57 protein-coding genes (1 of these 57 cut by a window edge) are annotated in these 57671 nt (G+C 40.7%); 50 read left to right on the top strand and 7 right to left on the bottom strand.

What is annotated here, in order from left to right:
- Positions 1-1135, bottom strand: the 5' portion of a protein-coding gene (locus ACXYSK_RS05735) for a Na/Pi cotransporter family protein (RefSeq protein WP_458625361.1). 497 nt of this gene lie to the left of the window's left edge; only the first 1135 of its 1632 coding nucleotides appear in the window; its start codon is at positions 1133-1135; its stop codon lies beyond the left edge, outside the window.
- A 298-nt stretch (positions 1136-1433) separates the two neighbouring features.
- Here ACXYSK_RS05735 and ACXYSK_RS05730 point away from each other — a divergent pair, with 298 nt between their 5' ends.
- From ACXYSK_RS05730 to ACXYSK_RS05700, 7 genes are all read left to right on the top strand, one after another.
- Positions 1434-6266 (top strand): endo-beta-N-acetylglucosaminidase, encoded by a 4833-nt coding sequence (locus ACXYSK_RS05730; RefSeq protein ID WP_458625360.1) that lies wholly within the window; start codon positions 1434-1436, stop codon positions 6264-6266.
- A gap of 228 nt (positions 6267-6494) precedes the next feature.
- A complete protein-coding gene (locus ACXYSK_RS05725; protein ID WP_458625359.1) occupies positions 6495-7694 on the top strand; it encodes a phosphoglycerate kinase in 1200 nt (399 codons plus the stop codon).
- Between the two features lie 140 nt (positions 7695-7834).
- Entirely contained in the window at positions 7835-8779 is a 945-nt protein-coding gene (folP, locus tag ACXYSK_RS05720; protein WP_235083744.1) for a dihydropteroate synthase, read from the top strand.
- Between the two features lies 1 nt (position 8780).
- On the top strand, positions 8781-10079 hold the full coding sequence (locus ACXYSK_RS05715; protein ID WP_458625358.1) for a bifunctional folylpolyglutamate synthase/dihydrofolate synthase: 1299 nt from the start codon (positions 8781-8783) through the stop codon (positions 10077-10079).
- A 3-nt stretch (positions 10080-10082) separates the two neighbouring features.
- Positions 10083-10637: a GTP cyclohydrolase I FolE gene (gene folE, locus ACXYSK_RS05710; protein WP_045614600.1), complete on the top strand. Its 555-nt coding sequence runs from the start codon at positions 10083-10085 to the stop codon at positions 10635-10637.
- Between the two features lie 40 nt (positions 10638-10677).
- The gene (folK, locus tag ACXYSK_RS05705; protein WP_458625357.1) at positions 10678-11499 is read left to right on the top strand and encodes a 2-amino-4-hydroxy-6-hydroxymethyldihydropteridine diphosphokinase; all 822 of its coding nucleotides are present in this window, start codon (positions 10678-10680) and stop codon (positions 11497-11499) included.
- Positions 11492-12775: a DUF308 domain-containing protein gene (locus ACXYSK_RS05700; protein ID WP_458625356.1), complete on the top strand. Its 1284-nt coding sequence runs from the start codon at positions 11492-11494 to the stop codon at positions 12773-12775. The genes folK and ACXYSK_RS05700 overlap by 8 nt, the downstream gene beginning before the upstream one ends.
- Before the next feature lie 34 nt (positions 12776-12809).
- On the opposite strand, the gene ACXYSK_RS05695 is transcribed toward ACXYSK_RS05700, so the two are convergent.
- A complete protein-coding gene (locus ACXYSK_RS05695) occupies positions 12810-13127 on the bottom strand; it encodes a DUF960 domain-containing protein (protein WP_006150179.1) in 318 nt (105 codons plus the stop codon).
- A 205-nt stretch (positions 13128-13332) separates the two neighbouring features.
- Between ACXYSK_RS05695 and ccpA the strand changes: the two genes are divergently transcribed.
- Positions 13333-14340, top strand: a complete 1008-nt coding sequence (gene ccpA, locus ACXYSK_RS05690) for a catabolite control protein A (RefSeq protein WP_458625355.1) — start codon at positions 13333-13335, stop codon at positions 14338-14340.
- Positions 14341-14380: 40 nt separating this feature from the next.
- Here ccpA and ACXYSK_RS05685 read toward each other — a convergent pair whose 3' ends face one another.
- Positions 14381-15343: an asparaginase gene (locus ACXYSK_RS05685; RefSeq protein ID WP_254726580.1), complete on the bottom strand. Its 963-nt coding sequence runs from the start codon at positions 15341-15343 to the stop codon at positions 14381-14383.
- Positions 15344-15408: 65 nt separating this feature from the next.
- Here ACXYSK_RS05685 and ACXYSK_RS05680 point away from each other — a divergent pair, with 65 nt between their 5' ends.
- Positions 15409-16800 (top strand): Cof-type HAD-IIB family hydrolase, encoded by a 1392-nt coding sequence (locus ACXYSK_RS05680; RefSeq protein ID WP_458625354.1) that lies wholly within the window; start codon positions 15409-15411, stop codon positions 16798-16800.
- Positions 16801-16833: 33 nt separating this feature from the next.
- On the opposite strand, the gene ACXYSK_RS05675 is transcribed toward ACXYSK_RS05680, so the two are convergent.
- Positions 16834-17286, bottom strand: coding sequence for a universal stress protein (locus tag ACXYSK_RS05675; protein ID WP_458625353.1), 453 nt, complete (start codon positions 17284-17286; stop codon positions 16834-16836).
- 144 nt (positions 17287-17430) lie between these two features.
- On the opposite strand from ACXYSK_RS05675, the gene ACXYSK_RS05670 reads away from it, so the two are divergent.
- The 22 genes from ACXYSK_RS05670 to dnaJ all read left to right on the top strand — a co-directional run bounded on the left by ACXYSK_RS05670 (position 17431) and on the right by dnaJ (position 41664).
- Positions 17431-18270, top strand: coding sequence for a metallophosphoesterase family protein (locus ACXYSK_RS05670; RefSeq protein ID WP_458625352.1), 840 nt, complete (start codon positions 17431-17433; stop codon positions 18268-18270).
- Between the two features lie 70 nt (positions 18271-18340).
- Positions 18341-18778 carry an Rrf2 family transcriptional regulator gene (locus ACXYSK_RS05665; protein ID WP_006144928.1) on the top strand — a complete coding sequence of 146 codons (438 nt, stop codon included), beginning with the start codon at positions 18341-18343 and terminating at the stop codon, positions 18776-18778.
- A 198-nt stretch (positions 18779-18976) separates the two neighbouring features.
- Positions 18977-21196, top strand: a complete 2220-nt coding sequence (gene recJ, locus ACXYSK_RS05660; RefSeq protein ID WP_458625411.1) for a single-stranded-DNA-specific exonuclease RecJ — start codon at positions 18977-18979, stop codon at positions 21194-21196.
- A gap of 212 nt (positions 21197-21408) precedes the next feature.
- Positions 21409-22071, top strand: a complete 663-nt coding sequence (locus ACXYSK_RS05655) for a COG3942 and LysM peptidoglycan-binding domain-containing protein (protein ID WP_458625351.1) — start codon at positions 21409-21411, stop codon at positions 22069-22071.
- A gap of 326 nt (positions 22072-22397) precedes the next feature.
- A complete protein-coding gene (locus ACXYSK_RS05650; RefSeq protein ID WP_458625350.1) occupies positions 22398-24059 on the top strand; it encodes a ribonuclease J in 1662 nt (553 codons plus the stop codon).
- 68 nt (positions 24060-24127) lie between these two features.
- Entirely contained in the window at positions 24128-24907 is a 780-nt protein-coding gene (locus tag ACXYSK_RS05645) for an alpha/beta hydrolase (protein WP_458625349.1), read from the top strand.
- Positions 24908-25013: 106 nt separating this feature from the next.
- Positions 25014-25715, top strand: a complete 702-nt coding sequence (locus ACXYSK_RS05640; protein WP_458625348.1) for a M57 family metalloprotease — start codon at positions 25014-25016, stop codon at positions 25713-25715.
- Positions 25716-25783: 68 nt separating this feature from the next.
- Positions 25784-27610 carry an excinuclease ABC subunit UvrC gene (uvrC, locus tag ACXYSK_RS05635; RefSeq protein ID WP_458625347.1) on the top strand — a complete coding sequence of 609 codons (1827 nt, stop codon included), beginning with the start codon at positions 25784-25786 and terminating at the stop codon, positions 27608-27610.
- 68 nt (positions 27611-27678) lie between these two features.
- Positions 27679-28629: a 16S rRNA (cytosine(1402)-N(4))-methyltransferase RsmH gene (rsmH, locus tag ACXYSK_RS05630; RefSeq protein ID WP_458625346.1), complete on the top strand. Its 951-nt coding sequence runs from the start codon at positions 27679-27681 to the stop codon at positions 28627-28629.
- A gap of 9 nt (positions 28630-28638) precedes the next feature.
- Positions 28639-28956 carry a cell division protein FtsL gene (ftsL, locus tag ACXYSK_RS05625; RefSeq protein ID WP_045614557.1) on the top strand — a complete coding sequence of 106 codons (318 nt, stop codon included), beginning with the start codon at positions 28639-28641 and terminating at the stop codon, positions 28954-28956.
- A 3-nt stretch (positions 28957-28959) separates the two neighbouring features.
- Complete coding sequence (pbp2x, locus tag ACXYSK_RS05620; protein ID WP_458625345.1) at positions 28960-31215, top strand: penicillin-binding protein PBP2X; 2256 nt, start codon at positions 28960-28962, stop codon at positions 31213-31215.
- 1 nt (position 31216) lies between these two features.
- Complete coding sequence (gene mraY / locus ACXYSK_RS05615; protein ID WP_458625344.1) at positions 31217-32197, top strand: phospho-N-acetylmuramoyl-pentapeptide-transferase; 981 nt, start codon at positions 31217-31219, stop codon at positions 32195-32197.
- A 111-nt stretch (positions 32198-32308) separates the two neighbouring features.
- Positions 32309-32830, top strand: coding sequence for an FUSC family protein (locus ACXYSK_RS05610; protein ID WP_458625343.1), 522 nt, complete (start codon positions 32309-32311; stop codon positions 32828-32830).
- An 80-nt stretch (positions 32831-32910) separates the two neighbouring features.
- Positions 32911-33267 carry a transcriptional repressor GlnR gene (gene glnR, locus ACXYSK_RS05605; protein ID WP_000659542.1) on the top strand — a complete coding sequence of 119 codons (357 nt, stop codon included), beginning with the start codon at positions 32911-32913 and terminating at the stop codon, positions 33265-33267.
- 35 nt (positions 33268-33302) lie between these two features.
- Positions 33303-34649 carry a type I glutamate--ammonia ligase gene (glnA, locus tag ACXYSK_RS05600; protein WP_458625342.1) on the top strand — a complete coding sequence of 449 codons (1347 nt, stop codon included), beginning with the start codon at positions 33303-33305 and terminating at the stop codon, positions 34647-34649.
- Positions 34650-34768: 119 nt separating this feature from the next.
- Positions 34769-35089, top strand: coding sequence for a PadR family transcriptional regulator (locus ACXYSK_RS05595; RefSeq protein ID WP_458625341.1), 321 nt, complete (start codon positions 34769-34771; stop codon positions 35087-35089).
- A complete protein-coding gene (locus tag ACXYSK_RS05590) occupies positions 35089-35664 on the top strand; it encodes a DUF2812 domain-containing protein (protein ID WP_458625340.1) in 576 nt (191 codons plus the stop codon). The genes ACXYSK_RS05595 and ACXYSK_RS05590 overlap by 1 nt, the downstream gene beginning before the upstream one ends.
- A 21-nt stretch (positions 35665-35685) precedes the next feature.
- Positions 35686-36192: a DUF2812 domain-containing protein gene (locus ACXYSK_RS05585; RefSeq protein ID WP_458625339.1), complete on the top strand. Its 507-nt coding sequence runs from the start codon at positions 35686-35688 to the stop codon at positions 36190-36192.
- A gap of 167 nt (positions 36193-36359) precedes the next feature.
- On the top strand, positions 36360-37394 hold the full coding sequence (gene hrcA / locus ACXYSK_RS05580) for a heat-inducible transcriptional repressor HrcA (protein WP_458625338.1): 1035 nt from the start codon (positions 36360-36362) through the stop codon (positions 37392-37394).
- A gap of 26 nt (positions 37395-37420) precedes the next feature.
- Positions 37421-37936, top strand: a complete 516-nt coding sequence (gene grpE / locus ACXYSK_RS05575; protein ID WP_000046046.1) for a nucleotide exchange factor GrpE — start codon at positions 37421-37423, stop codon at positions 37934-37936.
- 366 nt (positions 37937-38302) lie between these two features.
- Positions 38303-40126 (top strand): molecular chaperone DnaK, encoded by a 1824-nt coding sequence (gene dnaK / locus ACXYSK_RS05570; protein WP_458625337.1) that lies wholly within the window; start codon positions 38303-38305, stop codon positions 40124-40126.
- Positions 40127-40527: 401 nt separating this feature from the next.
- Positions 40528-41664, top strand: coding sequence for a molecular chaperone DnaJ (gene dnaJ, locus ACXYSK_RS05565; protein ID WP_458625336.1), 1137 nt, complete (start codon positions 40528-40530; stop codon positions 41662-41664).
- A gap of 69 nt (positions 41665-41733) precedes the next feature.
- On the opposite strand, the gene ACXYSK_RS05560 is transcribed toward dnaJ, so the two are convergent.
- The 3 genes from ACXYSK_RS05560 to ACXYSK_RS05550 form a co-directional block, all read right to left on the bottom strand.
- A complete protein-coding gene (locus tag ACXYSK_RS05560) occupies positions 41734-42375 on the bottom strand; it encodes a hypothetical protein (RefSeq protein ID WP_458625335.1) in 642 nt (213 codons plus the stop codon).
- A gap of 85 nt (positions 42376-42460) precedes the next feature.
- A complete protein-coding gene (locus ACXYSK_RS05555) occupies positions 42461-42748 on the bottom strand; it encodes a hypothetical protein (protein ID WP_414307314.1) in 288 nt (95 codons plus the stop codon).
- A 9-nt stretch (positions 42749-42757) separates the two neighbouring features.
- Positions 42758-43168 carry an HIT family protein gene (locus ACXYSK_RS05550; protein WP_458625334.1) on the bottom strand — a complete coding sequence of 137 codons (411 nt, stop codon included), beginning with the start codon at positions 43166-43168 and terminating at the stop codon, positions 42758-42760.
- A 68-nt stretch (positions 43169-43236) separates the two neighbouring features.
- Between ACXYSK_RS05550 and ACXYSK_RS05545 the strand changes: the two genes are divergently transcribed.
- The 19 genes from ACXYSK_RS05545 to ACXYSK_RS05455 all read left to right on the top strand — a co-directional run bounded on the left by ACXYSK_RS05545 (position 43237) and on the right by ACXYSK_RS05455 (position 57609).
- Positions 43237-43968 carry an ABC transporter ATP-binding protein gene (locus ACXYSK_RS05545; RefSeq protein ID WP_254726547.1) on the top strand — a complete coding sequence of 244 codons (732 nt, stop codon included), beginning with the start codon at positions 43237-43239 and terminating at the stop codon, positions 43966-43968.
- On the top strand, positions 43965-45014 hold the full coding sequence (locus tag ACXYSK_RS05540; RefSeq protein ID WP_458625333.1) for an ABC transporter permease: 1050 nt from the start codon (positions 43965-43967) through the stop codon (positions 45012-45014). Before ACXYSK_RS05545 ends, ACXYSK_RS05540 begins: the two co-directional genes overlap by 4 nt.
- A 47-nt stretch (positions 45015-45061) precedes the next feature.
- Positions 45062-45856 carry a cell cycle regulator CcrZ gene (gene ccrZ, locus ACXYSK_RS05535; RefSeq protein WP_458625332.1) on the top strand — a complete coding sequence of 265 codons (795 nt, stop codon included), beginning with the start codon at positions 45062-45064 and terminating at the stop codon, positions 45854-45856.
- Positions 45853-46488: a tRNA (guanosine(46)-N7)-methyltransferase TrmB gene (gene trmB / locus ACXYSK_RS05530; RefSeq protein WP_458625331.1), complete on the top strand. Its 636-nt coding sequence runs from the start codon at positions 45853-45855 to the stop codon at positions 46486-46488. Before ccrZ ends, trmB begins: the two co-directional genes overlap by 4 nt.
- Before the next feature lie 126 nt (positions 46489-46614).
- The gene (rimP, locus tag ACXYSK_RS05525; RefSeq protein WP_254726543.1) at positions 46615-47094 is read left to right on the top strand and encodes a ribosome maturation factor RimP; all 480 of its coding nucleotides are present in this window, start codon (positions 46615-46617) and stop codon (positions 47092-47094) included.
- 42 nt (positions 47095-47136) lie between these two features.
- Positions 47137-48273: a transcription termination factor NusA gene (gene nusA / locus ACXYSK_RS05520; protein WP_006150238.1), complete on the top strand. Its 1137-nt coding sequence runs from the start codon at positions 47137-47139 to the stop codon at positions 48271-48273.
- A gap of 21 nt (positions 48274-48294) precedes the next feature.
- The gene (gene rnpM, locus ACXYSK_RS05515; RefSeq protein WP_458625330.1) at positions 48295-48588 is read left to right on the top strand and encodes an RNase P modulator RnpM; all 294 of its coding nucleotides are present in this window, start codon (positions 48295-48297) and stop codon (positions 48586-48588) included.
- The gene (locus ACXYSK_RS05510) at positions 48581-48880 is read left to right on the top strand and encodes a YlxQ-related RNA-binding protein (protein ID WP_178895425.1); all 300 of its coding nucleotides are present in this window, start codon (positions 48581-48583) and stop codon (positions 48878-48880) included. The genes rnpM and ACXYSK_RS05510 overlap by 8 nt, the downstream gene beginning before the upstream one ends.
- A gap of 16 nt (positions 48881-48896) precedes the next feature.
- Positions 48897-51638, top strand: coding sequence for a translation initiation factor IF-2 (gene infB / locus ACXYSK_RS05505; protein ID WP_458625329.1), 2742 nt, complete (start codon positions 48897-48899; stop codon positions 51636-51638).
- A gap of 166 nt (positions 51639-51804) precedes the next feature.
- The gene (gene rbfA / locus ACXYSK_RS05500) at positions 51805-52155 is read left to right on the top strand and encodes a 30S ribosome-binding factor RbfA (RefSeq protein WP_006150303.1); all 351 of its coding nucleotides are present in this window, start codon (positions 51805-51807) and stop codon (positions 52153-52155) included.
- A gap of 151 nt (positions 52156-52306) precedes the next feature.
- The gene (locus tag ACXYSK_RS05495) at positions 52307-53086 is read left to right on the top strand and encodes a hypothetical protein (RefSeq protein ID WP_458625328.1); all 780 of its coding nucleotides are present in this window, start codon (positions 52307-52309) and stop codon (positions 53084-53086) included.
- 101 nt (positions 53087-53187) lie between these two features.
- Positions 53188-53421, top strand: coding sequence for a DUF1858 domain-containing protein (locus ACXYSK_RS05490; RefSeq protein ID WP_303943515.1), 234 nt, complete (start codon positions 53188-53190; stop codon positions 53419-53421).
- Positions 53421-54755, top strand: coding sequence for a DUF438 domain-containing protein (locus ACXYSK_RS05485; RefSeq protein ID WP_458625327.1), 1335 nt, complete (start codon positions 53421-53423; stop codon positions 54753-54755). Before ACXYSK_RS05490 ends, ACXYSK_RS05485 begins: the two co-directional genes overlap by 1 nt.
- A gap of 9 nt (positions 54756-54764) precedes the next feature.
- On the top strand, positions 54765-55019 hold the full coding sequence (locus ACXYSK_RS05480; protein WP_016466781.1) for a DUF1912 family protein: 255 nt from the start codon (positions 54765-54767) through the stop codon (positions 55017-55019).
- Positions 55020-55094: 75 nt separating this feature from the next.
- Entirely contained in the window at positions 55095-55385 is a 291-nt protein-coding gene (locus ACXYSK_RS05475) for a DUF4651 domain-containing protein (RefSeq protein WP_303943513.1), read from the top strand.
- On the top strand, positions 55382-55699 hold the full coding sequence (locus ACXYSK_RS05470) for a thioredoxin family protein (protein ID WP_303943512.1): 318 nt from the start codon (positions 55382-55384) through the stop codon (positions 55697-55699). The genes ACXYSK_RS05475 and ACXYSK_RS05470 overlap by 4 nt, the downstream gene beginning before the upstream one ends.
- Positions 55700-55708: 9 nt before the next feature.
- The gene (gene ytpR / locus ACXYSK_RS05465) at positions 55709-56335 is read left to right on the top strand and encodes a YtpR family tRNA-binding protein (protein ID WP_458625326.1); all 627 of its coding nucleotides are present in this window, start codon (positions 55709-55711) and stop codon (positions 56333-56335) included.
- A 41-nt stretch (positions 56336-56376) separates the two neighbouring features.
- A complete protein-coding gene (locus tag ACXYSK_RS05460; protein WP_458625325.1) occupies positions 56377-57138 on the top strand; it encodes an SDR family oxidoreductase in 762 nt (253 codons plus the stop codon).
- Positions 57139-57213: 75 nt separating this feature from the next.
- On the top strand, positions 57214-57609 hold the full coding sequence (locus tag ACXYSK_RS05455) for a single-stranded DNA-binding protein (RefSeq protein ID WP_006144984.1): 396 nt from the start codon (positions 57214-57216) through the stop codon (positions 57607-57609).
- Positions 57610-57671 lie beyond the last annotated feature (62 nt).

Raw genomic sequence — 57671 nt, 5'->3', positions numbered from 1 at the left:
TGTGTCCTTTTTCAGCTACTTTTTCGTTAGAATTGATGATGTAGTCGTAAGAAAGGTCAAATGCTTTAACAGCATAGTTTCCAAGGTGGAGAAGTTCTTTCTTGGCATTTCCTAGGGCGATAGAAGGAGCTTGTTGGATTAGTTGTTCATCCAGATAAAGAGGTTCGTATTTAACAACTTCATCTTCACCAGGGATTAGCTTGGTAACAAAGTAGGCTAGGGCACCGATGAATGGGAATTGTACAATGGTATTACTTACGTTGAAGGCACCATGTGAGAAAGCGATAGTCATCTCTGGTGAGAGGTGAAGTAAAGCTTGGAAGTACTCAATCATCGAAGTGAATGGGCCCAACAAGATTAAGCAGAGGATAGTTCCCAAAACGTTAAAGGTAACGTGCGTTGCTGCAACCCGTTTAGCAGAAACGTTTGCTCCGGCTGCTGCGATAATAACCGTTAAGGTTGTACCGATATTATCCCCGAATAGGACAGGTAGTGAACCTTTGAGGTCGAGGAAGCCTCCGGCGTAGAGACCTTGTAGGATCCCGATGGTTGCAGAAGATGCCTGAATCAGTACGGTAATGACAGCACCAGCCACAACTCCCAAGATAGGATTTTGACCCAAGGTAACCATGTATTCCTTGAACTGAGGTAAGTCTTTAAGAGGACTCATACCAGCACTAATGAGGTTGAGGGCATAGAAGATACCACCAACACCAAAAAGAATACGTCCAATATTGTTTACAGTACGATTTTTTGTAAAGAATAAGAACATGGTTCCAAGGAAAATCAAGGGTAGGGCATATTCACCAAGTTTGAAACCGATGATAAATGACGTTACGGTCGTACCAATATTGGCTCCCATGATAATCCCGATAGCCTGTCTAAGAGTTAAGAGACTAGCACTAACAAGTCCAACTGTAATGACTGTTACACCTGTACTCGACTGAATCAGAGCAGTGACGACAATCCCCACTAAAACCCCTAAGAAAGGATTACTTGTGTACTTATCAATGTAATAACGAAGGCGATCTCCAGCAGCTTGTTGCAAACCGTCTCCCATGGTCTTGATACTATACAAAAATAGTCCCAGACCACCTAAAAAGTGAAAAATAATTTCCTGCCAATTAATGGACATTTCCTTTTTCCTCCGAAAAATAATCACGGAATTTCTCCCATTCTATTTTAAAGGATTAATAGCAATCTAACAAGTAGTAAATGAAGTTTTTTAAGAAAAATGCTAGTAAAAGTAAAAAAATGCTTCTGATTGTCTAATTTATATCATTTATTCACTCCTTTATAGATATTTATGGGCAAGTGTTGACTCTTCCTTTAAATAACGTAAAATAAAAATGAACAGTTCTGCTATTTTAAGAGCAGTTACTTTTTTAAAACAAAAATAAAGCGCTTACTTTTTGAAGTAAAAGGAGGAAAAGATGAAGAATCCATTTTTTGAGCAACGTTGTCGCTATAGTATTCGAAAATTATCAGTGGGTGCCTGCTCTTTGATGATTGGCTCGGTTTTGTTTGCTAACCAAGCTCTAGCAGAAGAAGTTGCTCTTCCAGCAAATGAAACAACGACGACTACCGTAGCTACAGAGCAACCGTCAAATAATACGACTGAACAACCAGCAACTGCTACAACAGAACAACCAACTACAACTTCACCTGAGGTATTAAAGCAGTTGGAGGAGACAGAAAACAAGGTTAGTGAACAACCTATTTCAGAAGAAAAACCAACCTTGGACCAATTGACTACAGCTGATAAGGAAGCAACTAGCCCAGTTACTGAAACTCCTAAGGTTGAAGAAGCACCTGCAACTACAGAAAATAAGCCAGAAGAAAAAGCTACTGTTTCTGATGTTCCTAAGAAAGAAGAAAAAAGTCTTCGACCAAAAGAAATTAAGTTTGACACCTGGGAAGATTTGTTAAAATGGGAACCAGGTGCCCGCGAAGACGATGCTATTAACCGCTCTTCAGTAGAACTAGCCAAGCGCTATCGTGGACATGTTGTCAATGAAAAAGCTAATAAGGATGCCAAGGTTGAGGCTCTTGCTAATACCAACTCTAAGGCTAAAGATCATGCTTCTGTAGGTGGTGAAGAGTTTAAAGCCTACGCTTTTGACTACTGGCAATACTTGAATTCCATGGTCTTCTGGGAAGGCCTCGTTCCAACTCCAGATGTGATTGATGCTGGTCACCGTAATGGTGTTCCTGTGTTGGGAACTCTTTTCTTTAACTGGTCTAATAGTATTGCAGACCAAGAAAAATTTGCTGCAGCTCTTCAACAAGATGAGGATGGAACTTTCCCTATCGCTCGTAAGTTAGTTGATTTGGCTAAATATTATGGATTTGATGGCTACTTTATCAACCAAGAAACAACAGGAGATATCGTAACGCCTCTTGGTAAGAAAATGCGTGACTTCATGCTCTATACCAAGGAATATGCAGCTCAAGTCAACCATCCTGTCAAGTATTCTTGGTACGATGCCATGACTTATGAATATGGCCGTTACCATGAGGATGGACTTGGTGAGTACAACTATCAATTCATGGAAAAAGAAGGCGATAAAGTACCTGCAGATCACTTCTTTGCAAACTTTAACTGGACTAAAGAGAAAAATGATTACTCTGTAACAATGGCGCAATGGCTAGGACGCAGTCAGTATGATGTTTTTGCAGGTTTGGAATTGCAACAAGGTGGTTCTTACAAGACAAAAGTAAAATGGGATGCCCTTTTTGATGAAAATGGCAAACTTCGCTTGTCACTTGGACTCTTTGCACCTGATACTATCACGAGTCTTGGTAAGACTGGAGAAGACTATCACAAGAATGAAAATATCTTCTTCACGGGCTACCAAGGAGATCCAACTGGACAAAAACCAGAAGATCAGGACTGGTACGGAATTGCCAACCTTGTAGCTGACCGTACACCAGCAGTAGGCCGTACCTTTACAACATCCTTTAACACAGGACATGGTAAAAAATGGTTTGTAGACGGTAAAGTCTCTAAGGATTCTGAATGGAACTATCGTTCTGTATCAGGTATTTTGCCTACATGGCGCTGGTGGCAAACTTCATCAGGGGCTAAACTTCAAGCTGATTATGACTTTGAAGATGCCTACAATGGAGGGAATTCACTCAAATTTGTGGGTGATTTAGCTGAAAATACCAACCAAGACGTTCGTCTCTACTCTACAAAACTGGAAGTAACAGATAAAACAAAACTTCGTGTTGCCCATAAGGGTGGTAAGGGAAGTAAGGTTTATGTAGAGTTTGCGACTCAGAAAAATTATACCTATGGTGGAGAGAATGCCCGTAAAGAGCTTACTCTAACTGATGATTGGACAAAAGACGAATTTGACTTGAGTGAATTGGCTGGGCAAAAGATTTATGGAATCAAACTCACCTTTGAAAATACTGCAACTGTCAGGGATTACCAATTCAATCTAGGAGAGTTGACTGTTACAGATAATCAAGAGGCTCCTCAAGCACCAACAACTCTAACAGTAGCTAAGCAATCTCTTAAAAACGCACAAGAGGCAGAAGCCATTGTTCAATTTAAGGGCAATAAAGATGCTGACTTCTATGAAGTCTATGAAAAGGATGGCGATACTTGGCGTCTATTGACAGGATCATCAGCTACTACTATCTACCTACCAAAAGTTAGCCGTTCAGCTAGTGCAACTGGAACTAGCCAAGAGTTGAAGGTTGTTGCAGTTGGTAAGAACGGACTTCGCTCTGAAGCAGCAACCACAAACTTTGACTGGGGAATGACTGTTCAAGATACAAGTCTTCCAAGACCTCTAGCAGAAAACATCGTTCCAGGAGCGACTGTTATTGGAAGTACCTTCCCAGACACAGAAGGCGGCGAAGGTATCGAAGGGATGTTGAATGGAACTATCACTAGCTTATCTGACAAATGGTCTTCTGCTCAGTTGAGTGGTAGCGTAGATATCCGTTTGACACAACCACGCCGTGTCGTTAGATGGGTCATGGACCATGCCGGTGCTGGTGGAGAATCTGTCAACGATGGTTTGATGAATACCAAAGACTTCGACCTCTACTATAAGGATGAAGCAGGAGAATGGAAACTAGCTAAAGCAGTTCGTGGCAATAAAGCCCATGTTTCAGATATTACTCTTGATAGTCCAATTACGGCCCAAGACTGGCGTTTGAATGTTATCACATCTGACAATGGAACACCATGGAAAGCTATCCGTATCTACAACTGGAAGATGTATGAAACTCTTGATACGGAGAGTCAAAACATTCCGATGGCTAAAGTCGCAGCGCGTGTCTTAACAGACAATAAGATTCAGCTTGGGTTCTCAGAAGTTCCTGCTGGAGCTACCATCACAGTCTATGACAAGCCAGATTCAAAAACTCCAATCGCTACCTTGAATACAGTAGTTGGAGGGGATTTGGCGACAGATTCATTAAACTTTGAAAAACGTCCTAGCCTTCTATACTATCGTACACAATTACCAGACAAAGAAATCAGTAATATTCTTGCTGTAACAATTCCTCAGGATGATAGAAAGATTAAGTCTGTCAGTCTAGAAACAGCACCTAAAAAGACAACTTACCAAGATGGCGAGGAATTGAATCTCAAAGGTGGTCTGCTACGTGTCAAATACGAAGGTGAAGAAGCGGATGAAGTTATCAATCTTACACATGCAGGTGTAGTTGTTAAGGGCTATGATACTCATCACCATGGTGAACAAGAGTTGAAAGTGACCTATCTTGGTCTTCCAGTTGCAGGAAGCTTCAAGGTTCAAATGACTGGTGAAGAAGCTGGTCCAAAAGAAGTCGCAGCCCTGTATATTAGCAAACAACCGAAAATTGACTACTTTGTAGGTGATGCTCTGGACTTATCAGAAGGACGCTTTAAGGCTTTGTATGACGATGAAACTGAGACAGAACATAGCTTTACAGACCAAGGAGTCGAAATTACAGGCTATGATTCTCAAAAAACAGGCCGTCAAAAACTTCAATTGCATTATCAAGGTCAAACAGTCGACTTTGATGTCCTAGTTTCACCTAAGGCAGCCATTAACGATGAATATCTGAAACAAGAAATCACATCTGCTCAAGGACGTAAAGGAACGACAGCTTATACATTTGCGGATGCTGAAAAACAAGCAGCTCTCGTTGAGAAGATTGAAGCAGCAAAAGCTATCCTAGAAAACCACGACGCTAGTCAAGAAGCAGTCAACCAAGCCTTGAACGACTTGAAACAAGCAGGTTCTGACTTGAATGGTGTACAGTTTTATCAAACAGCTAAGGAAGAGCTTGAAATTCTCCTAGGAAAAGTTCGTGAAAAAAATGCAGACGATCCAATCATCGCCCAAGCAGAAACTCTTATTGGCTCAACAAATCCAAGTCCAGAAGCTTTTGCAGACATGAAAGAAAAGCTAAATAAGAAACTAGCTCCTGCAGAAGAAAGCCATCATGTAGGTAGCTTAGAAGATGAAACTGCTCCAACAGTTGAAGCTTTACCTGAGTTAGTGATTGAGACAGAAACTCAAGCCTTCGAGCGTCAAGAGCGTTCGTCAGGAGACCTCTTATTGGGTGAACGACGCATTGTTCAGACTGGAGTTGAAGGGCAAATCCGTCACTTTATTGAAGTGGATGCCAAAGGTAACCGTACTCTTCTTCAAACAGAAGTTGTCAAGGAAGCTGTAGCAGAAATTACTGAAGTTGGTAAGAAGGTAGAAAGTCGTGTTCAGCCAGTAGAGGGAGTCAAAGATTTGACCATTACCAATCCTGCATTAGTGATTGAGGAAGAAAAAGTTGCGTACGGACATGAAGAACGAATAAATCCTAGCCTTCAGGCAGGTGAGCGACGTTTAGTTCAATCAGGAGTTGAAGGACTTCGTAGAAATCTTGTAGAAGTTGACGCAGAAGGAAACCGCAGTCTTAAGGGGACAGAAGTAGTTAAAGAAACCGTAACTGAGATTGTTGAGATTGGGCCAAAAGTAGCTAAAGTTCCAAGAACCCAACCAGTTGTGTCTACTCCACAGACTCAGGACACTAAACAGGAAACTATAAAAACAGAACCAAAGACTGAAACATCCGTTGCACCTGCTCCAGTAGCACAAATAGCTAAGCAGAAACCAGCAAAAGCAGAAGCACAAGTTGAAAAACCTGAAGGAAAACAACTGCCAAGTACAAGTGAAGGAGTAGATGCAAATCTTATTGCTCTTGGATTGGTAGGAGTTTTGGGTGGTTTTGGGCTTCTCACTCAAAAGAAAAAAGAAGATTAAGCTAGATAGTGTATCTAACATGTACTTCATACAGTAAAAAGATTTGACTTTTAAGGGTCAAATCTTTTTTTGTATAGAGGAAAGCTGTAGAGTATTCAGTTATGGCTTCAAGAGAAATCCTAATTTACTATCAAGAAATGGTTGAGGGCAAAAGTTTAAGGTTTTTCTATCTCTTTTACTGATTTTGTGATATAATTAACACATAAAAAAAATAAGGAGTCTTTTCAAATGGCAAAATTGACTGTTAAAGATGTTGAGTTGAAAGGGAAAAAAGTTCTCGTTCGTGTTGACTTCAACGTACCTGTAAAAGATGGCGTGATTACTAACGACAACCGTATCACTGCAGCTCTTCCAACTATCAAGTACATCCTTGAACAAGGTGGACGTGCAATCCTCTTCTCTCACCTTGGACGTGTAAAAGAAGAAGCAGATAAAGAAGGTAAATCACTTGCTCCTGTAGCTGCTGACTTGGCTGCTAAATTGGGTCAAGAAGTGAAATTTATCCCAGGTGTTACACGTGGTGCTGAATTGGAAGCAGCTGTTAACGCTCTTGAAGATGGACAAGTTCTCTTGGTTGAAAACACTCGTTTCGAAGATGTTGATGGCAAGAAAGAATCTAAAAACGATCCTGAACTTGGTAAATACTGGGCATCACTTGGAGATGGTATCTTCGTAAACGATGCATTTGGTACTGCTCACCGTGCACACGCATCTAACGTTGGTATCTCAGCAAACGTTGAAAAAGCTGTTGCTGGTTTCCTTCTTGAAAACGAAATTGCTTACATCAAAGAAGCAGTTGAAGCTCCAGAACGTCCATTCGTAGCTATCCTTGGTGGATCTAAAGTATCTGACAAGATCGGTGTTATCGAAAACTTGCTTGAAAAAGCTGATAAAGTTCTTATCGGTGGTGGGATGACTTACACATTCTACAAAGCACAAGGTATCGAAATCGGTAACTCACTTGTAGAAGAAGATAAATTGGATGTGGCTAAAGCTCTTCTTGAAAAATCAAATGGCAAATTGATCTTGCCAGTTGACTCAAAAGAAGCGAACGCATTTGCTGACTACACTGAAGTGAAAGACACTGAAGGTGAAGCAGTTGATCCAGGATTCCTTGGTCTTGATATCGGTCCTAAATCAATCGCTAAATTCGACCAAGAATTGACTGGTGCGAAAACAGTTGTATGGAACGGACCTATGGGTGTATTTGAAAACCCTGACTTCCAAGCTGGTACAATCGGTGTGATGGACGCTATCGTGAAACAACCAGGCGTTAAATCAATCATCGGTGGTGGTGACTCAGCTGCTGCTGCGATCAACCTTGGTCGTGCAGACAAGTTCTCATGGATCTCTACTGGTGGTGGAGCTTCAATGGAACTTCTTGAAGGTAAAGTTCTTCCAGGACTTGCAGCTTTAACTGAAAAATAAGAATATAAAAAAGGAGAACTCGGCTTCTCCTTTTTTTGCGCTCTTTTAAAGTTTGAGAGTCCCGAGGGATAATTGGACAGAATCCAAAAAAAACAGTAAAATAGAGGAATACCAATCTAAATGAAATTTGAGTGATAATCGTGGAAAAAAGAGAGAATCTTACTAAAACAGCTATTTGCGGTATTATCAATGTCACCCCAGATTCTTTTTCTGATGGGGGCCAATTTTATGCTATTGAAGAAGCCTTAAAGCAGGCTCGAAAATTGATAGCTGAAGGTGCCACTATTTTAGATATCGGTGGGGAATCTACTCGACCTGGAAGTAGCTATGTTGAGATTGAAGAGGAAATCCAACGTGTGGTTCCAGTCATTCAGGCTATCCGTCAAGAAAGTGATGTTCTGATTTCGATCGACACTTGGAAGAGTCAGGTTGCAGAAGCGGCTCTAAAGGCTGGGGCCCATATAGTCAATGACATTACAGGTCTTATGGGGGATGAGAAGATGGCAGAAGTGGTTGCCAAAGCAGGAGCTCAGGTGGTCATCATGTTTAATCCAGTCATGGTACGTCCTCAGCACCCTAGTTCACTTATCTTCCCTCATTTTGGATTTGGAGAGCCTTTTACAAAAGAAGACTTGGCTGAATTTGAACAACTGCCAGTAGAAGAATTGATGACAGCTTTCTTTGGCCGTGCACTTGCAAGAGCGAAGGAAGCTGGTATTGCAAAAGAAAACATCATGCTGGATCCAGGTATCGGATTTGGCTTGACCAAAAAGGAAAATCTCATCCTTCTACGTGACCTTGATAAATTGCACGAGATGGGTTATCCTATCTTTCTAGGAGTCTCTCGCAAGCGCTTTGTCATCAATATTCTGGAAGAAAATGGCTTTGAAGTCAATCCAGATACAGAAGTAGGTTTCCGAAATCGTGATATTGCTTCGGCTCATGTAACCAGTATTGCTGCCAGACAAGGTGTGGAAGTGGTGCGTGTACATGATGTAGCCAGTCACAAGATGGCAGTCGAAATTGCGTCTGCTGTCCGCCTAGCAGATGATGCGGAAAATTTAGATTTGAAACAATATAAGTAAGATGAATAAAAACGAAACGAATCAGTGGATAGCAAACTATCGGACAGATCAACCGCATTTCGGCTTGGAGAGGATGGTGGAATTGTTAGCCTTACGTGGTAATCCCCATCTTAAGCTCAAGGTTATCCACATCGGTGGAACCAATGGTAAGGGATCTACCATAGCTTTTTTGAAAAATATGTTGGAAAAGATGGGACTAAGAGTTGGTGTCTTTAGCTCTCCCTATCTGATTCATTATACGGATCAGATAGCCATTAATGGGGAGTCAATCCCAGAAGCTAAACTAGAAGTCTTAATGTCGGAATATCGCTCACTACTTGAAGGGGAGTACGCTCCTGCCTTGCAGGGAACGACAGAATTCGAGATTATCACTGCTATAGCCTATGATTACTTTGCCTCAGAGCAGGTCGATGTGGCGATTATGGAAGTTGGTATGGGTGGACTTTTGGATAGTACCAATGTCTGTCAGCCTATTTTAACAGGTATCACAACCATTGGACTGGATCATGTAGCTTTACTTGGTGATACTTTGGAAGCCATCGCAGAGCAGAAAGCAGGCATTATCAAGCCAGGAGTTATTCTTGTAACGGGGAACATTGTCCCAGAAGCTTTGGCGGTTATTGACCAAATTGCGGAAGCAAAACAGGCTCCTGGCCTGTTCTATGGGGATGCCTATCAGGTTAGCCATCATGAAAGTATTGTCACTGGAGAGGTATTTGACTATACAAGTTCTGTTAGACAAGGTCGCTTTCAAACAGGTCTGCTTGGTTTGCACCAGATAGATAATGCCGGAATGGCACTAACTTTGTTGGATGCCTATTGTCAAGAGACTGGGCGAGAATTGCCAGAAAATGATTTAGTGGCTCAAGCTTTAGAGGAAACAAGCTGGCCTGGACGTTTAGAAGTTGTTTCTAGAAAACCCTTGATGATTTTAGATGGGGCCCACAACCCCCATGCCATCAAGGCTTTATTGGAAACTTTGGATGAACGATTTGCTGACTATCACAAGGAAATCCTCTTTACTTGTATTAAAACCAAGGCTTTAGAGGATATGTTAGATTTATTAGAGAACTTACCGGATACTAATCTTACACTAACACATTTTGATGATGGTCGAGCAACGGATGAAGAAGTGCTAAAGAAAGTAGCTTATTCTAGAAATCTTAGCTACCAGAGTTGGCAGGCATTTCTAGACCAAAATATGATAGATGACGAAGAGAAAAAAACAGTTAGGATAGTCACGGGCTCCTTGTATTTCTTGAGCCAGGTGAGAGCCTATCTAATGGAGAGGAAAAACTAGAGAATGGATACACAAAAGATTGAGACAGCTGTAAAAATGATTATCGAAGCGGTCGGCGAAGATGTCAACCGCGAAGGCTTACAGGAAACTCCTGCTCGGGTAGCTCGCATGTATCAAGAGATTTTTTCAGGACTTGGTCAAACTGCAGAGGAACACTTGTCAAAATCTTTTGAGATTATTGATGATAATATGGTAGTGGAAAAGGATATCTTTTTCCATACCATGTGTGAACATCACTTTTTGCCATTTTATGGAAAAGCTCATATCGCCTACATCCCGGATGGTCGTGTAGCAGGTTTGTCGAAGCTTGCACGTACAGTTGAAGTTTATGCAAAAAAGCCACAGATTCAAGAACGCTTGAATATCGAAGTAGCTGACGCCTTGATGGACTATCTTGGTGCCAAAGGTGCTTTCGTTGTTATTGAAGCAGAGCATATGTGTATGAGTATGCGAGGTGTTCGAAAACCAGGGACTGCTACCTTAACCACTGTAGCTCGTGGAGTCTTTGAAACGGATAAAGACCTCCGAGATCAAGCATACCGTTTGATGGGACTATAAGAAATCTGTTTTAAGTAGATTTTTCTAGAAAGGACTAGTTATGGATCAATTGCGCATTAAGGATCTGGAAGTTTTTGCCTTTCATGGACTCTTCCCTAGTGAGAAGGAATTAGGGCAAAAGTTTGTCATTTCAGCTAGCTTATCCTATGATATGACCAAGGCTGCGACGGAGTTGGACTTGGAGTCTTCTATCCATTATGGGGAACTTTGTCAGCATTGGACGACTTGGTTCCAGGAAACCACTGAAGACCTGATTGAAACAGTAGCCTACAAACTAGTAGAGCGCACTTTTGAGACCTACCCTATCGTTCAAGAAATTGAGCTAGAACTTAAAAAACCATGGGCACCTGTCCATTTACCACTAGATACCTGTTCAGTAACCATCCATCGTCGTAAACAACGAGCTTTTATCGCACTAGGAAGTAATATGGGTGATAAGACAGCTAATCTTGAGCAAGCGATTGACAAAATGCGAGCTCGTGGCATCCATATTCTCAAGGAGTCTAGCGTAATTACGACTGAACCTTGGGGCGGGGTAGAGCAAGATAACTTCGCCAATCAAGTCATTGAAGTGGAAACCTGGTTGCCAGCTCCAATCTTGTTAGAAACCTTGTTGGCGATTGAGTCAGAAATGGGACGAGTTAGAGAGGTACATTGGGGACCACGCTTGATTGACTTGGATTTGCTATTTGTAGAGGATCAAGTGATCTATACTGACGACCTCATCTTGCCACATCCCTATATTCCCGAGCGTCTCTTTGTCCTAGAATCCCTTCAAGAAATAGCTCCGTATTTTATTCATCCAGTGCTAGGACAACCGATTCGTCACTTGTATCGTCAATTGGAGAAAGAAAATGTTTAAGTTTTCCGAAACTTATAGTAAATGGAGAAGTCTAGGGGAAGGTGCAGTAGCCATAACCCTAGGCCTTCTCTTGATTTGTTTTGGGCAGCTGGTACCGATGTTAGGTTACCAGCTATTAATGGGTTATTTTTCTTTGTCTGCCGTTTGGCAACTATTGACGCGATGGTTTCAGGAAAAGTCTCGCAGAGAAAATATTTTTGTAACTCTAGCCAAACTCTTTCTTGCAGTCATTCTATTTGACTCTGTCATCTTGCAGGGGATTGCCCTCTATGTCTTGGTTATTTCTATTGGTAGTTATCAATTGTTTACAGGTCTGATTAGCCTGATTACCTGGTTGATTTATCGGAAGAATCATATTCGCCCAAGGGTCAATTACTTATTCGATGCTTTGTGGATGATGGGATTTGGTCTCTATAGTATCTCCCCTTTTCATGATGCAACAAATTTTGAGTTGCTCCTGCTTGGTTTTTACTTAATCATGTTGGGAGCGAGTAGTGTCAGGGATGGATTCTTTTTTGAAAAAGGGAGAAGTAATCCAAAGCTCAAGCGCAGAATGAGAATGACACTGCCTATATTTGTGACGGCTTTAATTCCTATTAGTACCTTACGAAGATGGAATGAAACCTTAGCTACCCATCAGACGGAAGAAAACGAAGTGCATTTGGAGAGAAAAAATGAAAAATCTGTTGACTTAGAAATTTTCATCCATACTTCAGAATCATCCTTCTTCTTGGCCATGGGCCATGTAGATATTTGCTACCAAGGTCAGGTTATTTCCTACGGTTCTTATGACCCTCACTCAGAGCGCTTGTTTGGGGCAATCGGTGACGGAGTATTATTTAAGGCTAATCGTGAAAAATATATTGAACTTTGTAAGAGAGAAAGCCAGAAAACCCTATTCGCCTATGGTTTAAGCCTGTCTGAACAACAGAAAAAAGCCATCGAAGAACGATTGAGAGAGATAGAAATCCTCTTGATACCTTGGGAGCCAAGTTCACAACTGCTGAAAAGAAGGGAAGGAGAGGTCAAACATACCTACTCTTATCAATTGAAACATGAAGCAGATGCCAGTCTCTATAAGTTTAAATCGTCTAAATACAAAACCTATTTTGTCCTTAGTACCAACTGTGTTCTGTTAGCAGATTCTATCGTTGGAGAAGCTGGGACAGATATCCTGAGCCCGCACGGGTTTATCGTTCCTGGAACCTATCAGGATTATCTGGATTTAGAATTTAAAAAAACAAGTGGGATCGTGGTCAGTCGATCTGTTTATTAATAAAAATAAAACTCTAGTCAGGAGACTAGAGTTTTTAAAATAGGTCATTTTCTTCAGGGAGGAGAATGGTTTCCTTTCCATCTATATCCATTACAAGTACTTTGGGTGGATACAAAGGATCAAAACGATGATTGAAATCAAAGTCAATCGTTGTAGGCAGATGTTTACTAGAAAAGCGGAAGGTGATAGAGCCTTCGTTATTTAATAGTCGAAATTCCAATTCATCTTCTAATTCAAAAACATGCTTTAAAAAATGATCGATAATATACCAGATTGAGTCGATAACATCATCTGGGAGATTAGTTACTACACCAAAACTGGCACAACGTCGATGCGAATCCGTGAAAGCCATCGATGCCTCCTACTTCATTTTTTAATAATCATACTGCAAACATCTCTAAAAATCAAGAAAAGTAAACTGATTTCAGAAAATATGATTTACTGTAAAATTTTTTCAAAGAAAGTTTATATATCCCTTGAAAATGCTTACAATAAATGGTAAACTAGAGGTAGTGTAAACATGAAAACAAAATTTTCAACATTAGAAAGGAAACGGTATGAACACAGATGATACAGTAACAATTTATGACGTTGCCCGAGAAGCAGGAGTTTCAATGGCAACTGTCAGTCGTGTAGTTAATGGCAACAAAAATGTCAAAGAGAACACTCGTAAGAAAGTTCTAGAGGTTATTGATCGCCTTGACTATCGTCCCAATGCAGTTGCTCGTGGTTTGGCAAGCAAACGTACAACAACCGTTGGTGTTGTCATTCCAGATATCACAAACATTTATTTTGCGGCTCTGGCAAAAGGAATTGATGACATTGCAGAGATGTACAAGTACAACATCGTTCTCGCTAATAGCGATGAAGATGATGAAAAAGAAGTAGCCGTAGTAAACACACTTTTTTCAAAACAAGTTGATGGTGTTATCTTTATGGGCTACCATTTGACAGAGAAGATTCGTTCAGAGTTTTCACGCTCACGTACTCCTGTCGTTCTTGCGGGAACAGTGGATGTTGAACACCAACTTCCAAGTGTTAACATTGACTATAAGAATGCTACTGCAGATGCTGTTCGTCATTTGTTGAAACGTAATAAAAAGATTGCTTTTGTGAGCGGTCCCTTGGTAGATGATATCAATGGTAAAGTTCGCTTGGTTGGATACAAGGAAGCTTTGAAAGAAGCTGGAGTCAACTATAGCGAAGGTCTTGTATTTGAATCAAAATATCGCTATGACGATGGTTATGCCTTGGCTGAACGCTTAGTTTCTTCTAAAGCAACAGCAGCTATTGTGACTGGTGATGAATTGGCGGCAGGTCTCTTGAACGGTTTGGCTGACCATGGAGTTTCAGTACCAGAAGACTTTGAAATCATTACGAGTGATGATTCTCAAATCGCTCGCTTTACTCGACCAAACCTGACCACTATCGCACAACCCTTGTATGACCTTGGTGCGATTAGTATGCGTATGTTGACGAAGATTATGCATAAAGAAGAGTTGGAGGAACGTGAAGTCATTCTACCTCATGGTTTGACAGAGCGTAAATCAACACGTAAAGACTAAAAACAAATCCCAAGAAATCACTGATTTCATGGGTTTTTTCTTATCCTTCCATATATGCTCGGAGTTGGTCGCCCTTTAGTCCTGCATTAATTGCAATAAGGAGTTTAAGACGTGCTTTTTGAGCATTTAATTCTTTTACAAAATAAACACCATCTTTTTGAAGGCAAATACCCCCGCCTTCATAGGCATAAACAGGTTCTGCAATCCCATTGAAACAACGAGAAACAAGTGCAATAGGAAGACCAGTTTGGCAGAGAGATTTCAGTTTTTGGGCAGTTTCTTTAGGAACATTCCCAGCTCCAAAAGCCTGGATAATCAGTCCATCTAGCTGATCGACAGGAAGTAGATCGAGAAGCTCCTCAGTCATACCTGCATAAACAGGTACGATAGGAACCAATCCCTGAATGTGATCAAGGTCAAAACGAACACGAGGTTCTGCAGTCTTGAAGTAAAGAATTTCATGCTTCATAATGAGTCCAAGTGGACCGTGAGTCGGTGTTTGAAAGGTACTAACATTTGTAGTATGCGTTTTAGTGACATACTTCGCAGCGTGAATTTCATCATTCATAACGACTAGAACACCCTTATCTGCAGCCTTGTCATCACTAGCCACACGTAAGGCGCTAAGATAATTATAGACGCCATCACTTCCTAGTTCATTGGAAGATCTCATAGCCCCTGTCAAAACGATAGGTATATGAGGGATCTCCATGGTGTCTAGAAAATAGGCTGTCTCTTCTAGAGTATCTGTCCCATGTGTGATGACAATCCCATCGTATGCAGCTGCCTCTTGTTTTATCTTTTTGTAAAGAGCTAACATATGCTTGGGTTTGATATGTGGACTTGGTAGATTGAAAAAATCCAATGAATGGACTTCAACGCCTTCGAGTGGATTAGAGATATGATTCATAGGGTTGTCAGCACTAGTTCTTACAGCTCCAGCTTCATCTGCCTGCATGGAAATAGTACCACCAGTATGTAAAACAAGGATTTTCTTAGTCATGATTCACTCACTTTTTCTGAAATGTGGTATAATCATTGTATCATAAAAGAAAGGAATGAGATAGGATGGAAGTCAAAGCAGTTTTTTTTGATATCGATGGAACGCTTGTAAATGACCGTAAGAGTGTTTTGAAGTCCACTAAAGAAGCTATCAAGATTGTGAAAGAGCAAGGAGTGCTTGTTGGAGTAGCAACAGGGCGAGGACCTTTTTTTGTTAAGGATTTGATGGACGACTTAAACCTGGATTTTGCAGTGACCTACAATGGCCAATATATCTTTAACAAAGACCGTGTTCTTTTTGCTAGCCCTATTGATAAGAGAAGTCTCAGACAAATCATCTCTTATGCTAAGGAAAATCGAAAAGAGATTGCCATGGGAACGAGACAAGATGTTGTCGGTTCTCGAATAATGTCCTTTGGTCTCAGTCCTCTTTCGCAGCTAGTTAGTCGTTTTGTACCAAAATTCTTGACTCGTACTGTTAGTCATTCCTTTAATCGTATGATCAGCAAGGCCCTTCCACAGAAGGAAGAGGATTTGCTGGACCTGATCAACCAACCGGTCTACCAGGTGCTCATGTTGATGACTCCTGAGGAGACAGATCATGCTGCGGAACAATTAAACCATCTCAAGTTTACCAGAAGTAATCCTTTTGCAGCTGATATTATCAATCAGGGAAATTCCAAGTTAGAAGGAATTCGCCGTGTCGGAAAAGAGTATGGCTTTGATCTCAATCAAGTCATGGCTTTTGGTGACTCAGATAATGACTTAGAAATGTTGGCGGGCGTTGGGATGTCTGTTGCCATGGGAAATGGTAGTAGCAGTGTGAAAGAAGTTGCCAAGCATATCACTGCCAGCAACCAAAATGATGGGATTCACAAGGCTTTAGAATATTTTGGAGTCTTGGCTTCTGAAAAAGTCTTTGTCAGTCGCGACTATCATTTCAATAAAGTCAAAACCTTCCATCACATGATGGATGATCGAACTCAAGAAGAACCTATAGCTTGGGATTTAGAAGGGGCGACCCACCGTGCTGGCTTTAAGATTGAAGAGTTAGTTGAATTTGTCCGCGCTGCAAGCAATTCTGAAGAGGAATTCCAACAAGCCGTACAAGATTTACATCAAGCACTCGATAAAGCAGCCGAAAAAGTAAGCAAGTCAACACCAGCTGAGAAAAGCCTCGTTGGTCAAGTAGATGCTTTGATTGATATGCTCTACTTTACTTATGGCAGTTTTGTTTTAATGGGGGTAGACCCAGAGAGAATCTTTGAGATTGTCCATCAAGCGAATATGGGTAAAATCTTCCCAGATGGCAAGGCTCATTTTGATCCTGTGACGCACAAAATTTTGAAACCAGACAACTGGAAAGAAAAATACGCCCCAGAACCTGCTATCAAAAAGGAGATAGAGCGCCAAATAAAGGCTTATGAACGTCATAAGGAAAGAGAAAATAAAAAATAAAAAGGAGCGCATTCGCTCCTTTTTTTAGTGCAATTATAAAGTTTTATCCTTGTCTCGAACAACGAGAAGGTCAACACTTGTATGGCGTAGGATATATTCTGATGAAGATCCGACAAGCAAACGTTCGAAGGCGTTAAGCCCAGTTGCTCCAACCAAAATCAAATCAACATGTTCTTGTTCAGGGATTGTTTTGGCTAAAAGAGTTTTAGGATTTCCCATTTCGATGACAACTTTAATATCTGTAAGACCAGCGTCTCTTGCACGCTTTTCATATTCTGCCATCAAGTCTTTGGCTTCCACTTGTAACTCTTCATAAACTTCAGCATCAAATGTTGAAATGCTTTGAAGAGCCCGAGTATCGATTACATGGGCGATGGTTAGTTTAGCCTGGTTACGCACAGCTGACTGAACTCCCTTAACAAAAGCCAAATCAGCTTCTTTAGAACCGTCGACTGCTACCATGATGTTTTCGTAACGTTGTGTCATAGCAAAAACCTCCTCATTTCTTATCACCCTCATTGTAATCCTTTTCACTAAAAAAGTAAAGTAAAAAATGATAGGAAGGAAAACGCTTTTGACTTTGCTTTTAAGAGTGCTATAATTAAATGTGAGAAAACAAGAGGGATTGATATGACAAAAATTGCGGTACTTTCAGATATTCATGGCAACACAGGAGCATTGGAAGCTGTCCTCGTAGATGCTGAGAAGGCAGGAGTTGAGGAATATTGGCTCTTGGGCGATATTCTCATGCCGGGGACAGGCCGAAAAAATATCCTCAAACGATTGGAGGAATTGCCTATTACGGTTCGGGTTCTGGGGAATTGGGAAGAAAGTTTATGGCGGGCTGCTCACCGAAAATTGGATACAAGTAGGCCCAGTCATCGCTACCTCTTACGGCAATGTCAGTATATCATGGAAGAAATTAGTCTAGATGAGATTGAAGAACTTCAGGATTTTCCTATGCACACCCATCGCCAGTTTGGAAATCTAAAGGTGGGGATTAGTCATCATTTACCGGATAAAAATTGGGGAAGAGAACTGATTCATCTTGGAAAGCAGGAAGATTTTGATCGTTTGGTGACTAATCCTGACTCCGATATTGCCATCTATGGTCATATCCACCAACAATTTTTACGTTATGGAAGTGGTGGGCAACTCATTTTGAATCCAGGTTCGATTGGGCAGCCTTTCTTTTTATCAGCAAGTCTGCGTGAGGATTTACGAGCCCAATATATGATTTTGGAATTTGATGATAAAGGATTGAAGGATGTAGATTTTCGTCGCGTTGATTATGATGTCGAAGCAGAGTTGCAGTTGGCTCGAGAGTTGCAATTGCCCTACTATCAGGTCTATTATGAAAGTTTAGTCAATGGAATTCATCATACCCACAATCAGGACTTGTTGCATGAAATCGCTCAAAATCAAGGGCATGATGCAGAATTGGATGACTGGCTCAGTCGTAACTCTTGACATTACAACTAGAGGAGCTATAATAAATATAAGAGAAGAATGAGCTTAGTTAACGAGAAAGGAGAACTGCATGCAAATTTCAAGTCGCTTTACCATTGCAACCCATATGCTAGTTATCATTGCCCTTGAAGGCAAGGAAAATAAAGTTACTAGTGATTTTCTAGCTAGCAGTGTGGGGGTTAATCCTGTTATTATTCGTAAAACCTTGTCTCAACTGAAAAAAGCAGAATTGATTTCTGTTGCGCGTGGAACTGGAGGAGCCGAAATTATCAAAAATCTTGAAGATATTAGTCTCTTGGATATCTATCAAGCAGTTGAATGTCTCGGGAAGACGGGTCAACTCTTTAGCTTTCATGATAATCCGAATCCAAATTGTCCAGTTGGAGCCAATATTCATGTGGTTTTAGATGAGAAATTGCTAAAAATCCAGCAAGCTATGGAAAAAGAATTGAGCCTAACTAGTCTCGCTCAACTTGTAACTGATACAGAAGCGAGAATTAAAAAATAAATTTTAAACTAAAGAACACCTGAATTTCTAAACTGAAAAGTCTAGTAGTCTAGGTGTTTTTTTGCTTAACGAAACCTGATAAGTGTTAGCTGAAGTGACCTGAAAATTTAGCAAAGAATATGGTCTGAATATCAGGAGAAAAACCAAAAATCGTGTTATAATAAATGAATAGAATCGTAAGAAAGAGTGGATATTTATTTGATAATTCCTACTTATAATTGGCAATTTTCTCCGCAAGTTGAGGATGCGGATTTTACAAAGATTGCCAAGAGTGTAGGCTTGAGTTCTGAAGTCGCTTGTTTGTTGTTTCAACGTGGAATCAAGGACGAAAGCAGCCTTAAGAAATTTTTAGAACCTTCTTTGGAAGATTTACATGATCCTTATCTATTACATGATATGGATAAGGCAGTTGATCGTATTCGCCAGGCTATCGAGCAAGGAGAATTGATTCTCGTCTATGGTGACTACGATGCAGATGGGATGACTTCGGCTTCGATTGTCAAGGAGAGTTTGGAACAATTAGGAGCAGAGTGTCTGGTCTATCTCCCAAATCGCTTTACAGACGGTTATGGTCCAAATGCCAGTGTTTACAAATATTTCATCGAGCAACAGGGTGTGTCTTTGATTGTGACAGTGGATAATGGAGTTGCTGGGCATGAAGCCATTGACTTGGCTCAGTCTATGGGAGTGGATGTCATTGTGACAGACCACCACTCCATGCCAGAGGTTTTACCAGATGCTTATGCAATCGTCCATCCTGAACATCCAGAAGCAGATTATCCTTTTAAACAATTAGCAGGCTGTGGAGTTGCTTTTAAACTAGCTTGTGCCCTCTTGGAGGAAGTGCAGGTTGAGTTGCTTGACTTGGTTGCCATTGGAACCATTGCGGATATGGTCAGCCTGACGGATGAAAATCGTATCATGGTTCAGTATGGTCTTGAAGTTCTGCGCAATACTCAACGAATTGGTCTTCAAGAACTATTTGAAATTGCAGGGATTTCTAGTAGTGATATTACAGAAGAAACAGTTGGTTTTCAGTTGGCACCTCGGTTAAATGCCTTGGGGCGCTTGGATGATCCCAATCCAGCGATTGATTTACTGACTGGCTTTGATGATGAAGAGGTGCATGAGATTGCTCTCATGATTCAAGAAAAAAATGAAGAACGCAAGGAAATCGTTCAAGCCATCTATGATGAAGCTAAAAACATGGTAGATCCTAGTAAAAGTGTTCAGGTTTTGTCAAAGGAAGGCTGGAACCCAGGGGTTCTTGGAATTGTAGCTGGACGCTTACTGGAAGAACTAGGTCAAACAGTTATTGTTCTGAATATTGAAGATGGTCGTGCCAAGGGAAGCGCACGGAGTATTGAAGCAGTCGATATCTTTGAAGCTTTGGATCCGCATCGCGCTCTCTTTATCGCCTTTGGTGGCCATGCAGGTGCCGCAGGTATGACGCTCGAGGCTGAACAGTTAGATGCCTTGTCAGAAATTTTAGAAACCTATGTAAAAGACAAAGGGATAGATGCTAAGGGAAAGAGTAAATTATATCTAGATGAAGAACTAGATTTGGAAAGCCTGAGTTTAGATACGGTTAAAAGCTTTGAGAAGTTAGCTCCTTTTGGAATGGACAATCAAAAACCTGTCTTCTACATTCGAGATTTTCAAGTTGAAAATGCTCGTTCTATGGGAGCAGGAGATAGTCACCTGAAGTTAAAAATTTCCAAAGGAACTGCGAACTTTGAAGTGGTTGCCTTTGGTCAAGGGTCGAAAGCGACAGAATTTGCGCAGACCAAACAGCTGGAGTTAGCAGTCACTCTTTCCGTTAACCAATGGAATGGGCAAACAACTCTACAGTTGATGATGGTAGATGCTCGTGTAGACGGTGTTCAGCTCTTTAATATTCGTGGGAAGAATGCTGTTCTACCAGACGGAGTGCCAGTGCTTGATTTTACTGGAGAATTGCCAGATATTTCATCGAGTCCAGCAGTCGTTGTCAAGAATATCCCAGAAGACATCAGGATTCTTAAGGACATTTTCCAGCAACATGATTTCTCAGCTGTTTACTTTAAAAATGATATCGAGAAGCCCTACTATTTGACAGGGTATGGCACAAGAGAGCAATTTGCAAAGCTCTATAAGACAATCTACCAGTTCCCAGAATTCGATATCCGTTATAAATTAAAAGACTTATCAGCTTATCTAAAAATTGAACAAATCTTATTAATAAAGATGATTCAAATTTTTGAAGAGCTTGGTTTTGTCACCATTGAAAATGGTGTGATGAGGGTTAATAAAGATGCGGCTAAACGGGATATTGCTGAAAGTCAGATTTATCAAAATCTCAAGCAAACTGTTAAAGACCAAGAAATGTTGGCACTAGGTACAGTGCAGGAAATCTATGATTTCTTGATGGGAAAATAGAAGGAAAAAGGCTGAGGTGACCTATCTCAGCTTTTTTTGTTGTCTCATATAATTTTAAATGTTGTGTTCTTTAGCACGTCATGTAGTAAAAGTATACATATTTGTAACATGACTACAACATAACTCTAAAAGAATTGACATGTAAATCAGGTATGATTCTCTTATCAACATAAAAATTAAAAATGATCAATAAAATTTAGGAGAAAATTATTATGAAAAAAACAGTTGCTAAACTGACTCTTGGTTTAACATCTACAGCTATTTTGGCGACAGTTGGAGCTCAAACGGTTAGCGCAGACTCTTACGTTGTTCAAGACGGTGATTCATTTTTTGGTATTGCTGCTGCAAGTGGTATGGATCCTTATGTGTTGGCGGCAAATAATGGAAAAAGCATTTTTGACACCATCCACCCAGGTGATGTACTAGAAGTCAGCGGCCTAACTCAAGCTAGCTATTCATACAATGCTCCATCTTATGAAGCAACTAGCACTGTGAATGGGGTAGCAGTTAATGATGTTGTCGTAAATACTCCAACAAACTACGGGAACTCATATCCTGTTGGTCAGTGTACATGGGGCGTGAAAGAATTGGCGCCTTGGGCTAGCAACTGGTGGGGGAATGCCAATACTTGGGCAATCTACGCAAGTGCTCAAGGTTATAAGACGGGTAGCGTTCCAGTAGTAGGAGCAATCGCCGTTTGGGACGGTGGTGAATATGGTCACGTTGCTTATGTGACAGATGTTCAAAGCGAGACTTCTATTCAAGTATTTGAATGCAACTATGATGGTAGTGGAACTCAACCAATCGGAAACTATCGTGGCTGGTTTAATCCGACAGCATCAAGAGGTACTGTAAGATACATTTATCCAAACTAAAAATACTTAAAAAGATTTAGAATTTCTAAATCTTTTTTTATTGTCTGAGAATTACCCTATTGCTATCTTTTGGCTTAGTAGATATTTGCTATACAATATTACAGGTTCTAAGGTGGACAGAGATTTTGAAAATAAAGAAAGATGCAAAACAATCCGATTAATTATTAGTATGCATGTTCTATATTTGAAATTCTGTATTCATTTTGAAAATTAGTAAAAAAATGGTATAATAAGAGGAAAAGATTCGGATAAAAGTAAATTGAACTTTTAAAAAAGAGAGTTATATAGACTCTATAAACACGTTATAGTAATACTTCGGAGGGGAAATGACCAATATTAAATTAACAACTTTGGGTGGTGTTCGTGAAAATGGTAAAAACATGTACATCGCAGAAATTAACGATTCAATCTTTGTTTTAGATGCAGGTTTAAAATACCCTGAAAATGAGCAATTGGGTGTCGATGTCGTTATTCCAAACATGGAATATCTGTTTGAAAATAGCGATCGTATTGCCGGTGTATTTTTAACACACGGACACGCGGATGCAATCGGAGCTCTTCCTTATCTTTTGTCAGAAGTGAAAGTTCCTGTTTTTGGTTCAGAGTTGACAATTGAGCTTGCTAAGCTTTTTGTTAAAGGAAATGATAGTGCTAAAAAATTCGATGATTTCCATGTTATCGATGAAAACACCGAAATTGACTTTGGTGGAACTGAAGTTTCCTTCTTCCGCACAACTCACTCTATCCCAGAGAGTCTTGGTGTCGTTTTGAAAACATCTGCAGGAAGTATCGTTTATACAGGGGACTTCAAATTTGACCAAACGGCTAGCGAATCATACGCGACTGACTTTGGTCGTTTAGCAGAAATTGGTCGCGAAGGAGTTTTAGCCCTTCTAAGCGACTCAGCAAACGCAGACAGTAATATTCAAGTAGCCAGCGAAAGTGAAGTTGGTGATGAAATTACGCAAACCATTTCTGACTGGGATGGACGTATCATTGTAGCTGCTGTTGCAAGTAACCTTTCTCGTATTCAGCAAGTTTTTGATGCAGCTGCGGAGACAGGACGTCGTGTTGTTTTGACTGGATTTGATATTGAAAATATCGTTCGTACAGCTATTCGCTTGAAAAAATTGTCATTGGCTAACGAAAGTCTCTTGATTAAACCTAAAGATATGCCTCGCTTTGAGGACCACGAGTTAATTATCCTTGAAACCGGTCGTATGGGTGAACCGATTAATGGACTCCGTAAAATGTCAATCGGTCGTCACCGCTATGTTGAAATCAAGGATGGAGACTTGGTTTATATCGTTACAACGCCGTCAATCGCTAAAGAAGCTGTGATGGCACGTGTAGAAAACATGGTCTACCAAGCAGGTGGTGTCGTTAAATCGATTACACAAAGCTTGCGTGTATCAGGACATGGAAATGCGCGTGATCTGCAATTGATGATTAACCTCTTGCAGCCTAAGTATCTTTTCCCTATCCAAGGAGAATACCGTGAATTGGATGCCCATGCCAAAGCCGCTATGGCTGTTGGTATGCTACCAGAACGTATCTTTATCCCTAAAAAAGGAAGTACCATGTCCTATGAACATGGGGATTTCGTTCCATCTGGTGCAGTTGTTGCAGGAGATGTCTTGATTGACGGAAATGCCATTGGGGATGTTGGTAATGTCGTTCTTCGTGACCGTAAGGTCTTGTCAGAAGATGGTATTTTCATTGTGGCTATTACTGTTAACCGTCGTGAGAAGAAAATCATTGCCAAAGCTCGAGTGCATACACGTGGATTTGTCTACCTCAAGAAGAGTCGAGATATTCTGCGCGAAAGTACAGAGTTGGTGAACCAAACAGTTGAAGACTATCTCCAAGGGGAGGACTTTGACTGGGCTAATCTTAAAGGCAAGATTCGTGACAATTTAGCTAAATTCCTTTTTGAACAAACGAAACGTCGTCCAGCCATTTTACCAGTAGTCATGGAAGCAAAATAAGGATTAAATAGCAAGAGAGAAAGTCGAGTTTCGGCTTTTTCTTATCTCAAACGAATAAGGAGCAAGTTATGGCAGTAATGAAGATTGAGTATTACTCAGAAGTTTTAGATATGGAGTGGGGAGTAAATGTTCTTTACCCCGATGCATCTCGGGTGACAGAGCCAAACAGTAAAGATATCCCAGTTCTCTACCTACTTCACGGGATGTCTGGAAACCACAATAGTTGGCTCAAGCGGACCAATGTAGAACGCTTGCTACGAGGGACCAATCTGATTGTTGTCATGCCAAATACAAGTAATGGCTGGTACACAGATACTCAGTATGGCTATAACTACTATACAGCTCTAGCAGAAGAATTGCCTAAGGTGCTCAAACGCTTCTTCCCTAATATGACAAGTAAGCGAGAAAAAACCTTCATTGCTGGTTTATCAATGGGAGGCTACGGTTCCTTCAAATTGGCACTGTCAACTGACCGTTTCTCGCATGCCGCTAGCTTTTCTGGGGCACTTAGTTTCGAGGAGTTTTCTCCTGAGAGTCAAGATTTAGGGACGCGTGCCTACTGGAGAGGTGTTTTTGGTAAAGTTAATGATTGGGTGAATAGCCCTTACTCACTTGAAACACTCGCTAAAAAGTCTGATAAGAAAACCAAGCTTTGGGTATGGTGTGGCGAACAGGATTATCTCTACTCTGCCAATAATCTAGCAGTTAAAAATCTCAAGAAACTTGGTTTCGATGTGACTTATAGTCATAGTGCGGGTAGCCACGAGTGGTATTATTGGGAAAAACAATTGGAACGCTTTTTGGCTACTTTGCCAATCGATTTTGTTTTGGAAGAACGCTTGTCTTGATTTTAGCTTTCTTTTAGTTTGTTTCAGTAAAATAAAGAATCTATCTTTAGAATGGGGATCCATAACTTAAAGATGGGTTCTTATTTTTTTAGAAAGGTGGGCAATTATGGGCTGGATTATTCGTGTGTTATGTCGATTTTTATTAGGGATTTTGCGTATTTTTTGGCGCCTTGTATGGACTTTTGTCCTCTTGATTCTCATCGTTTTTGGTGTTCTCTGGTATGTGTCAGGGGATTTATCAGGCACCTTCAATCAAGTAACTAAACTCGTTCAAGTTGGCCAAGAAGGTTGGCAACAATGGCAAGAAACTGGCAAATTGCAAGGCTTATCTCAGACAGATAATCACCAAGATTCAGGAGCAAAATGGCCAAAGGCGCAAGCAACGATTTATATTGATCCCCAAATGGATGCAACCTTCCAAAAAGCCTACGCTGAGGCTATTGCTAACTGGAATCAGACTGGAGCATTTCATTTTGAACTTGTAAGCGAGCCGGATCAAGCCAATATTTTCGCTACCGAAATGAACGATGGTTCGACAGCTGTTGCTGGCGAGGCAGAGAGTCAAACAAATCTCCTAACCAAACAATTCACTTCAGTGACCGTTCGTTTAAATCATTACTATCTATCTAATCCAAATTATGGCTATACCTACGACCGCATCTTGCATACAGCAGAGCATGAGCTAGGGCATGCCATTGGTTTGGAACATACCAATGAAGTTTCGGTCATGCAGCCAGCGGGGTCATACTATGGTATTCAGGCTCAAGATGTTCAAGCAGTTCAGGAACTTTACGGATCTGGAGAATAAGTCTTTTCAAGCTCAAATAGGACTTCTTGATGTCAGCAATGATAAGGGGTTTTTGCTATAATGGAACTATGAATAACTTGATCAAATCAAAACTGGAGCTCTTGCCGACTAGTCCAGGTTGTTACATCCACAAAGACAAGAATGGCACCATCATCTATGTGGGGAAGGCTAAAAATCTGCGTAATCGTGTACGGTCCTATTTCCGTGGAAGCCATGATACCAAGACAGAAGCCTTAGTATCTGAAATTGTAGATTTTGAGTTTATTGTTACGGAGTCCAATATTGAGGCTCTTCTACTTGAAATCAACCTGATTAAGGAAAACAAGCCTAAATACAATATTATGCTCAAGGACGATAAGTCCTATCCTTTCATCAAAATCACAAATGAGCGTTATCCTCGATTGATGATTACCCGTCAGGTCAAGAAAGACGGAGGACTCTATTTTGGTCCCTATCCGGATGTGGGCGCGGCCAATGAAATCAAACGGCTATTGGATCGGATTTTTCCTTTTCGTAAATGTACCAATCCACCATCAAAGGTCTGCTTTTATTACCATATTGGGCAGTGTATGGCACATACTGTCTGCCATAAAGATGAGGCCTATTTCAAGTCTATGGCTCAGGAGGTTTCTGACTTCCTAAAAGGACAGGATGACAAAATCATCGATGATCTCAAGGGTAAAATGGCAGTGGCAGCCCAAAGTATGGAGTTTGAACGTGCAGCGGAATACCGTGATTTGATTCAGGCCATTGGCACCCTTCGGACTAAGCAACGGGTCATGGCTAAGGATCTCCAAAACCGCGATGTATTTGGCTACTATGTAGATAAGGGTTGGATGTGTGTTCAGGTTTTCTTTGTCCGTCAAGGTAAACTAATTGAACGCGACGTCAATCTCTTTCCATACTACAACGATCCAGACGAGGATTTCTTGACCTATGTGGGACAGTTTTATCAAGAAAAATCTCACTTGGTTCCCAATGAGATTTTGATTCCTCAAGATATTGACGAAGAGGCAGTCAAAGCCTTGGTGGATACCAAGGTTCTCAAGCCTCAACGTGGGGAGAAAAAACAACTGGTCAATCTCGCTAACAAAAATGCGCGTGTTAGTTTAGAGCAGAAATTTAACCTGCTAGAAAAATCAGTTGAAAAGACTCAAGGGGCCATTGAAAACTTGGGACGACTTTTACAAATTCCAACCCCAGTCCGTATCGAGTCTTTTGATAACTCTAATATTATGGGGACTAGTCCAGTCTCTGCTATGGTTGTTTTTGTCAACGGAAAACCGAGCAAGAAGGATTACCGTAAGTATAAAATCAAGACTGTGGTCGGACCAGATGACTATGCAAGTATGCGAGAGGTTATTCGCAGACGCTATGGACGCGTCCAACGTGACGGTTTGACACCGCCAGATTTGATTGTCATTGATGGGGGACAAGGTCAGGTCAATATCGCTAAACAGGTCATTCAAGAAGAGTTGGGGTTAGATATTCCGATCGCAGGCCTGCAAAAGAATGACAAGCACCAAACCCATGAATTGCTCTTTGGCGATCCTCTCCAAGTCATCGAACTCTCACGGACCTCACAGGAATTTTTCCTCCTGCAACGCATTCAGGATGAAGTCCACCGCTTTGCGATTACCTTCCACCGTCAACTACGTTCTAAAAATTCCTTCTCTTCTCAATTAGATGGAATTGAAGGTTTGGGTCCAAAACGCAAGCAGAATTTGATGAAATATTTCAAATCTCTGACAAAAATCAAGGAAGCCAGCGTGGATGAGATTGTCGCCGTTGGTATACCAAGAGCTGTGGCAGAAGCAGTTCATCATCACCTGAATCCAGAAGTAGACTCAGCGTTAGCTCAAGTAGCTGAGAAGCCTGTCGGGTATAAGGAATAAACTAGCAGAGGAATGTTTTAGCTTTAGTGGATGCAAGCTAGTCGGATTTGTGGTAAAATAGATAAGATATGACAAAAGAATTTCATCATGTAACGGTTATGCTCCATGAGACTATTGATATGCTAGATGTGAAACCTGATGGTATTTACGTTGATGCGACCTTGGGAGGAGCAGGGCACAGCGACTATTTATTAAGTAAGTTAAGCGAGAAAGGCCATCTCTATGCCTTTGACCAGGACCAGAATGCCATTGATAATGCGCAAAAACGTCTGGCTCCCTATATCGAAAAGGGCATGGTCACCTTCATCAAGGATAATTTCCGTCATTTGAAGGATCGCTTAAATGGCTTAGGTGTGTCTGAAATTGATGGAATTTGTTATGATTTAGGTGTGTCAAGCCCGCAGTTGGATCAGCGTGAACGTGGTTTTTCTTATAAAAAAGATGCCCCACTGGATATGCGCATGAATCAGGAAGCTAGTTTGACCGCATATGAAGTCGTTAATCACTACGACTACCATGATTTGGTAAGAATCTTTTTCAAATATGGAGAAGACAAGTTTTCCAAACAGATTGCTCGAAAAATTGAACAGGCACGTGAACAGAAACCAATTGAGACCACGACGGAACTGGCAGAGATTATTAAATCTGCCAAACCGGCTAAGGAGCTCAAGAAAAAAGGTCACCCAGCCAAACAAATTTTCCAAGCTATCCGTATTGAGGTCAATGATGAACTGGGGGCTGCGGATGAATCAATCCAGCAGGCGATTGAACTTCTAGCTCTTGATGGAAGAATTTCAGTCATCACATTTCATTCGCTGGAAGATCGCTTGACCAAGCAGTTATTTAAGGAAGCTTCTACAGTTGAAGTTCCTAAAGGACTACCTTTCATCCCGGACGATTTCAAGCCCAAGATGGAATTAGTATCTCGGAAGCCGATTTTACCAAGCAAGGAAGAATTGGAAGCCAATAATCGTTCCCACTCAGCCAAGCTACGAGTGGCAAGAAAAATTCACAAGTAAGAGGAAACAATGGCAGAAAACAGAGGAACAACGAGCCAATTGCTACAAGCTCGTATAAAAAAATTTTCACGTGTTGAAAAGGCCTTTTACCTTTCAATTGCCATCACAGCCCTTGTCTTAGCAATCAGTGTAGTCTATATGCAGACAAAACTTTTTCAGGTCCAGAGTGATTTGACAAGAGTCAATGCACAGATTGAAGAAAAAAAGACAGAGCTAGATGATGCCAAACAAGAAGTTAACGAATTAATCCGATCAGAACGTTTGACCGGAATTGCAAACTCGCAAGACTTGCAATTGAATAATGAAAATATCCGATCGGCGGAGTAGTAAATGAAAAACTGGAAAGAAAGAATCATACGCTTTGCCATAAAAAATCGTAAATCTCCAACAGAAAATCGCAGATTAGTGGGAAAGAATTTGAGCCTTTTGGCCGTTTTTCTCTTTGCTGTTTTTTTGGTTAATTTTGCGGTGATTATTGGTACAGGCTCAAAATTTGGTGTAAATTTAGTTAAAGAAGCAAGTAAGGTCCATCAAACGACTCGGACAGTTCCAGCAAAACGTGGAACAATTTATGATCGTAATGGAACACCGATTGCAGAAGATGCAACATCTTATAACGTCTATGCGATTATCGATAAGGAATATAAATCTGCAAATGGGAAAATTCTCTATGTAGAAGAATCTCAGTATAGCAAGGTTGCAGAAGTCTTTCATAAATATCTAGATATGGATGAGTCCTATGTTAAGGAACAACTTTCTCAACCAAATCTCAAACAAGTTTCCTTTGGTGTAAAGGGTAATGGTATTACCTATGCCAATATGATGTCCATTAAACAGGACTTGGAATCTGCTAAGGTAGAGGGTGTTAATTTTACGACTAGTCCAAATCGAAGTTATCCAAATGGGAAATTTGCATCATCATTTATCGGTCTAGCACAGCTCCATGAAAATGAAGATGGCTCAAAGAGCCTCATCGGAACGTCTGGTGTTGAAAGTTCCTTGAATAGCTTGTTAGCAGGTACAGATGGAATCATTACCTACGAAAAAGATCGCTTGGGTAATATTGTTCCAGGGACAGAACAGGTTACGCGACAAACCATAAACGGAAAAGATGTCTATACAACTCTATCAAGCCCATTACAATCTTTTATGGAAAGTCAAATGGATGCCTTCCAAGAAAAACTAAAAGGCAAGTATATGAATGCGACCTTGGTTAGTGCCAAGACCGGAGAAATTCTTGCCACAACTCAAAGACCGACATTTGATGCGAATACAAAAGAAGGCTTAACGGATGACTTTGTTTGGCGAAATATTTTATATCAAAGTAATTATGAGCCGGGTTCAACCATGAAAGTGATGACCTTGGCAGCAGCTATTGATAATAAAACCTTTAATGGAGGAGAATACTTTAATAGTAGCGAATTAAAAATAGCAGATGCGACTATCAGGGACTGGGATGTTAATGATGGCTTATCAGCAGGGAGTATAATGACTTACTTGCAAGGTTTTGCTCACTCAAGTAATGTGGGTATGACTTTGCTCCAACAAAAGATGGGGGATGCTACTTGGTTAGAATACCTCAATCGATTTAAGTTTGGAGTTCCAACCCGTTTTGGTATGCCTGATGAGTATGCTGGACAACTACCTGCAGATAACGTTGTTGATATTGCCATGAGTGCCTTTGGTCAAGGGATTTCTGTTACCCAAACCCAAATGCTCCGCGCTTTTACTGCCATTGCTAATGATGGGGTTATGCTTGAACCGAAGTTTATTAGTGCCCTCTATGATCCAAATGATCAGACTGTTCGTAAATCACAAAGGGAGATTGTAGGGAATCCTGTTTCTAAAGAAACGGCTAGTTTGACTAGGGAAAACATGATTTTGGTTGGTACAGACCCTATTTATGGGACCATGTATAATCGTAATGATCATAAGCCAGTAATTACTGTTCCTGGTCAGAATGTTTCTGTCAAATCTGGAACAGCTCAAATTGCCGATGAGCAAAACGGAGGATATTTAGTTGGGAAAACCAATTATATCTTTTCTGTAGTAACCATGCATCCTTCTGAAAATCCTGATTTTATTCTTTACGTAACAGTTCAACAGCCAGAACACTTTTCTAACCCTTGGTTTGGAGAATTTGCTAATCCTATTCTTGAACGAGCTTCTGCCATGAAAGAATCTCTTAATCTTCAGTCTACAGCTAAAAATCTGGATCAAGTTACAACAACAACTAGTTATGCAATGCCAGCGACCAAGGACTATAGTCCGGGAGATATGGCAGAGGAACTGAGACGCAATCTTGTTCAACCGATCGTTATTGGTTCAGGGACAAAAATCAAAGACAGTTCAGTAGCAGAAGGAACAAATCTAGATGCCAACGAACAAATCTTACTCCTTTCAGATAAGGTAGAAGTGATGCCTGACTTATATGGCTGGTCTAAGAAAAATGTTGAAACCTTTGCCAAATGGTTGAATCTTGAAGTTGAATTTGAAGGTACAGGAGAAATTGTAAAAAAACAAAATGTTCGTTCTAATACAGCTTTAAAAGATTTACAGAAAATAAAAATAACATTAGGAGATTAGAATGCTAGTTTCTATCTTTCCTGGAATCCTTACTTTTGTTCTTACAGTGGTAGGAATTCCAGCCTTTATCCGTTTTTATCGTAAAGCACAAATCACTGGTCAGCAGATGCACGAGGATGTGAAACAGCATCAAGCAAAAGCTGGAACACCGACAATGGGAGGTATCGTCTTTCTCATAACTGGAGTTTTAGTTAGTTTAGTTCTTGCTCTTTTGACCGATCAACTAACCAATAATGTTGGAATGATCCTCTTTATCCTAGTCTTATATGGTTTGGTCGGTTTCTTAGATGATTTCCTCAAGGTTTTCCGTAAAATCAATGAAGGACTCAATCCTAAACAAAAACTCTTGCTTCAGTTAGTAGGAGGGGTTATCTTCTATTTCTTTTATGAAAGAGGAGGAGATGTCTTAAATGTATTTGGTTATCCATTGCACCTAGGTTTTCTTTACATTTTCTTTGCTCTCTTCTGGCTAGTTGGTTTTTCAAATGCTGTTAACTTGACTGACGGGATTGATGGTTTGGCAAGTATCTCAGTTGTAATCAGCCTATCTACTTATGGCGTCATTGCTTATGTACAAAACCAGTTGGATATCCTGCTAGTCATTATCGCCATGATTGGAGGTCTTCTTGGCTTCTTTGTCTTTAACCATAAACCTGCCAAGGTATTTATGGGAGATGTTGGTAGTCTTGCCTTGGGAGGAATGTTAGCTGCTATTTCCATGGCGCTACACCAAGAATGGACGCTACTCTTGATTGGTATAGTCTATGTTTTTGAAACGACATCTGTCATGATGCAAGTTAGCTACTTTAAGTTGAGTGGAGGAAAGCGTATCTTCCGTATGACACCGGTTCACCACCATTTTGAATTGGGTGGCTTTTCAGGTAAAGGTCAGCCTTGGAGTGAGTGGAAAGTCGATTTCTTCTTCTGGTTAGTCGGTTTGCTAGCTAGTCTCTTAACTTTAGCTTTCATGTATTTATTTTAAATCGTAAATCGTTATCAAAGAGAAGGATTGAACCCTTCTCTTTTTCTGCTTATGAATCCTTTTCTCAAAAAAGTAAAAATATGGTAAAATGGAAAAAAGGAAGTTGAGATTATGAGTTATTTTAAAAAGTATACTTTTGACAAATCTAAGTTTAAGTTAGGGATGCGAACGTTTAAAACAGGAATCGCTGTTTTTTTGGTCCTTATGATTTTTGGTTTTTTTGGATGGAAGGGACTTCAAATCGGAGCGCTAACGGCTGTCTTTAGTTTGAGAGAAGACTTTGATAAGAGTGTTCATTTTGGTACTTCTCGTATTTTAGGGAATAGCATCGGTGGTTTTTATGCACTGATTTTCTTCCTCCTAAATAATTTTTTTCAGGGAGCCTTTTGGGTAACTCTCCTTGTGGTTCCGATATGTACCATGTTAACCATTATGACAAACGTTGCTATGAACAATAAATCAGGAGTCATCGGAGGAGTTGCAGCCATGCTGATTATTACCCTATCAATTCCAAATGGTGAAACTGTTTTGTACGTGTTTGCCCGAGTTTTTGAAACATTTATGGGTGTTTTTGTAGCAATTCTTGTAAATTACGACATTGACCGTTTGCGGAGTAGTTTGCTGAAAAAATAAAATAATGTCACAAAATATGACATAAACAATTGACGATTGATTTTTTTTAGACTATAATAGACAGAAAGAAGGAAGTGTACATGAAGGAAAAAGAATTTCGCCGCAATATGGCAGTTTTCCCTATTGGTAGTGTTATGAAGCTGACCGATCTTTCGGCGCGTCAAATTCGTTATTATGAAGATCAGGAGTTGATAAAACCTGATCGCAACGAAGGTAATCGTCGGATGTATTCTTTAAATGATATGGATCGGTTGCTTGAGATTAAGGATTATATCTCTGAAGGTCTGAACATTGCTGCTATCAAGAAAAAATATGCCGAACGTGAGGCGAAAGCTAAAAAACCAGTCAGTCAAACTGAGGTGCGTCGGGCCCTTCGGAATGAGGTTCTTCAACAAAGTCGCTTTGCTTCTCAACAATCACCTTTTGGTCGCGGTTAGGCAACCGCTAGTCGTCATATATAAGGAGAAAAACCATGCCAATCACAGCTGCAGATATTCGTCGTGAAGTTAAGGAAAAAAATGTAACCTTTATCCGTCTTATGTTTTCAGATATTTTGGGAACAATGAAAAACGTCGAAATTCCTGCTACAGATGAACAACTAGACAAGGTCTTGTCAAACAAGGCTATGTTTGATGGATCTTCTATTGAAGGGTTTGTTCGTATCAATGAATCAGATATGTACTTGTACCCTGACCTAGACACATGGACTGTCTTCCCTTGGGGAGATGAGAACGGTAGTGTCGCAGGATTGATCTGTGATGTCTATACAACAGAAGGAGAGCCATTTGCTGGAGATCCTCGAAGCAACCTTAAACGAGCTCTTCATCACATGGAAAAAGTAGGATTCAAATCTTTCAACCTTGGTCCAGAACCAGAATTCTTCCTATTTAAGCTTGATGAGAATGGAGACCCAACTCTCGAGGTGAATGATAAGGGTGGTTACTTTGATTTGGCGCCTACAGACCTTGCCGATAATACCCGTCGTGAGATTGTTAACGTCTTGACCAAAATGGGATTTGAAGTAGAAGCCAGTCACCACGAAGTGGCCGTAGGTCAACATGAGATTGACTTTAAATACGATGAAGTTCTTCGTGCTTGTGATAAGATTCAAATCTTTAAACTCGTTGTAAAGACAATTGCGCGTAAACATGGTTTGTATGCAACCTTTATGGCTAAACCTAAATTTGGTATCGCTGGTTCAGGAATGCACTGCAATATGTCCTTGTTTGATGCTGAGGGAAATAATGCCTTCTTTGATCCAAATGATCCAAAAGGAATGCAGTTATCAGAAACTGCTTACTACTTCCTTGGTGGTTTGATCAAGCACGCTTACAATTACACAGCTATTATGAACCCAACAGTTAACTCATATAAACGTTTGGTTCCAGGGTATGAAGCACCTGTTTACATCGCTTGGGCTGGTCGTAACCGTTCACCGCTTGTCCGTGTACCAGCTTCACGCGGAATGGGAACACGTTTGGAGTTGCGCTCAGTTGACCCAATGGCTAATCCATACATCGCAATGGCTGTTCTTTTGGAAGTTGGTTTACACGGGATCGAAAACAAAATCGAAGCACCAGCGCCAATCGAAGAAAACATCTATATCATGACTGCAGAAGAGCGTAAAGAGGCTGGCATTACTGACCTTCCATCAACTCTTCACAACGCTTTGAAGGCTTTGACAGAAGACGAAGTCGTTAAGGCTGCTCTGGGTGAACATATCTATACGAGCTTCCTTGAAGCTAAACGCATCGAGTGGGCGAGCTATGCAACCTTTGTCTCACAATGGGAAATTGACAACTACCTAGATCTTTACTAATGATAAATCAGAAAGATTGTCCGTGAGGACGATCTTTTTTTCTTGCAATTTATATCGAGGTGTGATATATTTTATATAACGAAGTGCGATATATCGAACTAAATAGGAGGTCTGGTTAAATGGAATTAACAGATAAGATTAGGCGTGTCTACCTTCCTATGACTGAAACGGGTTTTTATATTCTGTTCTGTCTGCAAAAGGAGAACCATGGTTATGGTATTACACAAAAGGTCAAAGAGATGACAGATTCGCAGGTTTCAATTAGTCCTGGAACTATGTATGGAACCCTGTCAAAGATGGAAAAGGATGGTTTGATTTCCTTTGTCCGAGAAGAGGAAAAACGAAAAATCTATCAGATAACAGACTTGGGCCGAAAAGTTTTAGAGATTGAGTTGAAACGTATTGGACGACTCTACAGAAACAGTCGGGAGGAGCTTTGATGGAAAAGAAAGTTGTTTATAGGATTTGTACCATTGCGGATTATGATAGAGAGGCTCTCTATCTCGGAGAAATGCATGCTCAGGGCTGGAAACTTAAGGAAGTAAGTTACTCTAACTTAGCAGTTGCGGTTAAGTATACTTTTGAAAAGTGCCAACCGGAGCAGGTGGTTTATCAGTTGGACTTTTATCCTATGAAAAAGTCAGAGAGAGCCTCCTATTTACAACTGTTTAAAGATTGTGGCTGGGAGCATATTACAGGATTTAATGGTTTTTCCTATTTTAGAAAACCTTATTCTCAAATTGAATCGGATGCAGAGTTTGAAATTTATAATGATGCGGCCGGGAAGTTAGCCATGATCAAGCGCATTTTAATAATGCGGATGCTTCCTGTTTTGATTCTCTTTTCAGTGCTACTGCCGGTTTTTTTAAAGTTACTCAGTGGAAGAGGTTCTTTCAGTTGGGGAATGTTTTTGATTGTTATCATAGACGGTACTTTATTGATCGTTTTTACGATTCAGATTTCTTATATTTTTTGGAGATTGTTTCAAAAGTGGAAAGAATTATCTGATAAATAAAACCATTTTGGAGGTTAGACAATGAATAGCAAAGTACAATTTCGAATGTTTACCATTTTTGATTTGGATAAGGTAGAAGATTATTTGCATGAGATGCATTTGAAAGGTTGGAAATATAAATCGAATCGTTTTGGTTTTTTCTATTTTGAACAATGCCAACCAGATGATGTGATTTACCGTGTGTGGAATACTAGCTACCTTAGAAAAAATGAGGTAGATTTACAAAGTATTAAGGATAGAGGATGGGAATTTGTGGAAAATTGTTCTTATACTGTTTTTCGAAAAGCAACTTGTGATGTAGATTTAAATGATCAATCTTTCATGAACACTCATCTTCGATGGGATGTTGTGAAATCTGGACTTCGTACATCGACAGTAACCATCTCTGGTGGTCTAGTTGTTTGTATGAGCCTGTTTCGCGAAAATCTCTCTCAGTCTTTCTTTGTTATTTTTGCCCTTTATGCCCTCATGATTTCTTATCTAATCTATAGTTTTTACAGACTTAGACGAAAATATCAGGTTGATTGACATTGGTTTCTAGGTCCTCAGACCGATTTTTAGCACTCTTGACAAAAGAGTGCTAATTTTTTGAGTTTTTGTCTTGACATTCTTTTCTAAGGGTGTATAATAGAATCATAAGTTAGCACTTGGATGCATCGAGTGCTAAAAAAGATCTATCAGAGAGGAGTGACGAGATGGTTACAGAACGTCAGCAGAATATTTTAAATCTGATTATTGACATCTTTACCAAAACGCACGAACCTGTTGGATCTAAGACCTTGCAAGAGTCTATCAACTCTAGTAGTGCTACCATTCGAAATGATATGGCAGCTCTAGAAAAGCAAGGTTTGCTTGAAAAGGCTCATACTTCCAGTGGTCGGATGCCGAGTGTGGCTGGATTTCAATACTATGTCAAACACTCCTTGTCCTTCGACCGTTTAGCTGAGAATCAAGTTTATGAGATTGTAAAAGCATTTGATCAGGAGTTCTTCAAGCTTGAGGATATCCTTCAAGAGGCAACGAAAATCTTGACAGACTTGAGTGGTTGTACGGTTGTAGCACTGGATGTCGAACCAAGTAGGCAGAAGCTGACAGCTTTTGATATTGTTGTCCTCGGACAACATACAGCTCTGGCAGTTTTTACGCTTGATGAGTCTAGAACAGTTACCAGTCAGTTTTTGATTCCGAGAAATTTCTTGCAGGAGGATTTAAATCGCCTCAAGACCATGATTCAAGAACGTTTCCTGAATCAAACTGTTTTGGATATTCACTACAAGATTCGGACAGAGATTCCGCAGATTATCCAACGTTACTTTACAACAACGGATAATGTTATGGATCTTATTGAGCATATCTTCAAAGAGATGTTCAATGAAAATATCGTGGTTTCTGGCAAAGTCAATCTTCTGAATTTCGCTAATTTAGCGGCCTATCAATTTTTTGATCAGCCACAAAAGGTTGCTTTGGAGATTCGAGAGAATCTGATTGGAGACCAGATGCAGAGTGTCCGAGTTGCAGATAGCCAAGAATCTTGTCTTGCTGACTTAGCAGTGATTAGCAGTAAATTCCTGATTCCCTATCGTGGATTTGGAATTCTTGCGATTATAGGTCCAGTCAATTTGAATTATCAACAATTGGTCAATCAACTTAATGTTGTCAATCGAGTTTTGACTATGAAGTTGACGGATTTTTACCGCTATCTCAGCAGCAATCACTATGAAGTGAATTAAGATTGAAATCATTAAAGGAGGCGAAAATGGCCCAAGATATAAAAAATGAAGAAGTAAAAGAAGAGGAAGTTGTGGAAACAACTGAAGAAACAACTCCTGAGAAGTCTGAATTGGACTTGGCGAATGAACGTGCTGAAGAGTTTGAAAACAAATACCTTCGTGCTCATGCAGAAATGCAAAATATTCAACGCCGTGCCAATGAAGAACGCCAACTCTTGCAACGCTATCGTAGCCAAGATTTGGCAAAAGCAATTTTGCCGTCACTTGATAACCTAGAACGTGCTCTTGCTGTTGAAGGGTTGACAGATGATGTGAAGAAGGGCTTGGAAATGGTCCAAGAAAGTTTGGTACATGCTCTGAAAGAAGAAGGAATTGAAGAAATTCCAGCAGATGGAGAGTTTGACCATAACTACCATATGGCTATTCAAACAGTTCCAGCTGATGATGAGCATCCAGCAGATACCATCGCACAAGTCTTCCAAAAAGGATACAAACTCCATGACCGCATCCTAAGACCGGCTATGGTAGTGGTTTATAACTAGGCAATTCTGACGGTAGCTAAAGCAACTCGTCAGAAAACGGCAATCGCTATGGCGTTTGCCTAGCCTCCTTACTAACTCGTCGTCGAAATAATATCGACTTCGACTTCTCGTGTCGTAACATAATAGGAAACTTGTCCGAAACGACACTAAACTATGAAAGAAAGATAAACAATGGTTCAGCTTTACCAATAGTGAGCGAAGCGAACCAAAGGCGATACTCTTCGCCGTGGCGGTATCTTCGCAAACTTTGAGACCTTAGGCTCAAAGTTTAGTCAAAGAGATTGACGAAGTCAAGCTCTGACGGCGTCGCCACTTAAGAAGAGTATCAAAAAGAAAAAAGAATATAAAATTTAAGGAGAAAAACACATGTCTAAAATTATCGGTATTGACTTAGGGACAACAAACTCAGCAGTTGCAGTTCTTGAAGGAACTGAAAGCAAAATCATCGCAAACCCAGAAGGTAACCGCACAACTCCATCTGTAGTTTCATTCAAAAACGGTGAAATCATCGTTGGTGACGCAGCAAAACGTCAAGCAGTAACAAACCCAGATACAGTTATCTCTATCAAATCTAAGATGGGAACTTCTGAAAAAGTTTCTGCTAACGGTAAAGACTACACTCCACAAGAAATCTCAGCTATGATTCTTCAATACTTGAAAGGTTACGCTGAAGACTACCTTGGTGAAAAAGTAACCAAAGCAGTTATCACCGTTCCAGCTTACTTTAACGATGCTCAACGTCAAGCAACTAAAGACGCTGGTAAAATTGCTGGTCTTGAAGTAGAACGTATCGTCAACGAACCAACTGCAGCAGCCCTTGCATACGGTTTGGATAAGACTGACAAAGAAGAAAAAATCTTGGTATTCGACCTTGGTGGTGGTACATTCGACGTATCTATCCTTGAACTTGGTGACGGTGTCTTCGATGTATTGGCAACTGCAGGGGATAACAAACTCGGTGGTGATGACTTTGACCAAAAAATCATCGACTACTTGGTGGCAGAATTCAAGAAAGAAAATGGTATCGACTTGTCAACAGACAAGATGGCTCTTCAACGTTTGAAAGACGCAGCTGAAAAAGCGAAGAAAGACCTTTCTGGTGTGACTTCAACACAAATCAGCTTGCCATTTATCACTGCTGGTGAGGCTGGACCTCTTCACTTGGAAATGACCTTGACTCGTGCGAAATTCGATGATTTGACTCGTGACCTTGTAGAACGTACTAAAGTTCCAGTTCGTCAAGCTCTTTCAGATGCAGGTTTGAGCTTGTCAGATATCGACGAAGTGATTCTTGTCGGTGGTTCAACTCGTATCCCTGCCGTTGTAGAAGCTGTTAAAGCTGAAACTGGTAAAGAACCAAACAAATCAGTGAACCCTGATGAAGTTGTGGCTATGGGTGCTGCAATCCAAGGTGGTGTCATCACTGGTGATGTAAAAGACGTTGTCCTTCTTGACGTAACCCCATTGTCACTTGGTATCGAAACAATGGGTGGAGTATTTACAAAACTTATCGACCGCAACACAACTATTCCAACATCTAAATCACAAGTCTTCTCAACTGCAGCAGACAACCAACCTGCCGTTGATATCCACGTTCTTCAAGGTGAACGCCCAATGGCAGCAGATAACAAGACTCTTGGACGCTTCCAATTGACTGATATCCCAGCTGCACCTCGTGGTATCCCACAAATCGAAGTAACATTTGACATCGACAAGAACGGTATCGTATCTGTTAAGGCCAAAGATCTTGGAACTCAAAAAGAACAAACAATTGTTATCCAATCTAACTCAGGTTTGACAGACGAAGAAATCGATCGCATGATGAAAGATGCAGAAGCTAACGCTGAAGCAGATAAGAAACGTAAAGAAGAAGTAGACCTTCGTAACGAAGTAGACCAAGCTATCTTTGCGACTGAAAAGACAATCAAGGAAACTGAAGGAAAAGGCTTTGACGCAGAACGTGATGCTGCACAAGCTGCCCTTGATGACCTTAAGAAAGCCCAAGAAGACAACAACTTGGACGAAATGAAAGCAAAACTTGAAGCATTGAACGAAAAAGCACAAGGACTTGCCGTTAAACTCTACGAACAAGCCGCAGCAGCGCAACAAGCCCAAGCAGGAGCAGAAGGAGCACAAGCAACAGGAAACGCAGGCGATGACGTCGTAGACGGAGAGTTTACGGAAAAATAAAATAGTCCAGTGGACTATTTTATCCCGAGCTTGAAAATCGGGGAGCGAGGCGTTAATAATGAATACTCACTCTTGTGATTGTCATTCTACGACAATCGCTATGCGCCTTTCCTAAATGCCTAACTAGTAAATGATAAGAAGAAATCCAGAGGTTGCAACCCAGCCTCTGTTTTTCGGTAAAATGGGACGATACTAATATTTTAGTTCGTTTCGCAATACTAGAAAGAAAGGAACAAAGGTGTTCGCAACTGAACACGGGTTCCAAAGTTTCTAATTCAATATAAAAGAAAGGAACTGAACCCGACCTAAATTCTCGGAAAAAAGATAAATCTGTCTAGGAGCATCGCTCCCGCGCCAGATTTCCTATTTTTCAGTCGAATTTTACGGTCTTGGTATCTTAAATGAACAATACTGAATTTTATGACCGTTTGGGCGTTTCAAAGAATGCATCTCAAGATGAGATCAAGAAAGCCTATCGGAAATTATCTAAAAAATATCACCCAGATATCAACAAGGAGCCTGGTGCTGAGGAAAAGTACAAGGAAGTTCAAGAAGCTTATGAGACTTTGAGTGACGAACAAAAACGTGCTGCTTACGACCAATATGGTGCTGCTGGTGCCAATGGTGGCTTTGGTGGTGCAGGCGGTTTCGGTGGCTTCGATGGTGCAGGAGGCTTTGGTGGCTTTGAAGATATCTTCTCAAGTTTTTTCGGCGGAGGCGGTTCTTCTCGCAATCCAAACGCACCTCGTCAAGGGGATGACCTCCAATATCGCGTCAATTTGACTTTTGAAGAAGCCATCTTTGGTACTGAAAAAGAAGTCAAATACAATCGTGAAGCTAGCTGTCGTACTTGTAACGGATCTGGTGCTAAGCCTGGAACAAGTTCAGTTACTTGTGGACGCTGTCACGGTTCTGGTGTTATCAACGTCGATACTCAAACACCGCTTGGTATGATGCGTCGCCAAGTAACCTGTGATGTCTGTCATGGTCGTGGAAAAGAAATCAAAGATCCATGTACAACTTGTCATGGAACAGGTCATGAAAAACAAGCCCACAGTGTCCATGTAAAAATTCCAGCAGGTGTCGAAACTGGTCAACAAATTCGTCTAGCTGGTCAAGGGGAGGCTGGATTTAACGGCGGACCATACGGTGACTTGTATGTTGTTGTTAATGTTGAGCCGAGCGACAAATTTGAACGTGAAGGAACAACTATTTTCTATAAGTTGAACCTCAATATCGTCCAAGCAACTCTTGGTGATACTGTAGATATCCCAACTGTTCACGGTGATGTTGAATTAGTGATTCCAGAGGGAACTCAAACCGGTAAACGATTCCGCCTACGTGGTAAGGGAGCTCCGAGCCTACGTGGTGGTGCTGTTGGTGACCAATATGTCACTGTTAATGTCGTGACTCCAACAGGCTTGAACGAACGTCAAAAAGCAGCCTTGAAAGAATTCGCAGCTGCAGGTGATTTGAAAGTCAATCCAAAGAAAAAAGGATTCTTTGACCACATAAAAGATGCCTTCGAGGGTGAATAAAACAAAAAGAGCCATGAGGCTCTTTTTGTTTGTAGTTAGTAACCGAGAAAAGATTCTCTGACTGATCTGCTATTCAGAACTTTGGCTGAACAAGCCAGCTTCATCCATTTCCTGGATGAGATGCTTGAGTTCTGCTTCTTTTCCAGGTTTCACAGTTACGGTATCAATGTGCTTAATCGCCGAATTATCCTGGATATCCACCAAGGTCAACGCTTTTTCATAGAATGCGATTCCCTTTTTCATACTTTCCGAATCCTTCAAAGTTAGACTTGTGTAAGAAGAATGTGATTTCTTTCCGTTTTCTCGGAAATACTTCTCGCCTTCCTCCTCTAAAAATTGGAATAAACCATGATTGAATAAGTTGTCCTCTACTGAATGGTAGGAAATATCTCCTGTGTTTAGGACATAGACTTTGAGTCGGTTTTTAGTCAGGTTTGGACTTTCTTTTAGGACTGGGTGGCTATTGACAACATCATCAGAGAAAGTCACATAAAAATCTAAGCCTCCTCCTTCGTATTGATAACTGCCATTTGATTCTACTTTCTCAGGAGGTAGGTCAAGGGAGATAAAGATTTGTTTTAAGGCTTCGTTTCCTTTTCTGATGTCACTCGGTGAGGCCTTGAACAGATTCGCCAGTATTAGAAATGCCAGGGTTGCAAGAAGGCAGAGGCCACCAGAAATAATCAAGATGACTTTTAAAAACAGTTTCATTTTTAGTCCCTCCCTTTTCTGTTAGAATCTGGTAATCCAAGGTGAATTTAAGGGGATATAAGAAAAGTTGGAAACTTTCTTTTTCTTAGTCTTCTTCAGTTTCTCGTAATTCTTTTATGACAGCAAGTCTTGCTTGAAGGTCTTTTTCAAAGACTTTAAATTTGTAAGTGAGGTCTTCTTGGTATTCTTTGATGACTTCTTTTTGTTGATTGATAATTTGGAGACTATTTTGTATGACATCCAAATCATCTTTGATTGCTTCAACGCGATCAGTGGTATCTAAAACTTCTTCAGTGATAACTTCACGATTCTTAACGAGGAGGTAAGATCCAACTGCAGAGCCTGCAAAAAGTAGTAAATTTGATAGTTTCATAGGAACTCCTTAAGCGTTTTTGATGGTTTCAGCGACTTGGGCAAGTTTGTCAAAGTCAGGTTCATGGGCGATAAAGTCAATTTTGAGGTCATCCTCGGCACCATAGCGAGGGACGAGGTGGACATGGGTATGAAAGACTGTTTGTCCAGCGACTTCTTCGCAGTTGGCGATGATATTCATACCATCAGCTTGGGTAGCCTTCATGACTTTTTGAGCAATGACTGGAATCTTAGCGAAGAGTTGGCTAGCGCTAGTGGCGTCCATTTCCAAAAGATTGCGATGGTGTTCTTTGGGAACAACCAAGGTATGACCAGGTGTTACTTGAGAAATATCAAGAAAGGCAAGGACTTGTTCATCTTCATAAACCTTTGATGCAGGGATTTCTCCTGCTAAAATCTTACAAAAAATACAATCTGACATAAAAAACCACCTCTTGCGTATTGAATTTTGATATAATATAGCTACATTATACCAGATTCGGAGAAAATATGTTAGAAATTAAAAACCTGACAGGTGGCTATGTCCACGTCCCTGTCTTAAAGGATGTATCCTTTACTGTTGAAAGCGGGCAGTTGGTTGGTTTGATCGGCTTAAATGGTGCAGGTAAATCAACAACCATCAACGAAATTATCGGACTCTTGACTCCTTACAGTGGAAAGATAAGTATTGATGGATTGACTCTAGGTGAGGATGTTACGAACTATCGTAAGAAAATTGGCTACATCCCAGAAACTCCTAGTTTGTATGAAGAATTGACGCTCAGAGAACATATTGAGACGGTTGCTATGGCCTACGGTATTGAACAAACTATCGCTTTCGAACGTGTAGAACCGCTTTTAAAAATGTTTCGTTTGGACCAGAAATTGGATTGGTTCCCGGTTCATTTTTCCAAAGGTATGAAGCAAAAGGTTATGATTATCTGTGCCTTTGTCGTAGATCCAAGTCTCTTTATCGTAGACGAGCCTTTCCTTGGCCTCGACCCCTTGGCGATTTCAGACTTGATTCAACTTCTAGAAGTGGAAAAGAAAAAAGGCAAGTCCATTCTCATGAGTACCCACGTCCTTGATTCAGCTGAAAAGATGTGTGACTCTTTTGTCATTCTCCACAAAGGTCAAGTGAGAGCTCAAGGAAATCTACAACAACTCCGAGAAGCCTTTGCCATGCCAGATGCAAGCCTCAATGATATCTATTTGGCTCTGACCAAAGAGGAGGAGCTATGAAAGACTTGTTTTTAAAACGAAAGCAGGAATTTCGTAAGGAATGCTTGGGCTATCTTCGTTATGTGCTCAATGACCATTTTGTCTTGTTTTTGTTGGTATTACTAGGATTTTTGGCTTACCAGTACAATCAACTATTGCAAAATTTTCCTGCAAATCATTTTCCAATCCTAATTTTGCTTGGGATTATATCTGTTTTACTGTTGTTTTGGGGTGGTATTGCGACTTATCTAGAAGCACCGGACAAACTCTTTCTCTTGGTAGCTGAAGAAGAAGTGAGAGAACACATCCAGAAGCAAAGTCTGGTCTCTTTTATCTTTTGGGTCAATGTACAGACTCTCTTTTTGCTACTTTTTGCCCCTTTATTTCTAGCCATGGGTCTTGGTTTGCCAATTTTTGGAGTCTATCTCCTTATCTTGGGAATCGCAAAATACGTGATTTTTCGTCGAAAATCCAGCAAATTTATTCTTGCAAATGGACTTGATTGGGATTTTGCCATTGCTCAAGAGAGCAAACGCAAGCAGTTCTTGCTTCGGTTTTTTGCCCTCTTTACCCAGGTTAAGGGAATTTCAAACAGTGTTAAGCGTCGAGCTTATCTGGACTTTATTCTCAAAGGAGTTCAGAAAGTACCGGGGAAAATCTGGCAGAATCTTTATCTTCGCTCCTATCTGAGAAATGGAGATTTATTCGCCCTTAGTCTGCGACTGCTAATCCTATCCTTATCAGCTCTCGTCTTTATTGAGCAATCCTGGATTGCAGTTGCAATTGTAATTTTATTCAATTATCTTTTATTGTTTCAGCTTCTAGCTCTCTATCATGCCTTTGATTATCAATATATGACGCAGCTATTTCCAGTAGGAAAGGGGCAAAAAGAGAGAGGTTTGAAGGAAATCTTGAGAGCAATTGGCATGTTTGTCCTAGCCTTGGAAAGTCTCTTAGGATTGCTTGTTTTCAAGGACAAAATTCTAGTTTTAGTCCTTGTGGGAGCAGGCCTTGTATTGCAATATCTTTATTTGCCATATCAACTGAGAAGATTGGTTGACGAATAGCATAAAAATTAGTAGAATAATAAGGAAACTTTATTCGGAGGAAAAAAATGGACTTGGGTGATATTGAGCTAACGCTAACCCCGATTTCTGGGAAGAGCGGGAAAGCTTATATGGGGACTTATCCTGATGGAAAACGTGTTTTTATAAAAATGAATACTTCTCCAATCCTGCCTGGTTTAGCTAGAGAACAAATTGCGCCGCAATTACTCTGGAGCCGTCGTTTGCCAGACGGTCGTGATATGTCTGCTCAGGAATGGTTGTCAGGGAAAATTTTGACGCCAAGCGATATGAACCGTAAACAAATTATCGATATTTTGACACGTTTACACCGTTCACGTCCCTTAATGACCCAGTTGACACGCTTGGGATATGCGATGGAAACACCTTCGGATTTACTTCAGTCATGGATAAATAAGGCCCCTGATGCGTTAAAAAATAACCAGTATCTACGTCTGGTCCTGAGTGATATGCGTGAGAACCTTCCTGGGTTTAGGGAAGATTATGCAACTATAGTACATGGGGATGTTCGTCACAGTAATTGGTTTGAGACAGAGAGCGGTTTGATTTACTTGGTAGACTGGGATTCTGTTCGCTTGACGGATCGTATGTTTGATGTAGCCTATCTGCTTTGTCACTATATTCCAGAGTTTCAATGGCAAGAGTGGCTGACTAATTATGGATACAAGTACAATCAAACGGTTTTGAATAAGTTATATTGGTATGCTCAACTGTCCTTTTTGAGTCTGATTACCAAATACTATGAAAATCAAGATTTGGATAATGTAAATCGGGAGATTTATGCTTTGCGTACCTTCCGAGATAAGTATGGAAAGAAAAAATGAGAGTTAGAAATCGTAAAGGTGCAACTGAACTGTTAGAGGCTAATCCACAGTATGTTGTCTTAAATCCCGCAGAAGCTAAAGGCAAGTGGCGAGATTTATTTGGCAATGACAATCCAATCCATGTAGAGGTTGGTAGTGGGAAAGGGGCTTTTATATCAGGAATGGCCAAACAAAATCCTGATATTAACTATATCGGAATTGATATTCAGGAATCTGTCTTAAGTTATGCTTTAGACAAGGTCTTAGAGGTTGGAGTTCCTAATATCAAACTCCTATGGGTTGATGGTTCAGATTTGACCAATTATTTTGAAGATGGTGAAATTGACCGCTTGTATTTGAATTTCTCGGATCCATGGCCTAAAAAACGACATGAAAAGCGTCGTTTGACCTACAAGAGCTTCTTGGATACCTTTAAGCGTATCTTGCCTGAACATGGTGAAATTCACTTCAAGACCGATAACCGTGGCTTGTTTGAGTATAGTTTAGTGAGTTTTTCTCAATATGGCATGAAGCTCAATGGCGTATGGCTTGATTTGCATGCTAGTGATTTTGAAGGAAATGTCATGACGGAATACGAGCAAAAGTTCTCAAGCAAGGGTCAAGTCATTTACCGAGTTGAAGCGGAATTTTAAGAAAAAGCTTGAATCCAAGCTATTTGGGTGCTTATACTTTACATTAGTACTTAAAAGTGCTATACTAATAGCAAGAATATAAGAAAGAGAGGCGGGGAGATATCTTCGCCTCTTGCTTATGAGGAGGTGGACGCAATCGCAACGATCGTTGAATTAGTCAGAGAAGTCGTAGAACCTGTCATTGAAGCTCCTTTCGAACTCGTAGATATCGAGTATGGAAAGATTGGCAGTGACATGATTCTTAGTATTTTTGTAGACAAGCCTGGAGGAATCACCTTGAATGATACAGCAGACTTGACTGAAATTATCAGTCCTGTCCTAGATACTATCAAGCCGGATCCCTTCCCAGAACAATATTTCCTAGAAATTACCAGTCCAGGATTGGAGCGTCCTTTGAAAACCAAGGAAGCAGTCGCTGGAGCGGTCGGGAAATACATCCATGTCGGGCTCTACCAAGCCATCGATAAGCAAAAGGTTTTTGAAGGAACCTTATTGTCCTTTGAAGAGGATGAATTGACAATGGAATATATGGATAAAACGCGCAAGAAAACAGTCCAAATTCCATATAACTTGGTATCAAAAGCACGTTTAGCAGTAAAATTATAGAAAAGAAAGGATAGCTTTTGAGAATTCAAAAGTAAAAAGAACATGAGTAAAGAAATGCTAGAGGCCTTCCGCATTTTGGAAGAAGACAAGGGAATCAAGAAAGAAGATATCATCGACGCAGTAGTAGAATCACTTCGTTCTGCTTATCGTAGACGCTATGGTCAATCAGATAGCGTAGCTATCGACTTCAACGAAAAAACAGGTGACTTTACAGTCTACACAGTTCGCGAAGTTGTTGATGAAGTATTTGATAGCCGTTTGGAAATCAGCTTGAAAGATGCTCTTGCCATTAATTCAGCCTATGAGCTTGGTGACAAAATCAAATTTGAAGAAGCACCAGGAGAGTTTGGTCGTGTAGCGGCTCAGTCTGCGAAACAAACCATCATGGAAAAAATGCGCAAGCAAACACGTGCTATTACCTACAATACATACAAAGAACATGAACAAGAAATCATGTCAGGTACAGTAGAACGTTTTGACAATCGTTTTATTTATGTCAACCTTGGCAGCATCGAAGCCCAATTGTCAAAACAAGACCAAATTCCTGGAGAAGTTTTTGCTTCTCATGATCGTATCGAAGTCTATGTTTACAAAGTTGAAGACAACCCTCGTGGAGTTAACGTCTTTGTTAGCCGTAGCCATCCAGAAATGATTAAACGTTTGATGGAACAAGAAATTCCAGAAGTCTACGATGGTACTGTTGAGATTATGAGTGTAGCTCGTGAAGCGGGTGACCGTACCAAGGTTGCAGTTCGTAGTCACAATCCAAACGTGGATGCTATCGGAACAATCGTAGGACGCGGTGGTGCTAACATCAAGAAAATCACAAGCAAATTCCATCCAGCTCGTTACGATGCAAAGAGCGACCGCATGGTACCTGTAGAAGAAAACATCGATGTAATCGAGTGGGTAGCAGATCCAGCTGAATTTATTTACAATGCTATTGCTCCTGCAGAAGTTGACCAAGTTATCTTTGATGAAAATGATAGCAAGCGTGCCTTGGTTGTTGTGCCAGATAACAAGCTATCTCTTGCAATCGGTCGTCGTGGACAAAATGTTCGCTTAGCAGCTCATTTGACAGGATACCGCATTGATATCAAGTCAGCTAGTGAGTTTGAAGCGATGGAAGAAGCAGGTCAAGTTGATTACGCTGATACAGACGAATTGACTGAAGAATAAAAGCTGTAAGAGGAGGGAAAGATGAAAACAAGAAAAATCCCTTTGCGAAAGTCTGTTGTTTCCAACGAAGTAATTGATAAGCGAGATTTACTCCGTATTGTCAAGAACAAAGAAGGCGAAGTCTTTATCGATCCGACAGGCAAGGCTAATGGCCGTGGCGCTTATATCAAGCTAGACAATGCAGAAGCCCTAGAGGCTAAAAAGAAAAAAGTCTTTAACCGTAGCTTTAACATGGAAGTTGAAGAAAGTTTTTATGACGAGTTGATCGCTTATGTTGATCGCAAAGTAAAAAGAAGAGAGTTAGGACTTGAATAAGCAAAAAGTAAGTAATCTCTTGGGACTTGCACAACGAGCAGGGAAAATTATCTCGGGTGAAGAAATGGTTGTCAAAGCCATTCAGGAACAGAAAGCTAAGCTGGTATTTCTAGCCCATGATGCTGCTCCCAACCTGACCAAGAAGATTCAAGATAAAAGTCACTATTATCAAGTAGAAGTTGTAACCGTGTTTTCAACACTGGAATTAAGCATAGCAGTTGGAAAATCAAGAAAGGTTTTAGCTGTGACAGATGCTGGATTTACAAAGAAAATGAGGTCTCTTATGGAATAGAAGAGGAGGACATGATTTGTCTAAGAAAAGATTGTACGAAATCGCAAAAGAACTTGGAAAAGAAAGTAAAGAAGTTGTAGCGCGTGCAAAAGAGTTGGGCTTGGAGGTGAAGAGCCACTCGTCAAGCGTTGAAGCTGATGCTGCTGAAAAAATCGTTGCTAGCTTTAAGCCTGCTGCTCCTAAAGCAAAAGCAAAACCTGTAGCACCAAAAGCAAGTGAAGCGAAGGTAGAAAAGAAATCTGAAACACCAGTAGCTCCTAAGGAAGAGAAAGTAGTAGCTGCTAGACCACAAAGCCGAAACTTCAAGGCAGAGCGTGAAGCTCGTGCAAAAGAGCAAGCAGAGCGACGCAAGCAAAACAAGGGCAACAACCGTGACCAACAACAAAATGGCAACCGCCAAAAGAATGAGAACCGTAATGGTGGAAAACCAGGTCAAGGAAACCGCGACAACCGTCGTTTTAATGATCAAGCCAAGAAACAGCAAGGTCAAGGAAATCGTGGGAACGATCGCCGCCAACAAGCGGACAATCGTCCGAACCAAGCTGGCCCACGTATTGATTTCAAGGCTCGTGCAGCAGCCCTGAAGGCGGAGCAAAATGCCGAATACGCACGTTCAAGCGAGGAACGCTTCAAACAGTCACAAGCAGCTAAAGAAGCTTTAACTCAAGTTAATAAACGCAAAGAACCAGAGGAAATCTTTGAAGAAGCTGCTAAGCTAGCTGAACAAACTCAGCAAGTGGTTGAAGTAGCTCCTGTAGTCAAAGAGCCTGTAGTGGATATACGTCGTAAAAAACAAGCCCGACCAGACAAAGATCGTGATGATTACGATCGTGAAGAAGATGGTCCTAGAAAACAACAAAAGAATCGAAGTAGTCAGAATCAAGTGAGAAATCAAAGAAATAGTAACTGGAATAACAATAAGAAAAATAAAAAAGGTAACAAACAAAACAACCGTAACCAGGCTCCAAAACCTGTTACAGAGCGTAAATTCCATGAATTGCCAACAGAATTTGAATATACAGATGGTATGACTGTTGCGGAAATCGCAAAACGTATCAAACGTGAACCAGCTGAGATTGTTAAGAAACTATTTATGATGGGCGTAATGGCCACTCAAAACCAATCTCTGGATGGAGAAACAATTGAACTCCTTATGGTTGATTACGGAATTGAAGCTAAACAAAAGGTTGAAGTGGATAATGCTGATATCGAACGCTTCTTCGTGGAAGATGGATACCTCAATGAAGATGAGTTGGTTGAGCGTCCACCAGTTGTAACCATCATGGGACACGTTGACCATGGTAAAACAACACTTTTGGATACTCTACGTAATTCACGTGTTGCTACAGGAGAAGCAGGTGGTATCACTCAGCATATCGGTGCCTACCAGATCGAAGAAAATGGTAAGAAGATTACCTTCCTCGATACACCAGGACACGCGGCCTTTACTTCTATGCGTGCACGTGGTGCCTCTGTTACTGATATTACCATCTTGGTCGTAGCGGCAGATGACGGGGTTATGCCTCAAACTATCGAAGCTATCAACCACTCAAAAGCGGCTAATGTTCCAATCATCGTTGCCATTAACAAGATTGATAAACCAGGTGCCAATCCAGAACGTGTAATCGGTGAATTGGCTGAACACGGTGTTATGTCAACTGCTTGGGGTGGAGATTCTGAGTTTGTAGAAATCTCAGCCAAATTCAACCAAAATATCGATGAACTCTTGGAAACTGTCCTTCTTGTGGCTGAAATCCAAGAACTTAAAGCAGATCCGACAGTTCGTGCCATCGGTACTGTTATCGAAGCGCGCTTGGATAAAGGAAAAGGTGCGGTTGCAACCCTCCTTGTACAACAAGGTACTTTGAACGTTCAAGACCCAATCGTTGTCGGAAATACCTTCGGTCGTGTACGTGCCATGACCAATGACCTTGGACGTCGTGTGAAGGTGGCTGGACCATCTACTCCGGTTTCTATCACAGGTTTGAACGAAACGCCAATGGCAGGTGACCACTTTGCCGTATACGAAGATGAAAAATCTGCTCGTGCAGCTGGTGAAGAACGTGCTAAACGTGCTCTTATGAAGCAACGTCAAGCTACTCAACGTGTCAGCCTAGAAAATCTATTTGACACTCTTAAAGCTGGTGAACTTAAATCTGTTAACGTCATCATCAAAGCTGACGTACAAGGTTCTGTTGAAGCTCTTGATGCTTCCCTTCAAAAGATTGATGTGGAAGGTGTAAAAGTTACCATCGTTCACTCAGCAGTTGGTGCGATCAATGAATCTGACGTCACCCTTGCCGAAGCTTCAAATGCCTTTATCATTGGTTTCAACGTACGCCCTACACCACAAGCTCGTCAACAAGCAGAAGCAGACGATGTAGAAATCCGTCTCCACAGCATTATCTACAAGGTTATCGAAGAGATGGAAGAAGCTATGAAAGGGATGCTTGATCCAGAATTCGAAGAAAAAGTTATCGGTGAAGCAATCATCCGTGAAACCTTCAAAGTATCTAAAGTCGGAACAATCGGTGGATTTATGGTTACTAGCGGTAAAGTTACTCGTGACTCTAAAGTCCGTGTTATTCGTGACGGAGTCGTTATCTACGATGGTGAACTTGCAAGCTTGAAACACTATAAAGATGATGTCAAAGAAGTTACAAACGGCCGTGAAGGTGGTCTCATGATTGATGGCTACAATGATATCAAGACTGATGATGTGATTGAGGCATACATCATGGAAGAAATTAAGAGATAATAGAGAAACGTTAGCCAATTTGACTCGTCGTCAACAGCGCCTTGATGAACACTTAGTTCTATCTAAGTCTTGTTTCCTAGATTCAAATGGCTCTAGTTCCTCTATCTAATAAAAATAGCTAGGTCTGCTGGCCTAGCTTTTGGTTCAATAGAGAGGAAGGAATAGCATGGGAAATCATTTCCGTACGGACCGTGTGGGCATGGAAATCAAGCGTGAAGTCAATGAGATTTTACAAAAGAAAGTCCGTGATCCACGTGTCCAAGGAGTGACCATCACAGATGTTCAGATGCTAGGTGACTTATCTGTAGCTAAGGTCTACTATACTATTTTGAGTAACCTTGCCTCAGATAATCAAAAAGCTCAAATCGGACTTGAAAAAGCAACCGGAACCATCAAACGTGAACTTGGTCGTAATTTGAAATTGTATAAAATTCCAGACTTAACTTTCGTTAAAGACGAATCCATCGAGTATGGAAACAAGATTGACGAGATGCTACGCAATCTGGATAAGAACTAAGAAAGAGGGGGAACCCTCTTTTTTGTTTTATAAACGAGGACTCTGCTTTACTAAAAGCTTATCAAGAAAAAATGAGTTCAGAAAATTTCTTTTCTAGAATAAATGTGATATGATATAGTTCAAAATTGATAGAAGAAGAGAAAAAAACAAGATGTCTAAACAAGATGTAGCTTTGCAAGTATTGCAACAAGTCGTGAAACTCCCTGTTGTCAAAGTTGATCGGTCAAAATTTTTAGTAGATAAATTTTCCAAACTATTGGATCCAAAGGATATTCCTAGATTATTAGAAGAGGGCCCAACAGCCTTATTGTCTCAAGATGCTTTAGATAAAGTTGCCGATACTTGTATCAAGGATAATGTCTTATTGGCAAGTGGTACTTCTGTAATTGCAGGTATACCAGGTGGTCTAGCTTTGGCAATCACCATCCCAACAGATGTTGCTCAGTTTTATGCTTTTTCCTTAAAACTAGCGCAAGAATTGGGATATATTTATGGCTATGATGATCTTTGGGCTTCTCGAAATGAATTGAGTGAAGAAGCCAAAAATACACTCTTGCTCTATCTCGGAGTTATGCTTGGAGTCAATAGCGCTGGAGCTCTCCTTCGATCTGGTGGAGTTTCAGTTGCTAAACACATCATGAAGACAGTTCCCCAGAAGGCTTTAGCTAAGACTTTGTGGTATCCCATTTTAGAAAAAGTTTTGAAAATTTTTGGGGTAAATCTGACAAAGGGAGGTTTTGCTAAAGGGCTAGGCAAATGTATCCCGATTCTAGGAGGTATCGTTTCAGGTGGTTTAACCTATACAACTATGAAACCGATGGGTAAAAGTTTGCAAAGAGAATTATCCAAACTAGTCAATTACAATGAAATTCAATATCAAAAGGACGTAGAGATAATTCGAAAAGAAGCAGAAATTATCGAAGCAGAGTAATGTGAAGAAACTAGCAGGCTTGTACTGCTAGTTTTTTTATCTAAATCCTTGTGGTATAATAAGAAAAGAAAAACTAGCGAGAGAATATGATGGAGGTTGTGATGGATAATATTATTGATGTATCTATTCCTGTTGCGGAAGTGGTGGACAAGCATCCAGAGGTTTTAGATATTTTAGTTGAGCTTGGTTTTAAACCTCTTGCAAATCCTTTGATGCGCAATACTATAGGTCGAAAGGTTTCGCTCAAACAAGGTTCTAAGCTCGAAGGAACTCCTATGGACAAGATTGTACGAACCCTTGAAGCAAATGGTTACGAAGTGATTGGATTAGACTAATGACAGATGAACGAATTCATGTCCTTCGGGATATTTTATTAGAATTGCATCATGGAGCATCTCCTGAATCCGTTCAGGAACGCTTTGATGCAACCTTCACAGGTGTATCAGCCATTGAGATTTCTCTCATGGAACATGAGCTGATGAACTCAGACTCAGGTGTAACATTTGAGGATGTCATGGAGCTCTGTGATGTCCATGCCAATCTTTTTAAAAATGCTGTTAAGGGTGTTGAGGTTGAGGATACTGAACATCCAGGTCATCCTGTGCGTGTCTTCAAGGATGAAAATCTAGCCCTACGTGCAGCCTTGATTCGTGTTCGTAGATTGTTAGACACATATGAATCTATGGAAGACGAGGAAATGCTGGCGGAGATGCATAAGGGTTTGGTTCGCCAAATGGGACTTGTAGGCCAGTTCGACCGTCACTACCAGCGCAAGGAAGAACTCTTCTTTCCAATCATGGAGCGTTATGGACATGACTCGCCTCCAAAGGTCATGTGGGGAGTGGATGACCAAATCAGGGAACTCTATCAAAAAGCTTTATCATCTGTTAAATCTTTACCAGAGATACCAATTAGCACTGTGAAGGAAGCTTTTGAAGCTTTTGCGACAGAATTTGAGAGTATGATTTTCAAGGAAGAGTCCATCCTACTCATGATTCTGCTCGAATCCTTTACCCAAGATGACTGGATTCAGATTGCCGAGGAAAGTGATGCTTATGGCTATGCTATCATCCGTCCGTCTGAGAAATGGGTTCCAGAACGTCAGAGCTTTGTTGAGGAAAAAAGAGAAGAGGAGCCTGTACAGTTAGATAAGTCAGATGGTCAAGTTCAGAAGATCATTGATACGCCAGAAGGTCAGTTTACCATTACCTTTACACCTAAGGAAAAGGAAACAGTTCTAGACCGTCATAGTCAACAGGCTTTTGGCAACGGTTATCTCTCGGTTGAACAAGCCAATCTTATCCTCAATCATCTGCCTATGGAGATTACCTTTGTTAATAAGGATGATATCTTCCAGTATTACAATGACAATACGCTAGCAGATGAAATGATTTTCAAACGGACACCATCCCAAGTCGGGCGAAATGTTGAGCTTTGTCACCCACCCAAGTACCTAGAAAAGGTAAAGGCCATTATGAAAGGTCTTCGTGAGGGGGAAAAAGACAAGTATGAGATGTGGTTCAAGTCGGAGTCACGGGGCAAGTTTGTCCATATCACCTATGCTGCGGTACACGATGAAGACGGAGAGTTTCAAGGAGTCTTGGAGTATGTTCAGGATATCCAGCCTTACCGTGAGATTGATACAGACTACTATCGAGGAATAGAATAAGGAGAGACAATGAGTTACGAACAAGAATTTATGAAAGAATTTGAAGCTTGGGTCAATACCCAAATCATGATTAACGATATGGCCTTCAAAGAAAGCCAAAAAGTCTATGAAGAAGATCAAGATGAGCGTGCTAAAGATGCCATGATTCGCTACGAAAGTCGCTTGGATGCCTATCAGTTCTTACTTGGTAAGTTTGAAAATTTCAAGGCAGGCAAGGGGTTCCATGAATTGCCAGAAGATTTATTTGGTGAGAGACATTATTAAAATTTAGGAATTAGAAAAGGGAGTTCAACTCCCTTTTTCATTGTTCCTAGAACCTTTTTGTGTTACAATGTTAGCATGAAAACGAAAAATATCATTAAAACAGGTTTGGCATTAGTAGGTCTTGGAGCACTTGCTTTTGGAGCAAAGAAAGTAGCTGATGAGCACAAGCTCATGAAGACGCAGGAAGAGTTGACTGCGATTGTGCGTGACTACTTTTCAGATATGGGTGAAATCGCGACTATCTATGTTCAAGTATACGAAAGCAGCCTAGAACGTCTCGTTGGCGGTGTCATTTTTGAGGATGATCGTCACTATACCTTTGTCTATGAAGATGAAGATATCATCTACGAGGAGGAAGTCTTATGATTTCTCCTAAGAGTTTAGAAGAATTAGCGGATTTAGTAGAGCAGGATGGCAAGAAGGTCTTCCTTTTTGTTGCGGATTGGTGTGGCGATTGCCGTTATATCTATCCCGCTTTGCCAGAGATTGAAGAGACCAATCCAGAGTTTACTTTTATACGAGTCAACCGAGATGAATACATGGAACTTGCTAAACTTTGGGATGTTTACGGGATTCCAAGTCTTGTTGTTTTAGACAAGGACAAGGAGATTGGGCGCTTTGTCAATCGTAACCGTAAAACTAAGGAAGAGATTAATCACTTTTTAGCAGGATTGAAATAGGAGAAAAGAATGATTTTTACATACAATAAAGAATATGTAGGCGATGTCCTTATGGTCATCGTGAAAAACAGTGGTGACGCCAAGCTAGATGCTGAGAGTAAAGGCAATGTGGCGCGTGTTTTTCTAAGGGAAACTGCTGAAACTGTCGCTTGGAATATTTTTGAAGTTTCTAGCTTGTTTGAGATTGAGAATCGTGGTCAAGTATTTCTAACAGACGACCAAGTGGCTCGTTTGAATCAAGAACTACAGGCTCAAGGATTTACTGAAGAAATCATCAATGACAAGGAACCAAAATTTGTCGTTGGAGAAATTGTAGAGATGGTTGCACATCCAGATAGTGACCATTTGAATATCTGCCAAGTTGCTGTTGGAAATGACAAAACAGTACAAATCGTGGCGGGTGCTCCTAATGCGCGTGTCGGCTTGAAAACCATTGTAGCTCTTCCAGGTGCGATGATGCCAAAAGGCAATCTTATTTTTCCAGGGGAACTTCGTGGTGAAAAGAGTTTTGGGATGATGTGTAGTCCTCGTGAACTTGCCTTACCAAATGCTCCGCAAAAGCGTGGTGTTATTGAATTGTCAGAAGACCAAGTTGTTGGAACTCCATTCGATCCGGCTAAACACTGGACAGTTTAATTGGTAACGAGTATCTATTAAACTAGATAGGAGAAAGTAAGATGGCAAAAAATGTAGTGATTACAGGTGCAACATCAGGTATTGGTGAAGCAATCGCGCGTGCCTATCTAGAAAAAGGTGAAAATATTGTTCTCACAGGACGTCGAACAGAAAGACTTGAAGCTCTCAAAGCAGAGTTTGCAGAAGCCTTTCCGAATCAAAATGTTTGGACCTTTCCGCTAGATGTGACCGATATGAATATGGTCAAGACTGTTTGTTCAGATATTCTAGCAACTATAGGTCAGATAGATATCCTAGTTAATAACGCTGGACTTGCTTTAGGCTTAGCTCCCTATCAGGACTATGAAGAGTTGGATATGCTGACCATGCTGGATACCAATGTCAAGGGCTTGATGGCTGTTACTCGTTGTCTCTTGCCTTCCATGGTAGCTGCCAATCAAGGTCATATCATTAACATGGGTTCAACCGCAGGTATTTATTCCTATGCGGGTGCAGCAGTCTATTCAGCAACCAAGGCTGCAGTCAAAACCTTTTCAGATGGGCTTCGGATTGATACAATTGCGACAGATATCAAGGTGACCACTATTCAACCTGGAATTGTAGAGACGGATTTTTCTAAGGTACGTTTTCATGGAGATCAAGCACGGGGTGCGACTGTTTACCAGGGGCTTGAAGCCTTACAGGCACAAGATATCGCTGATGCAGTGGTTTATGTGACCAGTCAACCTCGTCGTGTGCAAATCACAGATATGACCATCATGGCCAATCAACAAGCTACTGGATTTACGATTCACAGAGATTAATATTATTATTAAAAAAGTTACAAATGTTGTAACTTTTTTTGATTTCCTTCGAATAGATAAGTAGGAGGATGAAAAATGTATAATAAAGTGATTATGATTGGACGCTTGACGTCTACACCCGAATTGCACAAAACCAACAATGACAAGTCTGTAGCTCGTGCGACGATTGCTATTAACCGTCGTTTTAAGGATCAAAACGGGGAACGTGAAGCGGACTTCATCAATATTGTTGTCTGGGGGAAATTGGCTGAAACCTTGGCTAGCTACGCGACTAAAGGCAGTCTCATTTCTGTCGATGGGGAGCTCCGTACTCGTAAGTTTGAGAAGAATGGTCAGACCAACTATGTGACCGAAGTTCTCGCTACAGGATTTCAACTTTTGGAAAGTCGCGCCCAACGTGCTATGCGTGAAAATAATGCTGGTCAAGACTTAGCAGATTTAGTTTTGGAAGAGGAGGAACTTCCTTTTTAAAATGACAAGAGTTTGAGAGTTTTCTCGAACTCTTTTTATGCTATAAATCAGACTTTTTTCTT

The organism is Streptococcus sp. V919 (assembly GCF_054353475.1).
The sequence above is the reverse complement of the archived record's forward strand: the minus strand, read 5'-3'. Positions and strand labels throughout refer to the sequence as shown.

Bases quoted from the DNA above. Each gene is read 5' to 3' on its own strand.
- ACXYSK_RS05595 (WP_458625341.1), top strand. From the start codon at position 34,769: ATGGAATTAACAGATAAGATTAGGCGTGTCTACCTTCCTATGACTGAA.
- rbfA (WP_006150303.1), top strand. From the start codon at position 51,805: ATGGGAAATCATTTCCGTACGGACCGTGTGGGCATGGAAATCAAGCGT.
- ACXYSK_RS05665 (WP_006144928.1), top strand. From the start codon at position 18,341: ATGCAAATTTCAAGTCGCTTTACCATTGCAACCCATATGCTAGTTATC.
- ACXYSK_RS05540 (WP_458625333.1), top strand. From the start codon at position 43,965: ATGAAAGACTTGTTTTTAAAACGAAAGCAGGAATTTCGTAAGGAATGC.
- ACXYSK_RS05650 (WP_458625350.1), top strand. From the start codon at position 22,398: ATGACCAATATTAAATTAACAACTTTGGGTGGTGTTCGTGAAAATGGT.
- hrcA (WP_458625338.1), top strand. From the start codon at position 36,360: ATGGTTACAGAACGTCAGCAGAATATTTTAAATCTGATTATTGACATC.
- ACXYSK_RS05610 (WP_458625343.1), top strand. From the start codon at position 32,309: ATGAGTTATTTTAAAAAGTATACTTTTGACAAATCTAAGTTTAAGTTA.
- ACXYSK_RS05680 (WP_458625354.1), top strand. From the start codon at position 15,409: ATGGAAGTCAAAGCAGTTTTTTTTGATATCGATGGAACGCTTGTAAAT.
- ACXYSK_RS05455 (WP_006144984.1), top strand. From the start codon at position 57,214: ATGTATAATAAAGTGATTATGATTGGACGCTTGACGTCTACACCCGAA.
- ACXYSK_RS05585 (WP_458625339.1), top strand. From the start codon at position 35,686: ATGAATAGCAAAGTACAATTTCGAATGTTTACCATTTTTGATTTGGAT.
- ccrZ (WP_458625332.1), top strand. From the start codon at position 45,062: ATGGACTTGGGTGATATTGAGCTAACGCTAACCCCGATTTCTGGGAAG.
- trmB (WP_458625331.1), top strand. From the start codon at position 45,853: ATGAGAGTTAGAAATCGTAAAGGTGCAACTGAACTGTTAGAGGCTAAT.
- ACXYSK_RS05460 (WP_458625325.1), top strand. From the start codon at position 56,377: ATGGCAAAAAATGTAGTGATTACAGGTGCAACATCAGGTATTGGTGAA.
- rsmH (WP_458625346.1), top strand. From the start codon at position 27,679: ATGACAAAAGAATTTCATCATGTAACGGTTATGCTCCATGAGACTATT.
- ytpR (WP_458625326.1), top strand. From the start codon at position 55,709: ATGATTTTTACATACAATAAAGAATATGTAGGCGATGTCCTTATGGTC.
- ACXYSK_RS05670 (WP_458625352.1), top strand. From the start codon at position 17,431: ATGACAAAAATTGCGGTACTTTCAGATATTCATGGCAACACAGGAGCA.
- dnaK (WP_458625337.1), top strand. From the start codon at position 38,303: ATGTCTAAAATTATCGGTATTGACTTAGGGACAACAAACTCAGCAGTT.
- ACXYSK_RS05730 (WP_458625360.1), top strand. From the start codon at position 1,434: ATGAAGAATCCATTTTTTGAGCAACGTTGTCGCTATAGTATTCGAAAA.
- ACXYSK_RS05675 (WP_458625353.1), bottom strand. From the start codon at position 17,286: ATGACACAACGTTACGAAAACATCATGGTAGCAGTCGACGGTTCTAAA.
- ACXYSK_RS05645 (WP_458625349.1), top strand. From the start codon at position 24,128: ATGGCAGTAATGAAGATTGAGTATTACTCAGAAGTTTTAGATATGGAG.
- ACXYSK_RS05550 (WP_458625334.1), bottom strand. From the start codon at position 43,168: ATGTCAGATTGTATTTTTTGTAAGATTTTAGCAGGAGAAATCCCTGCA.
- ACXYSK_RS05655 (WP_458625351.1), top strand. From the start codon at position 21,409: ATGAAAAAAACAGTTGCTAAACTGACTCTTGGTTTAACATCTACAGCT.
- ACXYSK_RS05560 (WP_458625335.1), bottom strand. From the start codon at position 42,375: ATGAAACTGTTTTTAAAAGTCATCTTGATTATTTCTGGTGGCCTCTGC.
- dnaJ (WP_458625336.1), top strand. From the start codon at position 40,528: ATGAACAATACTGAATTTTATGACCGTTTGGGCGTTTCAAAGAATGCA.
- ACXYSK_RS05485 (WP_458625327.1), top strand. From the start codon at position 53,421: ATGACAGATGAACGAATTCATGTCCTTCGGGATATTTTATTAGAATTG.
- ACXYSK_RS05545 (WP_254726547.1), top strand. From the start codon at position 43,237: ATGTTAGAAATTAAAAACCTGACAGGTGGCTATGTCCACGTCCCTGTC.
- ACXYSK_RS05695 (WP_006150179.1), bottom strand. From the start codon at position 13,127: ATGGCTTTCACGGATTCGCATCGACGTTGTGCCAGTTTTGGTGTAGTA.
- rnpM (WP_458625330.1), top strand. From the start codon at position 48,295: ATGAAAACAAGAAAAATCCCTTTGCGAAAGTCTGTTGTTTCCAACGAA.
- ACXYSK_RS05640 (WP_458625348.1), top strand. From the start codon at position 25,014: ATGGGCTGGATTATTCGTGTGTTATGTCGATTTTTATTAGGGATTTTG.
- ACXYSK_RS05685 (WP_254726580.1), bottom strand. From the start codon at position 15,343: ATGACTAAGAAAATCCTTGTTTTACATACTGGTGGTACTATTTCCATG.
- ACXYSK_RS05475 (WP_303943513.1), top strand. From the start codon at position 55,095: ATGAAAACGAAAAATATCATTAAAACAGGTTTGGCATTAGTAGGTCTT.
- ftsL (WP_045614557.1), top strand. From the start codon at position 28,639: ATGGCAGAAAACAGAGGAACAACGAGCCAATTGCTACAAGCTCGTATA.
- folK (WP_458625357.1), top strand. From the start codon at position 10,678: ATGGATCAATTGCGCATTAAGGATCTGGAAGTTTTTGCCTTTCATGGA.
- mraY (WP_458625344.1), top strand. From the start codon at position 31,217: ATGCTAGTTTCTATCTTTCCTGGAATCCTTACTTTTGTTCTTACAGTG.
- ACXYSK_RS05480 (WP_016466781.1), top strand. From the start codon at position 54,765: ATGAGTTACGAACAAGAATTTATGAAAGAATTTGAAGCTTGGGTCAAT.
- ACXYSK_RS05555 (WP_414307314.1), bottom strand. From the start codon at position 42,748: ATGAAACTATCAAATTTACTACTTTTTGCAGGCTCTGCAGTTGGATCT.
- pbp2x (WP_458625345.1), top strand. From the start codon at position 28,960: ATGAAAAACTGGAAAGAAAGAATCATACGCTTTGCCATAAAAAATCGT.
- ACXYSK_RS05490 (WP_303943515.1), top strand. From the start codon at position 53,188: ATGGATAATATTATTGATGTATCTATTCCTGTTGCGGAAGTGGTGGAC.
- grpE (WP_000046046.1), top strand. From the start codon at position 37,421: ATGGCCCAAGATATAAAAAATGAAGAAGTAAAAGAAGAGGAAGTTGTG.
- ACXYSK_RS05715 (WP_458625358.1), top strand. From the start codon at position 8,781: ATGAATAAAAACGAAACGAATCAGTGGATAGCAAACTATCGGACAGAT.
- ACXYSK_RS05495 (WP_458625328.1), top strand. From the start codon at position 52,307: ATGTCTAAACAAGATGTAGCTTTGCAAGTATTGCAACAAGTCGTGAAA.
- nusA (WP_006150238.1), top strand. From the start codon at position 47,137: ATGAGTAAAGAAATGCTAGAGGCCTTCCGCATTTTGGAAGAAGACAAG.
- ACXYSK_RS05590 (WP_458625340.1), top strand. From the start codon at position 35,089: ATGGAAAAGAAAGTTGTTTATAGGATTTGTACCATTGCGGATTATGAT.
- ACXYSK_RS05470 (WP_303943512.1), top strand. From the start codon at position 55,382: ATGATTTCTCCTAAGAGTTTAGAAGAATTAGCGGATTTAGTAGAGCAG.
- ACXYSK_RS05700 (WP_458625356.1), top strand. From the start codon at position 11,492: ATGTTTAAGTTTTCCGAAACTTATAGTAAATGGAGAAGTCTAGGGGAA.
- glnR (WP_000659542.1), top strand. From the start codon at position 32,911: ATGAAGGAAAAAGAATTTCGCCGCAATATGGCAGTTTTCCCTATTGGT.
- folE (WP_045614600.1), top strand. From the start codon at position 10,083: ATGGATACACAAAAGATTGAGACAGCTGTAAAAATGATTATCGAAGCG.
- uvrC (WP_458625347.1), top strand. From the start codon at position 25,784: ATGAATAACTTGATCAAATCAAAACTGGAGCTCTTGCCGACTAGTCCA.
- glnA (WP_458625342.1), top strand. From the start codon at position 33,303: ATGCCAATCACAGCTGCAGATATTCGTCGTGAAGTTAAGGAAAAAAAT.
- ACXYSK_RS05725 (WP_458625359.1), top strand. From the start codon at position 6,495: ATGGCAAAATTGACTGTTAAAGATGTTGAGTTGAAAGGGAAAAAAGTT.
- ccpA (WP_458625355.1), top strand. From the start codon at position 13,333: ATGAACACAGATGATACAGTAACAATTTATGACGTTGCCCGAGAAGCA.